This is a genomic window from Micromonospora sp. NPDC051296 (genome assembly GCF_040682255.1).
Lineage (GTDB): Bacteria > Actinomycetota > Actinomycetes > Mycobacteriales > Micromonosporaceae > Micromonospora > Micromonospora craterilacus.
On sequence record NZ_JBFBAO010000009.1, the window covers coordinates 1 to 44,770 of the forward strand.

The following is a 44,770-nucleotide window of genomic DNA, read 5'->3' on the forward strand; positions in this document are numbered from 1 at the left end:
TGCTGGCGACCTGGCACCAGCTGGTCGACCTGGGCAGCCTCACCGACGGTGACGAGCACCTGGGCGGCACGGCCCGCCCGCCGGTGGTGCGGATGGGCAAGGGCAGCGCGGAGGCGCTCGGTATCGCCGACGGTGACCCGGTGACGGTGGGCACCGACCGGGGGGCGCTGACCCTTCCGGCGGCGATCACCGAGATGCCGGACGGCGTGGTCTGGCTGCCCACCAACTCGCCCGGCGCGACCGTGCGGCGCAGCCTGGGCGCGACGTCCGGCGCGGTGGTGCGGATCTCCGCACCCGGCACGACCGAGCCGGTCGCCGCCGACGCGGCCGGCCGTCCGGGCCCGCTTCTCAACTCCTCCGGGGGTAACCAGTGAGTCAAACGCTCCTTGCCCAGGCGCCGTCGCTGACCGACTTCGGCCACGACCCGTGGTGGCTGATCCTCGGCAAGATCGTCTTCGCCTTCGTCGTCGCCCTGCTCGGCACGCTGCTCGGCGTCTGGTTCGAGCGGCGGGTCGTCGGCTTCATGCAGGTGCGGCCGGGCCCCAACCAGCTCGGCCCGTTCGGCCTGCTGCAGACGCTCGCCGACGGCCTGAAGATGGCCTTCAAGGAGGACATCCTCCCGAAGTCGGCGGACAAGGTCATCTACTTCTTCGCCCCGGCCATCTCGGTGATCTGCGCGGTCACCGCGCTGTCGGTGATCCCCTTCGGCCCGATGGTGAGCATCTTCGGCCACCAGACGCCGCTACAGGTCACCGACGTGCCGGTGGCGGTGCTGGTGGTGCTCGCTCTCTCGTCGATGGCGGTGTACGGCATCGTGCTCGCCGGCTGGGCCTCCGGCTCGACCTACCCGCTGCTCGGCGGCCTGCGCTCCAGCGCCCAGCTGATCTCCTACGAGGTGGCGCTGGGTCTGTCCATCGTGGCCGTGTTCATGCTCTCCGGCACGATGTCCACCAGCGAGATCGTGGCCGCCCAGGGCAACGGCACCACGTTGAGCCTGTTCGGCCTCGACATCCCGACGCCGGGCTGGTATGCGGTGCTGCTCTTCCCCAGCTTCGTGGTCTTCTTCATCGCCATCGTCGGCGAGACCAACCGGCCGCCGTTCGACCTGCCCGAGGCGGAGTCGGAGCTGGTGGCCGGCTTCATGACCGAGTACAGCTCGCTGAAGTTCGCGCTGATCATGCTCAGCGAGTACGTCGCGATGGTGACCATGTCGGCCTTCACGGTGACGCTCTTCCTGGGCGGCTGGTACGCGCCGTGGCCGATCAGCGCCTGGTCGGGGGCCAACTCCGGCTGGTGGCCGCTGCTCTGGTTCTTCGGCAAGGTCATCCTGCTGGTCTTCGTCTTCGTCTGGCTGCGTGGCACGCTGCCCCGGCTCCGCTACGACCAGCTCATGCGCCTTGGCTGGAAGGTACTGATCCCGATCAGCCTGGTCTGGATCGTGGTCCTCGCCGGCCTGCGCACCATCGGCGACTGGGACACCACGAGCCGCCTGTACGCCATCGGCATCCCGGCCGGCCTCGTGCTGCTCGCCGCGGTGTTCTGGCCATCCCGTAAGCCGCAGCCGCAGCCGACCCTCGCCGAGCAGGTCGAGAACCGGCCGCAGGGCAGCTTCCCGCTGCCCCCGATGGATCTGCAGGTACCACCGAGCCCGCGCACCCGGCGCATGGTCGCCGAGCGGGAGCCGGCCAACGTTCCCGCCGGCCAGGACTCTGAGGAGGTGTGACGTGGGCGCGATCACCGGAACGTTCAAGGGCTTCGGGGTCACCTTCTCGCACATGTTCAGGAAGGTCGTCACCACCGACTACCCGTTCACCCCGCCGACCCCGGCGCCGCGCTACCACGGGCGGCACGTTCTCAACCGGCACCCGGACGGGCTGGAGAAGTGCATCGGCTGTGAGCTGTGCGCCTGGGCCTGCCCGGCGGACGCGATCTTCGTCGAGGGCGGCGACAACACCGACGAGCAGCGCTTCTCGCCGGGTGAGCGGTACGCCAGCAACTACCAGATCAACTACGCCAGGTGCATCTTCTGCGGACTGTGCATCGAGGCCTGCCCGACCCGGTCGTTGACGATGAGCAACGAGTACGAGCTGGCCCGGGACAACCGGCAGGATCTGATCTTCACCAAGGAGCAGCTGCTCGCGCCGCTGCTGCCGGGGATGGAGCAGCCGCCGCACCCGATGCGCCTGGGCGACAGCGAGAAGGACTACTACGTCGGCAGCCTGACCAATCCGGGCACCTCGGCCGGGGCCGAGCGCTCGCCGATGGGTCCGGGCCGCTACCAGGTGGACGAGCACCCGGGCGTCACCTTCCCCGGTGCCGAGCAGGCCGCCCAGCGGGCCGCTGCGGAAAAGGGAGAGACGGCATGACCACGTCGACGGTGCTCGCCGCCGCGGGTGCGGTCTCCGGCGGCGAGGCGGTGACCTTCTGGATCCTCGCCCCGCTGGCACTGGCCGGTGCGATCGGCATGGTCGCGGCCCGCAACGCGGTGCACTCGGCGCTCTGGCTGGTGCTGACCATGCTCAGCCTGGGCGTGTTCTACGTGCTCCAGGCCGGACCGTTCATCGGCATGGTGCAGATCATCGTCTACACCGGCGCGATCATGATGCTCTTCCTGTTCGTGCTGATGCTGGTCGGTCGGGACGCCTCCGACTCGCTGATCGAGGTGCTCCGCGGTCAGCGGATCGCCGCGATCGGGCTGGGCGTCGGCCTCGCCGGCCTGCTCGGCAGCGGGGTCTACCGGGCCACGCAGGGCAGCGTCCCGGTCGGTCTGGAGCAGGCCAACGCGGGCGGCAACGTGCAGGGCATCGCCAAGCTGCTCTTCACCGACTTCCTCTTCGCGTTCGAGCTGACCGCGGCGCTGCTGATCACCGCCACCATCGGCGGCATGATCCTGGCGCACGTCGAGCGGCGCAAGGAGGACAAGCGCGACCAGGTGGCCACCATGAAGGCCCGCTTCGCGCCCGGCAACTACCCCGGCCCGAAGCCCGGCCCGGGTGTCTTCGCCACCTCCTCGTCGGTCGCCACCCCGGCCCGCCTGCCGGACGGCCGGTTGAGCGACCGGAGCACGTCGGACATCCTTCCGGTGCGGGAGCTGACCGCCGAGGAGACCACGCTGAAGGGCACCGAAAAATGAGTGACTTCTTCTCGGTGGAGCCGAACTACTACCTGGTCCTCGCCGCGGTGCTGTTCACCATCGGCGCGGCCGGCGTGCTGGTCCGGCGGAACGCGATCGTGCTGTTCATGTGCGTCGAGCTGATGCTCAACGCGGCCAACCTGGCGCTGGTCACCTTCAGCCGGATGAACGGTGACCTCAACGGCCAGATCATGGCGTTCTTCGTGATGGTGGTAGCGGCGGCTGAGGTCGTGGTCGGGCTGGCCATCATCATGGCGATCTTCCGCACCCGGCGCTCCGCCAGCGTCGACGACGCCAACCTGCTGAAGTACTAGAGGGGCCCACCGGTGGACGAAATCTTGACGTACGCCCAGGCTGCTCCGGCCGAGACCGTCTCGTTCGCGACGGCCGACGGGCTGCTGAGCAGCGTCTGGCTGCTGGTGGCGATCCCGCTGGTCAGCGCGGCGGTGCTGCTGCTGCTCGGCAAGCGGGCCGACCGTTGGGGGCACTGGCTCGGGGTGGCCGCGGTCGGTGCCGCATTCGTGCTGGGCCTGACCTATTTCTTCGGCCTGCGCAGCCTGGACAACAAGTCGGTCGAGCTGAGCCTCTGGGACTTCATCGCGGTCGGCGGCCTGCACGTCGACTTCGGCCTGCTGTTCGACCCGCTGGCCGGCGTGTTCGTCCTGCTGATCACCGGCGTGGGCTTCCTGATCCACCTGTACGCGGTCGAGTACATGGCGCACGACCCGGGTCGGCGGCGGTTCTTCGCCTACTTCAACCTGTTCGTTGCGGCCATGCTGCTGCTGGTCCTCGGCAACAACTACGTGATGCTGTACTTCGGCTGGGAGGGCGTCGGTCTGGCGTCGTACCTGCTGATCAGCTTCTGGTACACCAAGCCGGCCGCCGCCACCGCCGGCAAGAAGGCGTTCCTGATGAACCGGGTCGGCGACGCCGGCCTGGCCATCGGCATCTTCATCCTGTTCGCCACCCTGGGCACCACCCAGTACGACGAGGTGTTCAACAACGTCGGCGCGCTGGCCGGCGGCACCGTGCTGGTGCTCGGCCTGCTCCTGCTGCTCGGCGCGGCCGGCAAGTCCGGCCAGTTCCCGCTCCAGGCGTGGTTGCCGGACGCGATGGAGGGCCCGACCCCGGTGTCGGCGCTCATCCACGCCGCGACGATGGTCACCGCCGGCGTCTACCTGATCGCCCGGTCCAACCCGATCTTCTCGGCGAACCACACCCTGCAACTGGTCGTGGTCAGCGTCGGCGCGCTGACCCTGCTGCTCGGCGCGATCATCGGCTGCGCCAAGGACGACATCAAGCGGGTGCTGGCCTGGTCGACGGTGAGCCAGATCGGCTACATGTTCCTCGGCGTCGGCCTGGGTGGCGCGGCGTACGCGCTGGCCATCGTGCATCTGCTGGCGCACGGCTTCTTCAAGGCGAACATGTTCCTCGGCGCCGGCTCGGTCATGCACGGCATGAACGACCAGGTGGACATCCGCCGCTTCGGCGGGCTGTCGAAGTACATGAAGATCACCTGGCTGACCTTCGGGGCCGGCTGGCTGGCCATCATCGGCATGTACCCGTTCTCCGGCTTCTGGTCGAAGGAGCCGATCGTCCTCGCGGCGTTCGCCCGGGAGGGCTGGAGCGGCTGGCTTTTCGGCGGTGCCGCGCTGCTCGGTGCCGGGCTGACCGCGTTCTACATGACCCGGCTGTTCGTGCTCACCTTCCACGGGCCGAAGCGGTGGACCGAGGACATCGAGCACCCGCACGAGTCCCCGCCGCTGATGACGATCCCGCTGATCCTGCTCGGCATCGGCTCGCTCGGTGCCGGCTGGCTGCTGGCCACCTCGGTGCCGGACTGGCTGACCGCCACCGCCGGGCTCGGCGTGCTGGAGGAGAGCCACGAGGGGGCGCTGTCGCACTACGCGGTCACCGCGCTCGCCCTGGGGATCACCGTGCTCGGCGCGGTGCTGGGCTGGTTCCTGTTCCGCAACGGCACGGCGACCACGCCGCAGCCGGCCGGGGTGCTGGTCACCGCCGCCCGCAAGAACCTCTACACCGACACCGTCAACGAGGCGGTCTTCGAGAAGCCGGGCATCTTCCTCACCCGGGCGCTGGTCTACCTGGACAACCGGGGCATCGACGGGCTGGTCAACGGCCTGGCCGCGGGGGTCGGTGGCGGCTCGGGTCGGCTCCGGCGGCTGCAGACCGGCTTCGTCCGGTCGTACGCCACCTCGATCCTGACCGGCGCGCTGCTGGTGGTGGCCGCGTTCCTGGCGGTACAGGCGGGGTGGTTCGCGTGATCGCCCTTCAGGCGGCCGTCACCGGCGGACCGCGCATCGACGACGGAGGTAAGGCCGCATAATGTCCGACTTCCCGTTCCTCTCGGTGCTCACCGTGGCGCCGCTGGTCGGCGCCGTGGTGGTCGCCCTCCTGCCGCGCAGCCGGCCGACGCTGGCCAAGCAGGTGGCGCTCGGCTGGTCGCTGCTGGTGCTGGCGCTGTCGGTGGTCATGTGGGTGACCTTCCAGGTCGATGGCGACCGGTTCCAGTTCCGCGAGTCGTACCCGTGGATCCCGAACTGGGGCGTCAACTTCACCTTCGCCGCCGACGGCATCGCGCTGGTCATGTTGATGCTGATCGCGGTGCTGGTGCCGCTGGTGATCCTGGCCTCCTGGCACGACGCGGAGTCCTCCAAGCGCTCCGTGCCGGCCTACTTCGCGCTGCTGCTCGTCCTCGAGTGCACGATGATCGGCGTCTTCGCCGCCGCCGACGTCTTCCTGTTCTACGTGTTCTTCGAGGTCATGCTGGTGCCGATGTACTTCCTCATCGGCAGCTACGGCGGCCACCAGCGGCAGTACGCGGCGGTCAAGTTCTTCCTCTACTCGCTGGTCGGCGGCCTGTTCATGCTGGCCGCGGTGATCGGCCTGTGGGTGGTCGGCGGGAAGACCTTCGACTGGGTGGCGCTGTCCCAGGTGGACATCTCCACCGGTGCCGAGCGCTGGCTGTTCCTCGGGTTCTTCATCGCCTTCGCGATCAAGGCGCCGTTCTTCCCGTTCCACACCTGGCTGCCGGACGCCGGTGGCGCGGCACCCGCCGGTGCCGCCGCGCTGCTCGTCGGCGTGCTGGACAAGGTTGGCACCTTCGGCATCCTGCGCTACTGCCTGCCGCTGTTCCCGGACGCGGCCCAGTGGTTCGCGCCGTGGGCGCTGGCACTTGCGGTGATCGGCATCATCTACGCCGCGCTGCTGGCGGTCGGGCAGAACGACCTGAAGCGGCTGGTGTCGTACACGTCGATCGCCCACTTCGGCTTCATCGGCGTGGGTATCTTCGCCTTCACCACCCAGGCGGGCACCGGCGCCGTGCTCTACATGGTCAACCACGGGCTCGCCACCGGCCTGCTCTTCCTGGTGGTGGGCATGCTGATCGCGCGCCGGGGCTCGGCGCTGGTCAGCGACTTCGGTGGTGCCGGCAAGCTCGTCCCGGTGCTGGCCGGGGTGCTCTTCTTCGCCGGTCTCGCCTCGCTGGCGCTGCCCGGTACCGCGCCGTTCGTCTCCGAGTTCCTGGTGCTGATCGGCACGTTCACGGTGAACAAGCCGGTCGCGGTGATCGCCACGCTGGGCATCATCCTGGCCGCGGCGTACGTGCTGTGGATGGTGCAGCGCACCACGCAGGGCACCCTGAACCCGGCGCTGACCGAGATCGACGGGATGAAGCGTGACCTCAACCTGCGGGAGAAGGTCGTGGTCGCCCCGCTGATCGCGCTGATCGTGCTGCTCGGCTTCTACCCGAAGCCGGTGACGGACGTGATCAACCCCGCCATCCAGGCGACCATGGAGGACGTCGGCCGGACCGACCCGGCCCCGTCGGTAGGCACCGTCCAGGAGGCGACCCGGTGAGCGCGAGGAGTGAGCTCGCGAGCCCCGCAGTCGCGAACGAAAGGTTGGCCCGGTGAACGAGTTCGTAATGCCGCCGATCGACTACGCGGCACTCGCACCGATCCTGATCATGATGGGCGCGGCGGTGCTCGGGGTGTTGGTCGAGGCGTTCGTGCCCCGGCGGCTGCGGCACCCCATCCAGCTGCCGCTGGCGCTGCTGGCGCTGCTCGCCGCGCTGACCATGGTGGTGTTCAACGCCGACAAGCGGGTGATCACCATCGGGGTGATCGCGATCGACGGCCCGACGCTGTTCCTCCAGGGCGCGATCCTGGTCCTGGCGGCGATGGCGCTGCTGCTGGTCGGTGAGCGGGCGATCGAGCGCGGTGGCGCGTTCGTCGCCCAGGCCGCCATCACGGCCGACTCGCCCGACGACCGGCGGCAGGCCGAGCGGGCCGGTGGAGCCGGCGAGGTCTACCCGCTGGTGACCTTCGCGGTCGGCGGCATGCTGATCTTCGTGTCGGCGAACGACCTGCTGACCATGTTCATCGCGCTCGAGGTCTTCTCGCTGCCGCTCTACCTGCTCTGCGCGCTGGCCCGCCGCCGGCGGCTGCTGAGCCAGGAGGCGGCGATGAAGTACTTCCTGCTCGGCGCGTACGCCTCGGCCTTCTTCCTGTTCGGGCTGGCCATGATCTACGGCTTCACCGCGGGTCTGGGCGACCGCGCCGCCGGGGTCGACTTCGCCACGATCCACGCGGCCGTGACCAACTCCACCGCGAGCCCGGTGCTGCTCTTCGCCGGTATGGCCCTGGTCGCCATCGGACTGCTGTTCAAGGCGGCCGCCGCGCCGTTCCACGTCTGGACGCCGGACGTCTACCAGGGCGCGCCGACTCCGGTGACCGGCTTCATGGCGGCCTGCACCAAGGTCGCCGCGTTCGGTGCCCTGCTGCGGGTGTTCCACGTCGCCTTCGAGGGGGCGCGGTGGGACTTCACCCCGGTGCTCGGCGCGGTCGCGGTGCTCACCATGCTGGTCGGCGCGGTGTTCGCGGTCACCCAGACCGACATCAAGCGGCTGCTCGCATACTCGTCCATCGCCAACGCCGGTTACCTGCTGGTCGGGGTGCTGGCACCGGGGCGCGACGGGCTCTCCGGCACCATGTTCTACCTGGTCGCGTACGGCTTCACGGTGCTGGCCGCGTTCGCGGTGGTGACCCTGGTACGGGACGCCGACGGGGAGGCCACCCACCTGTCCCGGTGGGCCGGGCTGGGCCGGCGGTCGCCGCTGTACGCCTCGGTGTTCACCTTCATCCTGCTCGCCTTCGCCGGTATCCCGCTGACCAGCGGCTTCACCAGCAAGTTCGCGGTCTTCGGCCCGGCCCTGGCCGGTGGGCAGACGTGGCTGGTGATCGCCGGCGTGCTGACCAGCATGGTGCTGGCCTTCCCGTACCTGCGGGTCGTGGTGATGATGTGGCTCTCCGAGCCGGGCGACTCGACCCCGACGGTCACCGTGCCCGGCGCGTTGACCTCGGCGGCGCTGGTTATCGGGGTGCTCGCCACCCTGGTGCTCGGCGTCGCGCCGGCAGCGCTGCTCGACCTGGCCACCGGAGCCGCGGACTTCGTCCGCTAGCGACGACACCTGTCGTACCGAGGGCCGGCCCATGCCTGTGGGCCGGCCCTCGCCGCGTATCCCCGGTCCGGTGCAGGTAGAGCCCGTGTGGCATGGTGGAGACGTGGTGATTAGCGGTGGCGAGCGTTCAGGTGTCACCGGCTCCGGTGACGGCCGGAGCCGGCGCGGCGCGGGTCAGTTCGGCGCGCTCGGCCTTCATCTCGCCGACCCCCGCACCGAGGATTCCGTGCTGGGTCTGCTGGAGGCCATCGAGGCGGAGCTGCGGGGCAGCGTCGCCAGCGCCGACCCGTTCGTGACGGAGGCCGCGCGGCACCTGGTGGAGGCCGGCGGCAAGCGGTTCCGGCCGCTGCTGGTGGCCCTCGCCGCCCAGTTCGGCGACCCGGTCCGCGCGCAGGTCGTGTCGGCCGCCGTGGTGGTGGAGCTGACCCACCTGGCCACGCTGTACCACGACGACGTGATGGACGAGGCTCCGGTGCGCCGGGGTGCGCCCAGCGCCAACTCCCGCTGGACCAACTCGGTGGCCATCCTGGTCGGTGACTACCTCTTCGCCCGGGCCGCGGATGTCGCCGCCGAGCTGGGCCCCGAGGCGGTACGCCTGCAGGCCCGCACCTTCGCCCGGCTGGTGCACGGCCAGATCGCCGAGACCGTCGGTCCCCGGGCCGGCGACGACCCGGTGACGCACTACCTGCGGGTGATCGCGGAGAAGACCGGCTCGCTGATCGCCACCAGTGCGCACTTTGGTGGCCTGTTCAGCGGGGCCACGCCGGAGCACGTGGCGGCGCTGGCCGGGTACGGCGAGACCATCGGGGTGGCGTTCCAGCTCTCCGACGACCTGCTGGACATCGCCAGCGAGTCGGCGGAGTCGGGCAAGACGCCCGGCACCGACCTGCGGGAGGGCGTACCAACGCTGCCGGTGCTCTACGCCCTCGCCTCCGACGACGCCGACGCGGCCTCGGTGCGGCTGCGCGAGATCCTGGCCACCGGCCCGTTGACCAACGACGCCCTGCACGCCGAAGCTCTTGGCCTGCTCCGCGAGAGCCCCGCGCTCAAGCGCGCCCGGGAGACGGTCCGCAGCTACGCCGAGGACGCCCGCACCCGGCTGGCCCCGCTCCCCGACGTCTCCGCCCGCCGCGCCCTCGAATCCCTCTGCGACCACATCGCCGACCGCACCAGCTGACCACCCCGAAGCAGGGGTTGACGGCGAGTTCCTCGATCAATCCTTGTCCGCTGGGGTGGGGAGGAGACGGGTGGCGATGAGCATGAGCGCGGCGGCGGCGAGCATGGCGATGGCGGCGGTCAGCCACATGGCGGGGTAGCCGGCTGCGGCGGCCAGGGGGCCAAGGGCGAGCGGGCCGAGGCAGCCGCCCGCGTACACCCCGGTCTGGGTGATGGAGGTGGCGGCGGCGGGCGCCTGGGGGTGTAGCCGGACCACCGCGAAGTTCATCAGCCCCGGCCACGACCAGCCCAGGCCGAAGCCGAGTAGTACGCCGACCACGAGCGGCCCGGTGCCGGCCACCGCGAGCAGGCCCAGCCCCACCGAGCCGGCCACCAGCAGGCCGGCGATCACCGAAACGTGCCCGCCGGAACGGCGGTCGGCCAGCCAGCCCACGCCGACCCGGGCGGCCACGCAGACCGCGCTGCCGAGGGTCAGGGTGAGCCCGGCGAGGGCAGGCCCGAGACCCCGGTCGGCGGAGGCATCCACCACGAAAGTGCCCAGGGCGTTCGCCGCGCCGGCGGCGAGCGTCGCGGCCACCCCGACGACGATCAGCCCCAGGCTCGCGCTCCCGGCGCTCTTGGCGGGTCGGCGGGCCGGGCGCGGGCCCTGCGCGGGTACCGCCGGTAGCGCGGCCAGCGCGGCGCCGGCCGCGGCCACGAACGCCCAGCGCCAGCCGACGGTGAGGGCCAGGGTGGGCACCGCCGCGCCGGCCAGCAGGGTGGAGACGGGGATGGCGGCCTGCTTTACGCCGAACGACAGACCCTGTCGCCGCGCCGGCACGTGCCGGGCCAGCAGCACGTTGCTGGACAGTTGGCCGAGCGCGTTCGCGGTGCCGGCGACGGCCAGCAGGCCGACCAGCATCGGGTACGACCGGGCCAGCACCGCCACCGCGAGCAGGCTGCCGGCGGAGACCAGGATGCCGGTGCGGGCCACCACGGCACCGCCCCACCGCTCGACCAGCGCTCCGGAGGGGACCGAGGCCAGCGCGCCGACCCCGAAGTAGACCGCCACGACGAGCCCCAGCCCGGCGGGGGAGAAGCCCAACTCCTCCCGCATCTGCACGGCGAGACCGCCGACCAGGAAGACCGGGAGGACACAGGCGATGGTGACGGCGACGGCGACGGCGCTGGCCCGGACGGGCCGGGTGACGACCTCCGGACTGCGGGCAGGGGCGATGTTGGTCATGGTCAGGCAAACCTATGCCAGCCACGTTGCGGCGACAGAAAGTGCGGCCCACCTCACGTCCCGTACGGGATGATCAAGGATCATCCACCCGATCAGGCGTTTCGCGGCGGGCCGCAATTTCATATGGTGTAAGTCCCCGGTGGCGGAGGTGGTTGTGCGTGACCCCCTGGCGGAACCTTCGGACCTGATCCGGAGTGTCTCCCGCGCGCTTCGAGTGCTCGAGTCGGTCGGTCGTGCCCCGCGCGGGCTGACGGTGAAACAGATCGCCCGGCGTTGCGAGCTGACCGTGGCCACCACGTATCACCTGGTTCGCACCCTCGCGTACGAGGGCTACGTGATCCGCCGCGAGGACGGCACGTACATCGTCGGCCTGGAGGTGGCCGACCGCTACCGGGAACTGGTCGCCGCGTTCCGCGGCTCACCGGCGATCGGGGAGAGCCTGCGCCGGGCCGCGCTGGAGACCGGCTGGAGCCACTACCTCGGCCGGTTCGTGGGCGGTCAGGTGGCGGTCACCGCCGTCGCGGAGGGGAACCGCTCGCCGTACCTGGAGGACCTCGTTCCCGGGTTCGACGAGGGGGCGCACGCGACCGCGCTCGGCAAGGCCCTGCTCGCCACGCTCACCGCCGAGCAACGGCACCGCTATCTGCGGGAGTACGGCATGCGCCCGTTCACCAGTGCCACCCTGACCACCCCGGAAGCCTTCGAGGTCGACCTGGCGGCCGGGGATCGGCGCGGGATGCAGCTGGAGATGGGTCAGTTCCGCCAGGGGGTGGCCTGCGCCGCGGTCCTGGTCAGCCCGGACAAGGACATGGAGCGACGGACGGTGCTGGCCTGCGCGTTGCCGGCCAGCGAGATGATGACCTCCGCCCGGGTGGTCCGGACGAAACTGCTCGCCGCCGCCCGCGCGATCGCCGACGGCCTCGCCGCGGAAAGCTGAGACGGCCCCCTCCCTGGTGGGGAGAGGGCCGTCGCGGGGCGGCCGGCGCGGGCGCCGGGGCGGGGTCAGCTACCGACCGGTCCGCCGTCCAGCCGCCAGGTCACCACCACACCCGGCTTGGCGTAGTCGCCGTCGGGCCAGGTGGACGCCGGGTTCTCGACCGTGGCACCGGTGATCTCGCCCGGGTGCTGCACGGCGACGAAAAGCGAACGGTTGTCGCCGGTGATGAACGGGCCGCAGGTCTCCGCGCCGAACGGCACGGTCAGGAACTGCTTCAGGTGGCCCCGCTCCGGCCCCTCGGTCGCCGTGGCGAAGAGGCCGTCGTTGCTGCCGAGGGCGTTGCCGTCGGTGGAGATCCAGAGGTTGCCGGTGGCGTCGAAGGCCACGTTGTCCGGGCAGGAGATCGGCGAGACCTTGGTCTTGTCGTACCCGGAGAAGTAGGTGGCCGGGTCCGCCGGGTCGCCGCAGACGATCGGCAGCGACCAGGTGAACGCGTCGGAGGTGTTGTCCCCCCGGTCCTCGACCAACTCCAGGATCTGCCCGTGCCGGTTGGCGTTACGCGGGTTCGCCTCGTCCGCCTTGGGGTTGCTGCCGACACCCCGGTTGGTGTTGTTGGTCAGCGCCACGTACACCTTGCCGGTGTGCAGGCTCGGCTCGACGTCCTCCGGGCGGTCCATCTTGGTCGCGCCGACCTTGTCGCCGGCGAACCGGGTGAAGGTGAGCACCTCGGCGGCGGTCAGGCCGTCCACGTAGGAGCGGTTGCCGCTGACCAGCTTGATCCAGCGGCCCTTGCCGTTGAAGGCCCCGTCGCTGGGCAGCTTGCCGGAGCCGTCGATCTCGTCGGCGCTGGTCTGGTCGAGCTTGGCGACGTAGAGCGTGCCGGACTCCAGCAGCGTCAGGTTGTGCTTGCGGGCGACCCAGGAGTTGCCCTTCATGAACTTCTTGTCCGAGACGAACTTGTAGAGGTAGTCGAAGCGCTCGTCGTCGCCCATGTACGCGACCACGTGCCCGCTCTTGGCGACGATGACGTTCGCGCCCTCGTGCTTGAACCGGCCCATCGCGGTGTGCTTGCGCGGCCGGCTCTCCGGGTCGTACGGGTCGATCTCGACGATCCAGCCGTGCCGGTTGGCCTCGTTCGGGTGCTTGGCGAGGTCGAAGCGCTCGGCGGCCCGGTCCCACTTGCGGCTGCCGCTCGGGTAGCGCGCGGTGGTGCTGATGCCGTAGCGGGCCAGCCGCGGCTTGTCGGCCTCCGGCGCGGCGTCGCCGCCGACGAAGTACTGGTTGAAGTTCTCCTCGCCGGAGAGCACGGTGCCCCAGGGGGTCACGCCACCGGCGCAGTTGTTCAGCGTGCCGACGACCGTGCGACCCTTCGGGTCGGCCGCGGTCTTCACGAAGTCGGTGCCAGCGACCGGGCCGGTCAACTCGAAGGTGCTGCTCAGCGCGTCGACCCGGCGGTTGTACGGGCGGCGGCCCGAGGTGACGGCCTGCCACTGACCGGTGCCGGCCACCCGCTCGATCTCCACCACGGACATGCCGTGGGCGGCCATCGCCACCTTCACCTGCTCGACGGTGAGCGCGTCCTGGCTGGTGAAGCCGGGGAACATCAGGTCCTCGTTGGTGTACTCGTGGTTGACCACGAGCAGCGCCCGCTTGCCGCCCTTGTCCAGCGGCAGTACGCCGACGTAGTCGTTGTTGTAGCCGAACTGCTTGGCCTGCGCGGCGGCGGTCTGCCGGTGCAGGTTGAACGCCGGCGCGCCCGGCAGCACCGGGTCGCCCCAGCGGATCACCACTGCGTGGTCGTAACCGTTGGGCACCACGAAGGTGTCCAGGGTGTTCGGCGGGATGGGCTTGAAGGTCAGCGCGCCGTTGCCGACGCCACGGCCACCGGCGCTGAACGCGGTGGCCTCGGGTACCACCGGGGCGGAGCCCGGTGCCGCGGCGGCCGCGCCGGTGCCGGCCAGCGCGCCGGCCGCGCCGCCGAAGCCGAGCACCAGTGCGCCGACCGCCCCGGCACGGACCAGGCCGCGGCGGGAGACCTCGGCGTTCACCATGTCACCGAAGTACTCGTTGTCGGAGGTGTTGGGAACCGGGTGGTCACAGGCGTTGCCGCAGCGGTACAGGCAGGTCATGGCGTCGCGGCTGCCATGGCGGGGGGTGCTCAGCAGCGGGAGCAGCCGGGGACGGTCGCTCATGGGGAGGAGCCTCCTGAGGGTCGGTGCACGCCGGTGCAGCTCACCGACGCGTACTTGCCGGACGCTAGGAGGGTGCGGTGAGCGGGGGTCGGCGTCGATGTGAACCAGCGGTGAACTCCGCGCTGGGAATCCCAGGTTTGACCTGGGAATGAACCGTTCGGCGTGACCGCACGTATCTCTCGTAGTAACGCCGCGCCCGCTCGTGCCGAGAGCGAGGAGAGGACCATCAGCGACCACGACGCCCACCTGCTGCGAGCCCTGCACGACGAGCATGGCGAGGCGCTGTACGCGCACGCCCTGCGGCTGGTCAACGGCGACCGGCAACGGGCCGAGGACCTGGTGCAGGAAACGCTGCTGCGGGCCTGGCGCCACCCGGAGTCGCTCGACCCGCGTCGCGGCTCGGTGCGCGCCTGGCTCTTCACCACCGCGCGCAACCTGGCCATCGACGCCTGGCGGCGGCGGTCCACCCGGGTCGGCGAGGTCTACACCGACGAACTGCCCGAGCCGCCGGAGGTGGTCGACGAGACGGAACGCGCCGTCGAGGCGTGGACGGTCGCGGAGGCGCTCAACCGGCTCAGCCCCTCCCACCGTGACGTGCTGGTCGAGTGCTTCTACCAGGGGCGGTCGGTCTCCGAGGCGGCCTCCCGGCTGGGGGTGCCGCCGGGCACGGTCAAGTCCCGTACCCACTACGCGCTGCGCTCACTACGGTTGGTGCTGGCCGAGATGGGGGTGACCGGATGAGCCGCTGCGACTTCGCGTACGACGATGGCGCGTACGTGCTGGGCGCCCTGTCTCCCGCCGACCGCGCGGCCTACGAGCGGCACCTCGTCGACTGTCCCGCCTGCCAGCAGTCGGTCTCTGAGATCGCCGTCCTGCCCGGCCTGCTCGGCCGAATCGACCCGGCCAGCCTGGAGCAGTTCCTGCCACCGCCGGAGAACCCCCGGGTGCCCGAGCTGGTCACCGCCGCACGGGAGCGCCGGCGTCGCGAGCGGCAGGCCAACCGGCTGCGGTACGCGGTCACCGGTCTGGCGGCCGCCGCGTTCGCCCTGGTCGCCGGCTTCGGCGTGGCGACGATGCTGCCCGGCGAACAGCCGGTCACGCCCCCGGCGGCCCAGGTGCGGATGGTCGAGATGGAGCCGGTGGCCGGGTCGGTGCCGGTGCACGCCGAGATCGGGCTGAAAGGCACCGACTGGGGCACCGAGGTGACCATGCACTGCGGGTACGACGAGCGGGCCGGTTACGGCAAGGCGTACGCCTTCCGGCTGGTGGCGCACGGCCCGGACGGCGCGCAGGAGCAGATCGGCTCGTGGCGGGCCGCGCCCGGCGACGACCTGCGGATCACCGGCGCGACCCGGTTCACCAACGCCGAACTGGTCCGCCTGGAACTCATCCGCGCCGACGGCACTCCGGTGCTCGCCTACGACGTTCGCTGACCGCCGCCGGTCACCGCGGCCGTGGCCGCCAGGCTCGGCGTCAGCGGGCGGTGGGGACCGCGGTCGGCGCCGGCGCGGTGGCCGGACGCGGGCGGCGGTTGCGCCGAGCGTGGCGGAGGGCGTCGACGGTGAAGACGATCAGGGCGAGCCAGACCAGGGCGAAGCCGGCCAGGCGGGCGGGGGGCATCGGCTCGTGGAAGATCAGCACCCCGCAGCCGAGTTGGAGGATCGGCGCCACGTACTGGAGCATGCCCAGGGCGGTCAGCGGGAGCCGGTTGGCGGCCCCGGCGAAGAGCAGCAGCGGGATGGCGGTCAACGCGCCGGCGAGCACCAGCAGCACGGTGTGCGTGGCGGAGACGTGCCCGAAGGTGGCGTCACCGGTGGTCGCGAGCCAGCCGAGGAAGACCAGCGCGGGCAGCGACAGCACGGCCGACTCGACGAACAGGCCCTCGGCGGCGGGCAGTCCGAGCCGCTTCTTCACCAGGCTGTACCCACCGAAGGTGAACGCCAGGATGAGTGCGAGGTACGGCAGCTGGCCGTAGTCGACGGTGAGCACGGCCACCGCCAGCCCTCCGACGCCCAACGCGACCCACTGCGCCGGGCGCAGCCGCTCACGCAGCACCAGCACCCCGAGCAGCACCACCACCAGCGGGTTGATGAAGTACCCGAGGGCGGTCTCCACCACCCGGTCGGAGTTGACGCCGTAGATGTAGGTGAACCAGTTGACGGCGATCAGGGTGGCGGCGGCACCGATCCCCACCAGCGCCCGTGGCCGGCGCAGCAGGGCCCTCAGGAACCCGATGTTGCGCATCGCGGCGAGCAGCAGGGCGACGAACGCGACGGACCAGACCACGCGGTGGGCCAGGATCTCCAACGGGCCGGTCGGCCGCAGCAGCTTGAAGTAGAGCGGAAAGAACCCCCACAGCAGGTACGCAGCGAGTCCGTAGAGGTATCCGAGGCGGAGCGGCGTCACGGCTCAACCGTAAGGGGCGGACGGCCCTGTTGATCCTTGCTGGTGAGCGGGCTCACGGCCACCTCGCGGCGGTCGATCTCCATCCACCGGTCGGCCCGTACCGGCGTGAAGCCGACCTTCGCGTACACCTCGTGCGCGTCGTTGGTGGCCAGCACGATCCGGCGTACGCCCAGCGTGGCGAGGTGATCGCGGACCGCACCGGCCAGCCAGGTGCCCAGCCCGCGACCCCGCTCGGCCCGGTCGACGTAGACGTCGCACAGCCAGGCGAAGGTGGCCCGGTCGGTGACCACCCGGGCGACGGCGACCTGCCGGCCGTCCGCCGGACGGTAGACGCCGAACCCGATGGCACCGGCGAATGCCCGCACCACCGTCTCGCGGTCCCGCCCCAGCGCCCAGTAGGCGTCGGTGGAGAGCCAGCGGTGCACCAGGTCAAGATCGATCAGGCCAGGGTCGGTGCTGATCAGGTAGCCGTCGTCGCGGGTCAGGGTGAACACCCCTGAGACGCTAGTCCGCCCAGCTGCCCGGCTCAGCAGCCAATTCCCGCGATTTGGCCGTCCCCGCGGCTCCACCGGTCCGCAGATCTTGGACAGTCACCGCTCGGCTCGGCGGAAACGGTAACTGTCCAAGATCTGGACGGATCGGTTGCGGTGGCGTGGTGTCAGCGGGTCAGTCGCGGTCGAGGATGGCGCCGAGGATCCAGGTGACCACCCCGACGAAGAGCGCCCCGAGCACCGCGGCCGGCCAGAAGCCGTCCACGTCGAAGGGCAGCCCCACCTGGTCCGCGATCCAGCCGGTGAGCAGGAACAGCAGGCCGTTGACCACCAGCGCGATCAGGCCGAGGGTGAGCAGGTAGAAACCGCAGCCGACGGTCTTGATGATCGGCTGAAGCACCGCGTTGACCACGCCGAAGATGATCGCGACGAGGATCAGCGTCAGCACCGTCTCGGTGACCGAGTCCGCGTCGAGAGAGATGCCGGGGATGACCAACGTGGCCAGCCAGAAGGCCACCGCCGTGGCGCCGACCCGGATCAGTAGACCTTTCAGAAAACCCATGGCGGGCATGGTGCCATGGCCGGCGCGCGGGCGGAACCCGCGAGATCATCCACGTCAGCCCCGGGTCGGACGACCGATCAGTTGCGCCTCGATCGGAGTGCAGGCGAGCCGCGCCCAGCGCAGTGCGCGCCGATTCACCACGGCCACCATGTCGGGCCGGATCCGGGTCAGCCACTCCGCGGCGTCGCCGAGACCCAGCGCGGCGCCCGCGACCGCCGCCTCCGCCCGGTTCAGCGGCTGCAACACCGCCAGGTCGGCCCGGCCCAGCGCGTCCGCGTCGGCCGGGGTCAGCTCGTCGCGTATTAACAGCGTGGCCTGCCATGCGGCACCGGGGCGCGGACCCGTGGGCGGTGCCGGCGCGTCCAGCACCACGAGCACCGGTGCCAGCGGTGTCGCGGGTTCGCCGTCCACCGGCCGGCCCGGCGGCACCAGCGGGATCGGCCTGCCCGGCATGCCGACGCCCCGGACGAACGGCTCCCAGGCGCGCGGCCGGGCCGTCTGGACGACCACCCGGGCGCCGAGCGCCATCGCGCGCATGGTGACCAGTTGGGCGGCGCGTACCCCGCCGACCAGCATCACCCGGGTGCTCTCCGGCCGGAACAGCCGGACGGTGACGGCGTCGCCGTGCCGGTTGGCACCCACCAGCAACCCCGCCGAGCCGTACGGCAGCTCCAACTCGTGGCCGCCGGCGACCGGGGTCGCGGTGGGCAGGGCCAGCGGCAGGGTGCCGGCGAGGCCGGCCAGGTGCGCACCGTCGAGCCGCTCGACCGCTCCGCCGCCCGCCACCAGCCGGCGCAGCGCCTGGGCGGCGGCGGACAGCTCCGCCGGGGTCACCGCGCTCAGTCGTACGGTCAGCCCGGCCGGTGCCGTCGGGTTCGCCTCGGCGTGCAGCGCCACCGTGGTCGCGGTCGCCGGCAACGTCAGCAGCCGGGGCACCAACTGACGTACGGCGTCCGCCGTCGGCCACCGCCGCAGCCGGAAGGTCGTCTGCAGCAGCCCGCCGGACCGGACCGCCTGCCAGGACTCCCGCACCGGTCGCCCGTCGTGATGGGCGAACTCGGCGAGCACCCGCAGGGCCGGCTGTTCGCCCAGGGGGCGGACCGGCAGCGGCCCCAGCCGCCGGACGATCCGGCGTACGGTGCTGGCGAGGGCGCGGCGCAGCGCCTCGTCCGACCAGCCCTCTATCCGCGACACCCGGACGGCGAGCACCGCCCGCTCCCAGCCGGCCAGCCGTCCGTCGGTGAGCTGCCGGTACGAGGTGGCCGCCGGGCCGCCGCCGGCCCCGACCGCCGGCGCCGATCCTCCGGTTAGGACGAGCTGGACGCGGACCGGCGGAGCCGGTCCGGTGCCCGCCGGCAGCAGCGACGGCAGAGGCGGAAGCGGCTGCGCGCCGTCACCGAGCAGGTCGGCCGGGTCACCGATCTCCAGCAGCGCCACCAGACCGGCCGGGTCGTCCAGCACCGCGGCCGGGGACCCGGCCAGCTCGATGGGACGTACCACGGCACCCGGGTCCACCAGGTCAAGCAGCCCCGCTCGCCCGGCGTCCGGTGCGGAGACCCGGCGGCGGGCGAGGTAGCCCAGGCCGGTGCCCAGCCACTCGTAGAGCCACCGCTGGCGGACCCGGCACCCGGCCACGGTCAGCAGCGCCGCCGCCAGCAGGGCCGCGGCCAGCGTGGTCAGCGCGTTCCGGCCCGCCGCGGCGACGAGCACCGCGAGCGCCACCTGGGCGACGACCACCTGCCCGGCGCGCGGCCGGTACGCCCGCCGCCGCCCGCCGAGCCTCCACTGTGGTGCATCTCGCCGGATCCGACGCCCGGACTGGGCCGTCGGATCGTCGGGGGGCGGGGGCTGGATCGCGGCCGGGCGGGTGGGCGTGCTGGTCATCGCCACCCCGCCTCCCCGGTTGATCACCCGCTGCGACCTCATTGCCGCCCATCGTAGTTATCGTCGTGAACGCGTGTTGTCCACAGGGGAGCGCGGCGGGGTAGCACAACAGCGATCGTGCCGCTACCGTCAGCGACGAGTTCTCGTTGGCCCCGTCCCACGTCGCGCCCGTCCTCCGGCGTCGTGGATGGTGCGTTCCGCCGCAGGGCCAGCCACGACCGAGGAGACGAGGTGACGTCGGGGTGTCCCAGACCCAGGCAGAGGCCGCGGTGATGCAGCAGACCGCGGTGAAGTTCGAGCAGACAGACCAGTCGTTGCAGACGATGCTCAGCGGACTGCTGGCCCAGCTGGAGGTGCTCCAGCAGGCCTGGCGCGGCGCTGGCGGCCGGTCGTTCGAGCAGGTCAAACAGCAGTGGGCGCAGGATCAGACGAACCTGCAGCGGGCGCTGCGGGAGACCGCGGGCGCGATCCGCACCGCCGGCACCCAGTACGACGTGTCGGACACCGAGGCGGCAACCCGGGTGTCCGCGACCAACCGCGGCGGCATCCAGCTGCCGCTCTAGACCACGACCCAGGGGGAGAAATCCGATGGAGCACGGTGTGCTGGTCGTCAACTTCGCCGCGTTGCAGCAGGCCAGCGCGGACATCCAGCGGGCGTTGAACACGCTCGACTCGCAGCTCGGCCAGTTGGAGCGCGACGCGGCCCCGCTGGTGGCCAGTTGGTCCGGTACCGCACAGCAGGCGTACGAGCAGCGGCAGGCCCGGTGGCGTAACGCCTCGCAAGACCTCCAGGCGATGCTGCGGGACATCAAGCTGGCCGTCGACGAGTCCGCGGCCGACTACCTCGACACCGAGAAGAGGAACACCGGCCTTTTCCAATGACGGCCGGTTGGCGGCGGTCCGCTGGATGGGTGCTCAGCCCGGGTCGGCGGGGCGCCAGCGCCGTCGGGTGCCCCGGGGCACGACCATGGCCACCAGCACGACGACCGCCACCACCAGCCCGCCGGCGGCGGCCAGCAGCAGGGCGCGCTCCCGCGCGGTGGCGCGGCGGGCCTGCTGCGCCAGCAGCGCCGGATCGGCCCGGTCGTCGGCCAGCGCGGCGGCCGGCCGGTCGCGTCTCGTCGGACCGCCACCGGCCTCGGTGACCGCACGGTACGGGTTGAGCACTCCCGCGCCGTACCCGCCGTCCGGAGCCGGGTCGGTGGTGGCGACGATCCGCGTGGCCACCTCTTCGGCGGTCAGCTCGGGGCGGTACTGGCGGAGCAGGGCCGCGGTGGCGGCCACGAAGGGTGCGGCGTAGCTGGTCCCCTCGGCCCGTTGGTGGCCCTGGCCGGGGGCTGCGATCAGCACGTCCGTGCCGGGTGCGACCAGGTCCAGGTGCGAGCCGGTCTGGGAGAAGGCGGCTCGGGCCCCGTCCGCGCCGACCGCGCCCACCCCGAGCACACCGTCGTACGCCGCCGGGTAGGGGCGCGGGTCGCCGCTGCCGTGCAGGTTGCCGGCGGCGGCGACGACAACCACGTCCCGGATGACCGCGTAGGCGACCGCCGCGCGCACCGCCGGGTGATCGGCGTACAGCACGACGGACAGGTTGACCACGTCCGCGCCGTTGTCCACCGCCCAGCGGATCGCTCGGGCGAAGCCGTCCGGGCCGACCGTACGCCCCGATCCGCGGCCGTCCACGATCTGCTGTTCGCTGACCCGGACCGGCAGGATCCGAGCGTTCGGCGCCAAACCGCGGAAGGCGATCCCGTCGCGCGGGGCGGCGGCGATGATGCTCGCCACGCCGGTGCCGTGGCCGACGCAGTCCCGGCTACCGTCACCGTCCGGGTCGAGCAGATCGGTGCCGGTGAGCACCCGGCCGGCGAGCTGTGGATGCCGCCGGTCCACGCCCGAGTCGACCACCGCCACGGTCACGCCCGACCCGGTCGCCAGCGGCGACAGCCGCTCCGGGGCGTACCGCTGCTGCGGCCAGGGGACGGTCGACACCGGTCGGACCGGTGTCGGCGGGGCCGCGCAGCCCGGCGCGGCCAGCGCCGTGGCGGGCAGCGCGGTCGTCATCAGGGCGGCCAGCAGGGCGGCGGCCAGACTCGCGAGGAGCGGGCGCGTGCTGCACCGGGACATCGACCGCCTCCGTATCGTGGCGACACCGGAACGGGATGTTATCGCCTCCGGACGATCCGGGCGGAGCGCCGCCAGCCTGGCATTGTGATCTTGTGGTCACCTTGTAGGTTGTAGGCGATACCTATGGCCTGTGTCCGGGAGGAGGGGTGGCCGTGACCGACTGGGAGCCGGCCACCGAGGCCGAGGCGGCGATGCGGGACGCGCTGCGCAACAACGACCAGCAGCTTTACTTCCGCATCCTGTCCAGCGTCGAGCTGCTGTTACCGGTCTCCGCCCAGACGGTCGGGGGGCAGACACCGGTGGGTTGGGGCACCTGGACCACGGGCGGTCGCACGCACGTGCTGGCATTCACCTCCGTGGAGGCGATGCGGACCTGTCTGGGTGAGCACGCCGGGCCCAGCCGGCGCACCGGCTACGCGGAGCTGGCCGCCGGCTGGCCGAACCACGAGTGGTGGCTGGCGGTCAATCCGGGCCTACCCGTCGAAGGCTATCTGCCCGCCTGGTACGTCTCCCAGCTGTCCCGCGGCGACGTCCGGCTACCCGGGCGCACGGTGGGTGCTCGGGCGCGGCTGGAGCGCGTCGAGGCGCTGAACCGGTCCCGCGAGGCCGCTGCGGGCGCGGCGGTGCCGTCCAGCCCGACGGCACCGGCGGCCGGGGAGCCGGGCCCGCGACCGGCTGGTGTCAGCGCGGGTCGAGCGGTAGCGCCGCCACCGGTGATCCCGGCGGCCTTCCACCTTCCCGAGGTGCCCATGGCGGCGCCGGGCACGGTCGCCGGGCCGCACCGTCAGCAGCCCGCCGGCCGGGCACCGGGTCACCCGGATGCCGGCGGGCTCGCGCCAGCAGCCCCGCCCGGCCTGCGGGACGTCGGCGGCAGCCGACCGGGTGCGCTCAGTGGCGACGGGCAAGGTGCTGGCGGTGCCGTCCGGCCGGAGGGCCCGGGTGGCCTGCCGCCGCGCCGACCGATGCCGGCACGTGGCGAGGAATCCGCGTCTCCGGGCCACGGATGGCCGGTGACGCCCGAGCGTTCCGGGCCGCCGGCCAACGGTCACCCCGCCGACACTGGCGCCGACCAGACGGGCCGGCGGTCCTTCTTCGAACCGGCCGCCGGTCGGTCGGCCCATCGCGGCGACCGCCTGGCCGAGCGCGCCGCCCCGCCGTCCCGGTTCGCCCGGGGTGGCCAGCCGTTCCCGCGTCGTGGGCCGGCCAGCGAGCCGCCGTCCGAGGGCAGGCCACAGGCGTTCGTCTTCACCGAGGGCGATCAGTCGGCCACCCCGGCTCGACCGGGGCCGGGCGGGGACACGACGCAGCCGCTGGCGATGTCCGCCAGTTCGACGCCGGACCCGACCCGGCCAGTGCGGGTGCCTCCACCAGCCGGCTGGACCCCGGGAGGCACCAACGCCGCCGGCGCAGGCAACGCGGAGGCGACCCAGGCGCTGCCCCGCCGCCAGCCGCCGGAACTCACGGAGGAGCTTCCCGCGTCGATCGCGGAGCCGGTCTCCGGCCCGCCAGCGCCGCGCCGCGGCTTCACCCCGATCGTCATCGAGGGCACCATCATCGAGGCCCGTGACCTGACCGCGGAGGCCGCACTCGATCGCTCGTTCGGTGCGGCCAACGGTGCCCCGCCGAGGCCCATGGAGCACCCGCACCACCCCGCCGGAGAGGCGCGTGCCGGCGTGCCGGAGACCGTGCCGCCGGTCGACCCATCGCCGACCCGTCCGGCTCCGGACGGCGTCGAGGGCGGCCCCGTCCAGCGGGTGCCCGCGCCCAACGGAGTCCCGGCCCCGGAACCGACCGTTCCCACGGTCCGGTCCGAGCCGACCGCGGCGCTGTCGGGGGTCGAGCCCGAGACCGTGCCGGTCCCGACGGTGGGGTCCGAGCCCGAAACGGTGCCGGTCCAGACAGTGGAGTTCGAGCCCGAAACGGCGCCGGTCCCGACGGTGACGCCCGAGCCGACCGTGCCGGTTCCGACGATGCAGCCGGCTCCGACGGTCGAGCCGGAGCTGACAGTTCCGGTCCCGACGGTGCCGGCCGAGCCGGTCGCACCGGTCTCGACCGTGCCACCCGAGCCGGCCGTGCCGGTCACGGCAGTGGTGCCCGAGCGGGCCGTACCGATCACGGCAGTGACACCGGAGCCGGCGACGGGCGTCGACGCGATGGACCCGGTCGTCGCCCCGGCGCAAGCCTCCGCCAGCCGGCAGCCGTCGGGCGTGCTGGCGCCGGAGGCACCCGGCGCGGCGGACGAGGTGCTCGGCGTCGACGCCACGCCCGGTCCCGCACCGGCCGCTGCCACCAGCGCCGTGTTCCGGCCCGCCAACGAGGTGGAGGAGGAACTGCTCGCTGCCGCAGGCACCGGGAACACCGACACCTTCCTGTCCACGCTGCTGCTGGCTCGGGTCCTCATGCCGGTCGCGGCCGACTCCGCGCCGGGCAGCCGGCCCGGCGATCCGGGATTCGTCTGGCCGGCCGTGGAACTGGACGGCCAGCCCTTCGTGGTGGTCTACACCTCGCCGCAGCGTCTCGCCGACCACACCGATCCGGCCGCCGAGACGGTCCAGGTCCGCTTCGTCCAGCTGATCCGCCGCTGGCCCGACTCGTCGTGGTCGTTCGCGGTCAATCCCGGTACGCCCGTCGGGGCGAAGCTGCCCGGCGAGCAGATCGTCGGGCTGGCGAACTGGGCGGCCGAACTGGGGCTCGGCGACGATTCGGAGAGCGAGCCCGAGCCGACCGTTGACGCGTCGGTGCCGGCCAGCGGCCCACGAAAGGCCGCACCGCCCACCGACCCGGCCCGGCCCATCGTGATGCAGAAGGCGATCGCGTCGAGCCAGCTCGGCTACTACCTGGAGCGAGGCTACGACCGGGTCTCCGGTTTCGTGCACCGGGCCAGCGAGCTGGCGCACCTCACCACCCCGGCCGGGCTGTACCAGGCGCTCGGCCTCAACCACCCCGAGTCGCCCTTCGCGTCCGACGCCGAGCAGATCTACCTCCTCCGGTGGCCGGCGTTCCGGCCGAGCCTCTACCGGATTCCGTACGGCGGGCAGAACGAGGCCGCCATGCGGGCCATGGAGGGCTGGGTCATCGAACGCCCGCCGTTCCGGGGCAACGGCTTCGCTCCTGGCGAGAGCAGCGACGTGGTCGCCGAGTTCAAGGTGGACAGCGTCCGGTTGCCGCACGGCGCGCAACTGGTGCGCGTCGGCACGGACGGCACCGAACGGCTGGTCGCCGTCCTCGACGCCGATTCGCTCTCCTGGCGACAGGTCGGTGAGCGGTGATGCGCGACGGCTACGTGGCCCGCTGGCGCGGACGGGAGTACCAGGCCAGCCCGGACGGCGGCGAGATCCGGCTCTACCAGCCGGAGGCAGGCGACGGCTTCGTCGAGGTACGCCCCGGCCGCCACGTCCGGGTCGTTCCGGCCACCGAGGTCGACGAGCTTGCGTACGTGCGGACGACCTGCACCTGGAAGGGGCAACCGTTCATCGTGCTCGCCGAGCACGAGGGGTGGCTGCGGGTCGAGTACACCGGCGGGCGCTGGCCGGTCGCCCAGGCGATGCGGTTGGAGGCGTTCGACTTCGGCGTCTACCAGGGTTGGGCACCCGTCGGCGAGGTCAGCGACGTGCGCGAGCAGCGGGTCTGACCCGCCGCCGCACGGTCAGGACTTGGCCCAGCGCAGGACCTCGCCCAGCACCAGCTCCGGTGCCTCCAGATGGGGGAAGTGCCCGACCGGGTCGAGCAGTCGCCACTCGTACGGTGCACTGACGTAGCGCCCTGACCCCTGGGCGGTACGCGCCAGCGAGGCGACGTCGCGGGCGCCGTGCAGTTGCAGGGTGGGGGTGACCAGCGGTCGCTGCATCAACTTGACGAACCGGTAGCCGTGCAGCCGCAGCACCGACCGGAACGCCCACCGGTAGCCCTCCAGCGCGCAGAACGCGGCCTGCGGGATCCGCATGGCCTCCCGGTAGCGCTGCGCGTACCCGGCGAAGTCCGGGCCGGCGACCCAGCGCGGGCCGCCCCAGCGGCGCAGGATCTCCTCCACCGCCCGCCCCTCGTCCCGGGTGAGGACGTGCTCGTAGCGGGGCAGCTGAAACCTCAGCGCGGGTGTCGAGGCGGAGAACTGACCGCGCGGATCGGCGAAGATCGCCGCGCGCAGCCGCAGCGGGTGCGGTGCGCCGAGCACCACCAGCCGGCGGACCAGGTTTGGGTGGAACGAGGCCACGGTCCAGGCGATCATCCCGCCGGCACCGGCGCCCACCACGGTCGCCGAGCGTTCGCCCAGGGCGCGGATCAGCCCGGCCACGTCGGCGGCCAGCGTGTAGCCGTCGTACCCCCGGGGTGGTTTGTCGCTGGCACCGTAGCCGCGCAGGTCGACGGCGACCGCGCGGAAGCCGGCGTCAGCGACCGCAGGCAGCATTTGATGCCAAGCCCACCAGTGCTCGGGGAAGCCGTGCAGGAAGAGCACCATCGGCCCGGTGCCCGCCTCGACCACGTGAAACCGGCTGCCGTTGGCGCCGACGAACCGGTGCGTCCACGGCCCCTCGGTGAGGACGCAGGACTCGTCGACGGCATCGCCACGCTGCTCGGTCATGACCGACAGCCTATGACCCCGACACCGGTCGCTCGGCCGGACGCCGCCTCGGCTCGACCGAGGACTTCGACGCAGGGCCTAGCCGACCGGGCTGATCTTCAGGATGCTGGCCGGGGTCCCCGGGCCGCAATCCACCCCCGCGACCGGCGAAATCGGCCCAAACGTGGGACCACTGGTGAAGATAGGCACTACTGGGGCCAGTGGGAAGGGGGTACGTCGATTTGTTGCACCGAGTTGTTGAGAGGCATTTTCACTGTCACATTCCGGTCCGGGCCGTCCACCCGCCGGACATGACGATGGGTGGCGGTCCGCGCTGACCGCCACCCATCGAGTCGTACGCCCGCCGTCAGTCCTCGTCGGACTTGCCCCCGCCCATGCCGGACGCGATCAGCTCCATCACCGAGGAATCCTGCAACGTCGTCACGTCACCCAGCGAGCGGTTCTCCGCCACGTCCCGCAGCAACCGGCGCATGATCTTGCCCGACCGGGTCTTCGGCAGCTCCGGCACCAGCATGATCTGCCGGGGCTTGGCGATCGGGCCGAGCGTCTTCGCCACGTGATTGCGCAGGTCGGCGATGAGCTGCTCACCGGCCTCGCCGGAGGTGTCGGCGTTGCCGCGCGGGATGGCGAACGCGACGATCGCCTGCCCGGTGGTCGGGTCGGTGGCGCCGACCACCGCGGCCTCGGCCACCGACGGGTGCGAGACCAGTGCCGACTCCACCTCCGTGGTCGAGATGTTGTGCCCCGACACCAGCATCACGTCGTCGACCCGGCCGAGCAGCCAGATGTGCCCGTCGTCGTCCTTCTTGGCGCCGTCACCGGCGAAGTAGATCCACGGGTCGCCGGCGTCGCCGCTCGCGCCCGCGCCGAACCGCGACCAGTACGTCTCGATGAACCGGTTGTCGTCGCCCCAGATGGTGCGCAGCATCGACGGCCACGGCTCGCGTAGCACGAGGTAGCCCCCGCCGCCGTTGGGCACCGACTGGCCCTGGTCGTCGACCACGTCGGCACTGATCCCGGGTAGCGGGGTCATCGCCGAACCCGGCTTGGCGGCGGTCACGCCGGGCAGCGGCGAGATCATCATGGCGCCGGTCTCGGTCTGCCACCAGGTGTCCACGATGGGCAGCTCGCCCCCGCCGACGTGCTGGCGGTACCACATCCACGCCTCGGGGTTGATCGGCTCGCCGACGCTGCCCAGCAGCCGCAGGGAGGACAGGTCGTAGCCGGCCGGGATGTCCTCGCCCCACTTCATCATGGTGCGGATCAGGGTCGGCGCGGTGTAGAGGATGGTCACCCCGTACTTGTCGACGATCTCCCAGAACCGGCCCTTGTGCGGGGTGTCCGGGGTGCCCTCGTACATCACCTGGGTCGCGCCGTTGGAGAGCGGACCGTACACGATGTAGGAGTGGCCGGTCACCCAGCCGATGTCCGCGGTGCACCAGTACACGTCGGTCTCCGGCTTGAGGTCGAAGACCGCGTGCGCGGTGTACGCCGCCTGGGTCAGATAGCCACCGGTGGTGTGCAGGATGCCCTTCGGGCGGGCGGTGGTGCCGCTGGTGTAGAGGATGAAGAGCGGGTGCTCGGCGTCGAACGGCTGCGCGGCGTGCTCGGTCGACGCCTGCTCGACCGTCTCGTGCCACCAGTGGTCCCGCGCCGACCAGCCGACCCCCTCGCCGGTGCGGCGGACCACCAGGACGTGCTCGACCGACGGGCAGTTCGCCACCGCCTCGTCGACGGTCGGCTTGAGCGCGGACGGCTTGCCCCGCCGGTAGCCGCCGTCGGCGGTGATCACGACCTTGGCCGTGGCGTCCTGGATCCGGTTGGTCAACGATTCGGCTGAGAAGCCGCCGAACACCACGCTGTGCGTGGCGCCGATTCGGGCGCAGGCCAGCATCGCGACCGCCGCCTCCGGGATCATCGGCAGGTAGATCGCCACCCGGTCACCGGCGGTCACCCCGAGGTCGGTGAGCGCGTTCGCCGCCTGGCAGGTCATCCGGTGCAGGTCGGCGTACGTGATGGTGCGGGAGTCGCCCGGCTCGCCCTCCCAGTGGATCGCCACCTTGTCGCCCCGGCCGGCCTCGACGTGCCGATCGAGGCAGTTGTACGCCACGTTCAGCTGCCCACCGACGAACCACTTCGCGAACGGCGGAGTCGACCAGTCCAGCACCTGGTCCCACTGCTTCGCCCAGCTCAGCCGCCCGGCCTGGCGCTCCCAGAAGGCCAGCCGGTCGGCGTCCGCCTCGGCGTACGCGTCGGCGGTCACGTTGGCGCCAGCGGCGAGTTCGGCCGGCGGGGGGAACTGGCGCGTCTCGTTCAGCAGATTGGCCAATGCCTCGCTCATGCCCTGACTCCTCGTCGCTCGGGGGTGACCTGCGTCTCTCCCGGGGAGGTTAGCCGGGGCGGACGGCCCAGGCGACCGAACCCCTCCTTGCCCGTCGCCCAACGGCCCCTCCCACGCGCCAAGGTGCAAGGAAGGGCCCCTTGTTAACGCCTCAGGTAGAGGAAGGGCCCCTTCTTAACACGGAAGCGCGGTGGCGGGCGTCGCGCCGGCGGCGACTCCTGCCCGGCCCGGCCAGCGGGGTCGCTAGCGTGACGGGGTGACTGCCGACCCACTCGCGCCGCTGCTCGATCTCGCCGACGTCGCCGACGCCGTCGAGCACGCCCGTACCCGATTCGACCAGGCGCTCGGCAACCGGGCGCTGCGCCGCCACGGTGGCCAGGTCGCGGCCGAGGTGAGCCTGCGGTCCGCGGTGGCCAGCGCCGGCCTGGAAGGCCGGCCCCACGAGCGGGAGGCGGTACGCGCCGGCACGGTCACCGAACCGCTGCTCCAGGGCGCGTTGCGAGTTGCCGGGGCACTGCCCGGGCTGAGCGACCTCTGGCCGAAGGCACCCCGCCAGGCGCTGGCGAAACTGCACGTACTCGCCGCGCGGGACGTGGTCGCCGAGACCGAACTGGGTCGACCGGTCGACGACCCGGTGGTCGCCGCCCGGTTGGACGGGCTGGCCGGGCTGGTGGCCGGCGGCACGAGGGTCACCCCGCTGGTGCTGGCCGCCGTCGTACACGGGGAACTGCTCAACCTGCGCCCGTTCGCCGGCCCCTCCGGCGTGGTGGCCCGGGGCGCGGCCCGCCTGGTGCTGGTGTCCAGCGGCTTCGATCCGCGCGGCCTGCTCGCCGTGGACGTCGGCCACCGCGAGCGGGAGCCGGAGTACGTCGGAGCGGCCGGGGCCTTCGCCACCGGCACCCCCGACGGACTGCGGTCCTGGCTACGGCACTACATGTCGGCCGTCGAGGTGGGCGCCGACCAGCTCACCGCGATCGGCGACGAGGTGCTGGCCGCCGACTGACCGCGATCGGCGACGAGGTGCTGGCCGCTGCCTGACCCGGCCGGGCACGGTCGTCGGGATCAGCCCTGGGAGGCGCTGGCGCGGGTGCGGCGGTGACGGCCGTACCAGGCGATGCCGATCGCCACCCCGACGCCCACGCCGAGAGCGGCTGCGGCGACCGGGACGGCGGGACGCTCCCGCAGCCGCCGGCCCAGCGGGACCGGGTGCCGGAACTCCAGCACCGGCCAGGCGTTCTCCACCGCCAGCTTGCGCAGCTGCCGGTCGGGATTGACCGCGGTCGGGTGGCCCACGCACTCCAACAGCGGCCGATCGCTGTACGAGTCGGAATAGGCGTACGAGTCGGCGAGGTCGTACCCGCGCTCGGTGGCCAGCTCGCTGACCGCGTCGACCTTGCTCGGGCCGGCCGCGTAGAACTCGACCTCGCCGCTGTACCGACCGTCCACCACGCCCATCCGGGTGGCGATCACGTCGGTGACCCCGAGCAGCGCCCCGATCGGCCGCACCATCTCCTCACCGGATGCGGAGACCAGGACCACGTCCCGCCCGGCGGCCTGGTGCTCCTCGATGAGGGCGGCGGCCTCGGCGTACACGTAGGGGTTGATCAGCTCGTGCAGCGTCTCCGCGACGATCTGGCGGACCTGTTCCACCTGCCAGCCCTTACAGAGTGTGGCGAGATAGTCCCGAGTCCTGGCCATGGTCTGCTCGTCGGTGCCGCCCAGCCGGAACATCAGCTGCGCGTACGCCGACTTGACCACGTCACGCCGAGTGATCAGGCCGTCCCGGTAGAACGGCCGACCAAACGCCAAGGCGCTCGACTTGGCGATGACGGTCTTGTCGAGATCGAAGAAAGCGGCACTTCGGCCCACGGCGCGAAAGTCTAGCCCGATGGTCTATGGTCGGCGGGTGCCCGGGGGCCGAAGACCGCCTGGACCTGCGGGCCGACCTTCACGGCGCCTGCGAACAGTGACCGCGGTCACACTCTGCGAACAGGATTTCGCAGGGAGTGGAGGCTACACCACTCGACGTACACAGGTCCGCTCAGGCAGACTTGTCCACAAGACGAGTATTCATAGCTCGTACAACCGGCAGACCCTCGGCGGTTGCACCCCCCGTGACCGCTGAGCGGGTTCGGCTCGACCCCCCCGGAGCCGAACCTCCGACGACCCCCGTCTCCCCCCGACGGGGGTCGTCCCTTTCTGGTGGAAACGCTCCGCTTCGCTGAGTGCTAATCACGATCGAGCGGCAGTCGGTCAGCCAGATCGTGGCGCTGCGGGAGGTCTGGAGCACGAAATGCTCGGTGGTCAGCGCGGTGAGCAGCCCTGCTCGCGCGCGTCCTCGTCCATGCCGCCGCCCTCCGGTGCTGGCCGCCCCTCAAATGGCCAACGACACAGGCGCTAGCGGATTACGGCCCGGCCGGGCGTGCGGGTCGGCTCGAAGCAGACCAGGGGCCGACCCCGGCCGTCGGTCACCAGCCAGGGATGGCCGACGTACGTGTGCTGCCGGTACGAGGCGGACGGTTGCAGCACCGCGTACTGCCGCCGCCGGCCCTGGTAGTCGAGCCAGTAGACGATCACCGGCCGTGACCTGAGGTTGACGAACTCGACGCTGGTCTCGGCCCCGCCGCCCACCGATCGCAGCTCCCCTCTCGCCGTGGTGAGAGAGGCGTCAGCTCCTGCGGTTCCGGGGATCGGTTGCTCGGCGATGGGCTCGGCGGGCGGCTCGGTGACGAACTCGGACGGACGCTGGGCGTGCCCGGGTCGTGGGCAGGGGCGGTCCCGGGGGCCGAGGGCGGCGAGCTGGCCGGTGCGGACGTCCGGTCGGGCGGCAGCGGGCGGGAGGACGACACCCCGCCGACCGACGACGAGGCGGTCGGGACGGACGGGGACACCGGCGTGGCGGCGGAGGTCGCCTCCGGGTCGGTCGCCGGGGCGACCGGCTGCGGGCCGATCCAGCCGGCGGGCCCCTCCGGGGCCGCGGCCGGCGGTGCTTCCGCCCCCGGCCAGAGCACGGTGAGCATCAGGCCGAGTACGGAGGCGGCGACGCCTGCCAGCATCAGCCGGTGTGCGCTGCGCCTGGTCCCGTGGTGGTGCGCTGGCTCCAGGCGGGTGACGGTGGGCTCGGCAGTCGGTGTGGCTGTTGGCTGCGGCCGACTTTCGCGGGCGACGGGCGCCGCCGGTCGCGCCGGCAGAGCCGGTGGTGCTGGCAGAGCCGGTGGTGCTGGCAGAGCCGGTGGTGCTGGCAGAGCCGGTGGTGCTGGCAGAGCCGGTGGTGCCGGGAGCGCCGGCGGTGTCGGCGGTGCGGTGTGCGAGTGCGGGTCGGGCAGCCACGGGCCGATCCGAAGTTTCGGCTCGGCACGGGTGTGGTCGTGATCTGGCGACTGCTTCATGACCCCGATCCGGCGAGGAATGCCGTTCCGCCGACGGCACAGGACGTCGATTATGCGTGCCCCGCGTGACAACCCGCCACGGCTAGTGCCGCCAAAGTGGACGGATAGTGCGGCCGTCTCACATAGCAGATCAACGGGCGCTGTGGGCGTTGTCCACAGCGCAGCTGGTTGTCCACAGATCGGCTCCTCGGGGCGGCGTCCGGGACGGTGCCGGAGGCAGGGTTCGGATCAGCGAACCCGCGCCGACCGCTTGGAGGCCGCGATGCCACCCCGTACCTCCGTCCCGCCGCACCGGCGTCCGCCGCTGGTCGTCACCTCGGACGGTGACCTGCTCGACGATCTGCTCCGGCTCGCCGCCGCCGGAGGCGTCGAGGTGGAGGTCGCCACCGATCCGGCCGCGGCCCGGACCCGCTGGCAGCCCGCCCCGCTGGTGCTCGTCGGCACCGACCAGGCGCAGCCCTGCCTGCGGGCACGGCTGCCTCGGCGGTCTCGCCTGGTCCTGGTGGGTCGGGCCGGCGACGTCGAGTCCGGCTGGCAGGTGGCCGATCTGCTCGGTGCCGAACACGTCGCCGTGCTGCCGGCAGCCGAGCCGTGGCTGGTCGACCGGTTCACCGAGTGCGGAGCCGAGGATGCGGCCACCGCCCGGATCGTCGCCGTGTTGGGCGGCCGGGGCGGAGCCGGCGCCAGCATCCTGGCCGGTGGGCTCGCGGTCACCGCCGCCCGCGCGCGGCTGCGTACGCTGCTGCTCGACGCCGACCCGCTCGGCGGCGGTCTCGACCTGGTGCTCGGCTGGGAACAACTGGAAGGTTTGCGCTGGCCGGCGCTGACCGGGGCCGACGGGCGGGTGGACGCGCCGGCTCTGGTCCGGGCGCTGCCCAGCCGGGGCGACCTGGTGGTGCTCTCCTGGGATCGGGGCGACCTGGTCGCCGTCCCGGCCGAGGCGATGGCGGCCACCCTGGATGCCGCCCGGCGCGGCCGGGACTTCGTGGTGGTCGACCTGCCCCGGCAGCTCGACGACGCGGCCGTGACCGCACTCCAGACGGCCGACCGGGTGTTCGTGGTGGTGCCCGCCGAGCTGCGGGCGACCGCCGCCGCGGCCCGGGTGGTCGCTGCCGCCGCCCCGCACTGTCACGACCTGTCGGTCATCGTCCGCGGCCCGGCTCCCGGGCGGCTCCGCGCAATCGAGGTGGCCAGGGCACTCGGCCTGCCCCTCGCCGGCACCCTGCGCCCCGAGCCGGGGCTCTGTCGTGGGCTGGAGCGGGGTGAGGCTCCCGCGGCCGGCGGGCGCGGCCCGTTGGCCGAGCTGTGCCAGCGGATCGTCGCCGACCTGACCGGCCAGCCCGCGGCGGGTGCGGCGTGACCGGGGAGACGCTCGCGGCCCGCGTGCGGCAGCGGATCGCCACCGCCGCGACGCCGGTCACTCCGGCCGCCATCGTCTCCGCGGTACGCGCCGAGCCCGACGCCGCCGTCCTCGGGGACACCGCCCTGCTACGGATGGCCGACCGGGTGCGCGATGACCTGGTGGGCGCTGGCCCGCTCGCCCCGCTGCTCGCCGATGCCGAGGTGACGGACGTGCTGGTCAATGGGACCCGGGTGTGGGTCGACCGGGGGCAGGGCCTGCACCAGGTTCCGGTGCCGGTGGGCACCGTGGACGACGTGCGCCGGCTCGCCCAGCGACTCGCCGCCGGTGCTGGTCGCCGCCTGGACGACGGTGCGCCGTGCGCAGACGCACGGCTGGCCGACGGTACGCGGCTGCACGCCGTGCTGCCACCGGTGGCGACCGACGGGCCGTACCTGTCGTTGCGTACCTTCCGGCAACGACCGTTCACCCTGGACGAGCTGGTCGCACAGGGCGCCGTGGCTCGGCCGGTCGCGCCGGTGCTCGCCGCGGTGGTGGCGGCCCGGCTCGCGTACCTGGTGATCGGCGGCACCGGCTCCGGCAAGACCACCCTGTTGAACACGCTGCTCGGAATGGTGCCGGCCACCGAGCGGATCGTGCTGGTCGAGGACGCCGCCGAGCTGCGGCCGGTGCACCCGCACGTGGTGGGGCTGCAGGCCCGGACGGCAAACGTGGAGGGCTCCGGCGCGGTCGGCCTCAGCGAGCTGGTCCGACAGGCGTTGCGGATGCGACCGGACCGGCTGGTGGTCGGCGAGTGCCGGGGCGGCGAGGTGGTCGACCTCCTCGCCGCTCTCAACACGGGTCACGACGGCGGTGCCGGGACCCTGCACGCCAACGCCCCGTCGGACGTACCCGCCCGGCTGGAGGCGCTCGGTCTGCTCGGCGGGTTGCCGCGCGCGGCGCTGCACGCGCAGGTGGCCGCAGCGCTCCAGGTGGTGTTCCAGATCCGTCGTACGCCGCAGGGGCGGATGCTGGAGTCGATCTGCCTGCTGCTGCCGGAGGGTCCGGACCGTCTGATCACCACGGTTCCCGCGTGGATTCGCGGTCGCGGGCTCGGCCTCGCGGCACGGGCGCTCGGCACCCTGATCCAAGGTCGCGACGTGCCGGTGCCGCCGATCCTGTGCGAGCCCTGGCCCGGATCGGCGGGTCCGGCATGAGTGAGCGTCAGCGAGCGAATCATCGGTGCGGCGCATTGGTGCCTGACGGCGGTACGCGGCGAAGCGGAGTGCCGGCATGAGCGGCGCGCACTGGTGGGTGTTGGCACTGCTGGTGCTGGCTGCCGTGGCGGTGCGCCCGGTCCGCGGGCGGCTGCTTCCGGGGTGGGCGACGTGGGGCCGGGTGGAGGTCGACGATCCGCTGGTCGACTGGGTCGTCGCGTTGCGCGAGTCGGGCGACGCGGAGCAGGCCGGCGGCGGTCCGGGCGAACCGCTGCGGGCCCGGCTCCGGCCGACCGGCGTCGGGTGGCCGGCGCTCAGCGGTGCGCGGGTTCCGGTCGAGGACGCTGCCGGTCCGACCCTGCTCACGCCCACCTCGGTCAGCGCTGTGTACGACACGGAGAGCAGCCGCCTCGTGGCCGGGTCCGCCGGGCGAGCCTGCACGGTGCATCGTCCGGTCGGCAGTCGTACGCCGATGGCCGCGTCCGTACCGCCGACCCCACCGGCCGCGTCCCGCCCGCCGGGGTGGCGAGGCAGTCGTCGCCCAGGGCGTTCGCTCGGCGTGCCCGGCGGACCCGGGATGGGCTCGGCATCCCGCCCTGTCGGCGTAGCCGTCCCGGCCCGGCCGACGAGTTGGGCCGGGGCCACGTCGACCGCGCAGCGGACGGGAGCGAACCAGCCGTGGGCGACCTCGACCGCGCAACGGACGGCCGCGAGCGGGCCGGGCAGCGGCGACCGCAGTCCCGACCGGTCGGGCCGAGGCGGGTGGCGTCGACGAGCTGCGAGCAGGCCGGGAACGTGGTCGGCGTCGCCGCGCCGCACCCTGCTGCTGACCATGCTGTCTGGCGTGGGGATCGGCTGGCTGCTGGCCGGTCCGGTGGCGGCGGTTGCCCTGGCCGGGTACGGAGTCCTGGGCGTCCGGGCGCTGCTGCGACGCCGTGCGGCGGCGGGGGCGGTCCGGGTGCACCGGGAGCGGTTGGACCAACTGTGCGCCCTGGCGGCCGATCTCCGGGCCGGGCTGCCGGTGATGGTGGCGGCGGAGTCGCTGGGTCTCGCCCGCCCGCCTTCGGCGGTCACCGGCCAGCCCGCCGAGCCACTCCGAAGCGGCGAGCCCATCGCGGAAGCCGACCGATCTGACGCAGCCGACCGGATCGGGGACGCTGACCGGCTCCGCGCGACCGGCGGAGCCATGCTGTCCGGCGGAGCCATGCTGCCTGGCGGAGCCGCCTTGTCGTCGGAAGGGTTCGAGGCGCCCGACGCCGCGGTGCCGCCCGACGCCGACGCTCCGCCGGACCGCCCCGGACGGCTGGCGCGGGCTGCGGTGCGGCTCGCCGACCGTACGGGCGCACCGCTGGCCGAGTTGGTCGAGCGGATCGAGGCCGACGCCCGGTCGACGGACCGCGGGTTGGCGGCCGCCGCGGCCCAGGCAGCGGGAGCCCGGGCCACCGCGTGGCTGCTGGCTGCCCTGCCACTGGGTGGCATCGGCCTCGGCTACGGGATCGGGGTCGACCCGCTCGATGTCCTGCTGTACACCCCGATCGGCGGCGGCTGCGCGATCGCTGCCGTCGCCCTCCAGGTGGTCGGCCTGCTCTGGGCGGAACGCCTCGGTGCCGTGCCAACCGAGGGAAGCTGATGTCCGGCATGACGCTGGCCATGGGCTGTCTGGCCGCCGCGGTCCTGCTCGCCGTCGTGGCCGTCGGTCGGCACCGTCCCCAGCGGCGGCTACGCCGGCTGTCCAGCGGAAGGCCCCCGCGCGGCACCCGGCCGCCCCGGCGAGGCACCGGCGAGGGTCCGCCTGGTTCCCCGGCCAGCCGACGGCTGGACATCGTCCGGCTCGCCGCCGGGCTGGCCGGCGTCGCCGTGGCCGTGCTGCTTGAGGGATGGCCCGGCCTGGTGGCCGCGCTGCCCACGGCCGTGCTGCTCGACCGGATGCTCCGGCGGATCGAGCACCCGGCCGTACGGACCCGACGGCTGCGTGCCGCCGCCGACCTTCCGCTGGCCGCCGACCTGTTGGCGGCGGCGCTGCGGGCAGGTGCGCCGGTGGAGCACTCCGTGCTCGCGGTGGCCGACGCGCTCGGTGGCCCGCTCGCCGATCAGCTCAGCCGGGTCGGCCGGACGTTGCAGCTCGGCGGTGTGCCGCAGGAGGCGTGGGCGCACCTGGCGACGGTGCCGGGCGGGCAGCGGGTCGCCGCAGCGGCGGTTCGGTCCGCGAGCAGCGGGGCGGCCCTGGCGGGGGCGCTGACCCGGCTCGCCGACGACCTGCGCGTCGACCGGGCCACCGCGATCGAAGCGGCTGCCCGCCGGGCAGGCGTGCTGATCGTGCTGCCCCTGGGCCTCTGCTTCCTGCCCGCCTTCATTCTCGCCGGTCTGGTGCCGGTGATCGTCGCCGTCCTCGGCGACGTGCTGTGAACCCATCGAGAAAGGACGAACACGTGCGCAGAATCCTCGCCCGCCTTCGCGGGGACGCCGGGATGAACACCGCGGAGTACGCCGTCGGCACGCTCGCGGCGGTCGCCTTCGCCGGCATCCTGCTGAAGGTGCTGACCTCGGACAGCGTGCAGTCCGCGTTGACCGCCGTCGTCGACCGGGCACTGAAGTGACCGGGCGCCGGCGGGCCGGTCGCGACCGAGGCTCCTTCACCGCCGAGATGGCGGCCGGTCTGCCGGCGCTGATGCTGCTTCTGCTCGCCGGCCTGACCGCCGTCAACGCGGTCAGCACCAAGGCGGCCTGCCTGGACGCGGCCCGGGAGGCGGCGCTGGCCGCCTCCCGGGGCGAGGAGGGCGTCGCGGCCGGCAGCCGGCACGGCCCGTCGGGTGCCGAGGTGGCCGTGGTCGTGGAGGGCGAGCGGGTCCGGGCGACGGTCCGGGCTCCGGTCCGTGCCCTCGGCGCTGATCTGCCGGCGCTCACCGTCGTGGCCACGGCGGTCGCGGCCGTCGAGCCGGGCGCACCGGACCCACAGCCATGACCGCCACCGAGGACCGGAGCCGGGATCGTGGTGGCGCGACCATCTGTCTGCTGGCGGTGGGGCTGCTGTTCGTCGCGGCTGGCCTGTTCGGTGCCGGGGTCGGTGCGGCGCGGGTGGCGCGCCAACAGGCCCGGGTCGCCGCCGACTTCGGTGCCCTGGCCGGAGCCGCCCGAGCCCTCCAGGACGAGTCGGTGGCGTGCGACCGAGCCCGGGAGATCGTTGCCGCCAACAGCGCCCGCTTGGTCTGGTGCCGGCTGGACGGGCTCGACGTGCTGGTCACGGCCGAGGTGACCGTAGACCCGCTGCCCGGCCTGAATCGCGTTGCCACGGTCACCGCCCGAGCCGGCCCGCTACGCGGCTGACCGGCATCGGGTGGCGTTGTTCCACGAGTCTGATGTCTCAGAGACATAGATATGTCGCTGAGACATCAACCCAATGAGAAGGATGGCGGCACCGGAGGTCAGCGGCTCTGGAGGGCGTCGAGGGCGACCGCCATGGCGATCACCAACCGCCGGTCGATCTGCGGGTTCTGGATCTCGACGACGTACCGGTCGCGCAGACCCCACTTCTTGACCACGGTAAAGACGGGCTGGCCGTTCGCCACGAAGTCGAAGTGGTACGGCAGCCAGGACAGCGACTCGGCGAAGCGGCGCAGCAGGGCGACCGGCATGCTGCGCTCCTGGCCGGTGACGTTGGGCAGGCCGGCCTGCTCGACGTGCCAGGTCGAGCGGAGCAGGGACTGCGCGAAGTCCTTGCGGAACAGGCCGATCGGGTTACCGGCGTGGTCGGTGACGTCGTACGTGGCACCGAGGTCGAGACGCTGCCGGGCCTTGAACCCGAGCAGTGGCTGCTGCTTGGTGTCATCGGCGTAGATCGTCACCTGCTCCTTGAAGGCGAGCCGCTTCTGCTGGGCGAACGCCAGCAGCCCACCTTCGGAGCCGTCCGGTGCGACGCTGTGGACCTCGTACTGGTTGACCATGAACCGCAACCGTTGGCGGATGTGGAACTGGTGCTGCGCCTGCAAGCTATCGAGCTGCATGAAATCTCCTCAACTGTGGTGCGCCGGAGTGTCGCACAGCCCGGCAACCACCGCCGGATCAGTGAGCGGAGTCGATCAAGGGGTTACCGCGGCAGGTTGGCCAGCACCACGTCGAGCACCCGGATGGCATCCGGCTTGGAGAGCGGGTTGTTGCCGTTGCCGCACTTCGGCGACTGCACGCAGGACGGGCAGCCGGCCTCGCAGCCACACTCGGCGATCGCGTCGCGGGTGGCCCGCAGCCAGGCCGCCGCCATGCCGTACGCCCGCTCGGCGAAGCCCGCCCCGCCGGAATGCCCGTCGTAGACGAAGACGGTCGGCGCCTCGGTGTCCGGGTGCACCGCCGTGGACAGCCCGCCGATGTCCCACCGGTCACAGGTGGCGACCAGCGGCAGCAGCCCGATCGCGGCGTGCTCGGCGGCGTGCAGCGCGCCCGGCACGTCGGCGGGGTTCACCCCGGCCAGGGCGAGCGACTCCGGGGAGAGGGTGAACCAGACCGCGACGGTACGCAGCTCCCGCGTCGGCAGGTCCAGCGGACGGGTGTCGATGACCTCGCCGGTGGCGATCCGTCGTCGCTGGTACGACACCACCTGGCTGGTCACGTCCACCTCGCCGAGGAACAACCCGACCGGCCCGGCGTCGACGTACGAGCGCACCGACACCACCGACAGCGAGGTGACGTCCCGCGCGTGGGTGGACCAGTCCGGCTCCTCGGGGTGCACCAGCGCGCACCCGTCGTCGAGGTCGAGCGCGTCGACCACGTAGGACACCCCCTGGTGCAGGTAGACCGCGCCGTGGTGCAGCAGGAAGTGCGACGAGCCGCCGTCGACGGTGCCGAGCAGCCGGCCGGTCGCCGCCTCCACCACGCAGACCGGAGCGCCGCCCTCGCCGCGCAGGTCCACCTCGGGCCGTTCCCGGTGCCGCCAGTACCAGCCCGTTGGCCGCTGCCGCAGCGCACCCGCCTCGACCAGCGCCGCGACGGCTTCCTTCGCGCCGTCACCGAAGAGTTCCAGGTCGGCTGCGGTCAGCGGCGCCTCGGCCGCGGCGCAGGCCAGCTGGGGGCCGAGCACGTACGCGTTGGCCGGGTCGAGCACGGTGGCCTCCACCGGTGCCCCGAAGACCGCCTCCGGGTGGTGCACCAGGTAGGTGTCCAGCGGGTCGTCCCGGGCGACCAGCACCGCGAGGGCCTCCTGGCCGGAGCGCCCGGCGCGGCCGGCCTGCTGCCACAGCGACGCTCGGGTGCCCGGGTATCCGCAGATCAGCACCGCGTCCAGGCCGATCAGGTCGACGCCCAGCTCCAGGGCGTTGGTCGAGGCCAGCCCGAGCAGGTCACCGTGCAGCAGCGCCCGCTCCAGCTCCCGACGCTCCTCGCGCAGGTAACCGGCCCGGTACGCGGCGACCCGGTCGCCGAGCCCGGGTACCGCCTCGTCGAGGCTGCGCCGGGCGCTGGTCGCCACCACCTCGGCCCCCCGCCGGGAACGGACGAAGGCCAGCGTGCGTACGCCGGCGGCGACGGTGTCGGCGAGCAGGTCGGCGGTCTCTCGCAGCGCCGACCGGCGGACCTGGACGAGGTCGGCCGGACCGGCCGGTTCCCCGGCCGCGGGTGAACGGCGGCCGGCGGGCGATGCGTCGGTGGACAGCGTCGGGCCGGCATTGCGCGCGGCCACATCGAGCGGCAGGTCGGTGGCGGGTCTCGCGCCGGCATTCCACGCGGACGGCACGGTGCCTTGCGCGCGGCGGGGTGGTGGTGCGGAGGTGGATGCAGGCGGCTCGGCGGGCAGCAGCGGCGGCTCCCAGAGCGCGAAGGTCACCCCGGCTCGCGGCGAGGTGTCTTCGGTGACGGCTGTCACGGGCAGGCCGGTCAGCCGGCCGGCCGCCGCGGCCGGGTCGCCCGACGTCGCCGAGGCCAGCACGAAGGTCGGGCCGGGGGTACGCCCGTAGCGCGCGCACTGCCGACGCAGCCGGCGCAGCACGTGGGCGACGTGCGAGCCGAACACACCCCGGTACACGTGGCACTCGTCGACCACCACGTACGCCAGCCGGCGCAGGAATCCCGACCACTGGGCGTGGCCGGGCAGGACGCCGTGGTGCAGCATGTCCGGGTTGGTCAGCACGAACCGGGAGTGCTGCCGAATCCACTCCCGCTCGGCGCGTGGGGTGTCGCCGTCGTAGCAGGCGGGGCGTACGCCTTCGATCTCCAGCGCCGAGACGGCGCGCAACTGGTCGGCGGCGAGCGCCTTGGTCGGTGCCAGGTAGAGCACGGTGGCGCGGGGGTCGGCGAGCAGGGTGGCCAGCGCGGGCAACTGGTACGCCAGGGACTTGCCGGACGCGGTGCCGGTGGCCACCACCACGTGCTGGCGGTCGTACGCCAGGCTGGCCGCTTCGACCTGGTGCCGCCACGGCGTCGCCACGCCACGTCGGGCATACGCCGCGCGCAGTTCCTCCGGGGCCCAACGTGGCCACGGCGCTGGCACGCCCGCCCGGGGCGGCACCCGTTCGACGTGGGTGACCGGGTCGGTGGCGTGCCGTTGCCGGAGCCGGCGCAGCAGCGCACCCGGCGCGACGGCCAGCGCGGCGCCCGGCGGCGGCTCGGGGCCGCGGCCGGCGGATACGCTGGCTGCCGAGGTCACGTCCTGCACTCTCGCACTGGTGTTCGGAAATGGGAAATCGGCGTGCCGGGCAAGGGAAAGAACTGCCCCCGGTGAGTCGTCGGGCGGGCCGGGGGGTAGTGGTTGAATGCCCAGAGAGTTTACGGCTGCGCGAGGGAGGACCGATGGAGCTGTCGCTGGCGACCCGTACCGTGGGGGAGCACACGGTGCTCGAGGTCGGCGGTGAGGTGGATGTCTACACCGCCCCCCGCCTGCGCGAGCGGCTCCTCGAACTGATCGACGCCGGGGCGCGGCACGTGGTGGTCGACCTCGGTCGGGTGGACTTCCTCGACTCCACCGGGCTCGGCGTGCTGGTCGGCGCGCTGAAGCGGCTGCGTACCGCCGACGGCACCTTCGCCCTGGTCTGCGACAAGGAGCCGCTGCTCAAGATCTTCCGGATCACCGCGCTGGACCAGGTATTTCCGCTGTATCCCACGGTCGAAGCGGCGACCGGCGCCGGCGCGTGATGGCGACGGTCCGGCTCTCCTTCTCGCCCGCGCCGGTGCACGTGCGCACCGCCCGCCTGGTCGGAGTGGCGGTCGCCCGCCGGGCAGGAGTCCGCGAGGACCTGCTCGACGAGGTACGCCTGGCCATCGGTGAGGCGTGCACCCGCGCGGTCGCCCTGCACCGCCAGTACGGCCTGACCGACCCGGTGCTGGTGGAGATGTCCGACTCCGGGGCGTACGCGGTGCGGGTGGTGGACCGGGCGCCGATCGAGGCGGGTATCGGCCTCGCCGCCTTGGACGCCGACCAGTTGGCCAACGAGTCGCTGAACGAGGACGACCTCACCACCGGCGTCGGCTTCGCCCTGCTCGCCGGCTTCGTCGAGGATCTTCAGGTCCGCCCGGTCGACGACGGCATCGGCACCGAGGTCCGGATGGTCTGGCCGGTCAACCGCTGACCGATCCTCACCGTCGCGCCGCCACCCGTCGGCATCGAAAACGTGCGGTCGCATTCCCTGGCCTGGGAATGCGGCCGCTTCGTCATGGACCCGTTCCTATATCAGATTTCGGTTCATAACACAGCGACGAAGATCATCGGGCCAGGGTGGCACCTCCCTGTGACCTCGAACACTGCGGAGGGCTACAGTACCCGGGTTGTCAGCAAGTGATCCACCGCGCAGCCAGCGCAGATGGGCGTCGGTCGCTGGTTCGCCGGGGTGGGTCGGCGCGCGCTTGCGAATTCGCATCCAGGCGCCGGTCGGTGCGTCTCCACCGGCCGGCGCGTTGTTCGGCACAGGAGGACACAGATGTCCGACACCTTGGCCGCCGAGAGCGGCGGGATCTCCCTCACCGGAGCCAATGTCACGTACGTCGTCATCGCCGCGGTGATCGCGCTGGTCGCGCTCGCCTTCGCCGCCGCGTTGACGAAAACCGTGCTGGCTGCCGGCACGGGCACCAACAAAATGCAGGAGATCTCCGGGGCCGTTCAGGAGGGCGCCTCGGCCTACCTGCGCCGGCAGTTCCGGACCCTGGCGATCTTCGTGGCGATCGCCGTGGTCCTGCTCTTCCTGCTGCCGGTGCACGACACCGCCGGCAGCGAGACCGCGGTGAAGCTCGGTCGCTCGCTCTTCTTCGTGGTCGGCGCCCTGTTCAGCGCCTTCATCGGCGGTGCCGGCATGTGGCTGGCCACCCGGGCCAACCTGCGCGTGGCCGCCGCCGCCCGGGAGCGCGAAGGCGGCCGGGAATCGGCCATGAAGATCGCCTTCCGGACCGGTGGCGTGGTCGGCTTCCTCACCGTCGGCCTCGGCCTCTTCGGTGCCGCGCTGGTCGTCCTGCTCTTCCGGGGCGACGCGCCGACGGTGCTGGAGGGCTTCGGCTTCGGTGCCGCGCTGCTCGCCATGTTCATGCGGGTCGGCGGCGGCATCTTCACCAAGGCCGCCGACGTCGGCGCCGACCTGGTCGGCAAGGTCGAGCAGGGCATCCCCGAGGACGACCCGCGCAACGCCGCCACCATCGCCGACAACGTGGGCGACAACGTCGGTGACTGCGCCGGCATGGCCGCCGACCTGTTCGAGTCGTACGCGGTCACCCTGGTCGCCGCGCTGATCCTGGGCCGGGCCGCGTTCGGCTCCGACGGCCTGGTGCTCCCACTGATCATCTCCACGATCGGCGTGCTGGTCGCCATCATCGGCGTCTTCATCACCCGGCTGCGCGCCTCCGACCGCAACGGCCTGACCGCGATCAACCGGGCCTTCTACCTCTCCGCGTTGATCTCGGCCGTGCTGGTCGCGGTGGCCACGGTCGCCTACCTCCAGCCGTCCTGGGCCGCGCAGCTCGGCGACAACTGGCGGGAGACCCTCGGCGTCGACGGCGGGGACCCGCCGTTCGGCCCGCGCGGCGTGGTCATCGGCGCGGTCGTCATCGGCATCGTGCTCGCCGCCGCCATCCAGGCGCTGACCGGCTACTTCACCGAGACCAACCGTCGACCGGTGCAGGACATCGGCAAGAGCTCCCAGACCGGCCCGGCCACCGTCATCCTCGCCGGAATCAGCGTCGGCCTGGAGTCCGCGGTCTACTCGGCGCTGCTCATCGCCGCCGGTGTCTTCGGCGCCTTCCTGCTGGGCGGCGGCTCGATCACCCTGTCGCTGTTCGCCGTGGCGCTGGCCGGTATCGGTCTGCTCACCACCGTCGGCGTGATCGTCGCGATGGACACCTTCGGCCCGATCTCCGACAACGCCCAGGGTGTGGCCGAGATGTCCGGCGACATCGACGAGCAGGGCGCCCGGACGCTGACCGAGCTGGACGCGGTGGGCAACACCACCAAGGCGATCACCAAGGGCATCGCGATCGCCACCGCGGTGCTGGCCGCGACCGCGCTGTTCGGCTCGTACACCGACACGCTGCGCATCGCGTACGCGGACGCCGGGGTGACCGACGTCGGTGCCGAGATCCTCAACGCGCTGAACGTGGCCAACCCGCAGAACCTGGTCGGCCTGATCATCGGTGCGGCGGTGGTGTTCCTCTTCTCCGGCCTGGCCATCAACGCGGTCTCCCGCTCGGCCGGCGCGGTCGTGATGGAGGTCCGCCGGCAGTTCCGTGAGCTGCCCGGGATCATGGACTACACCCAGCGCCCGGAGTACGGCAAGGTCGTCGACATCTGCACCCGGGACGCGCAGCGCGAGTTGCTGACCCCCGGTCTGCTGGCGATCATGGCGCCGATCGCGGTTGGCTTCGGCCTCGGGCCCGGCGCGCTGGCGTCGTACCTGGCCGGGGCGATCGGGGCGGGCACGCTGATGGCGGTCTTCCTGGCCAACTCCGGTGGTGCCTGGGACAACAGCAAGAAGATGGTCGAGGACGGCGCGTACGGCGGCAAGGGCTCCGAGGCGCACGCCGCGACCGTCATCGGCGACACCGTCGGTGACCCGTTCAAGGACACCGCCGGCCCGGCCATCAACCCGCTGCTCAAGGTGATGAACCTGGTCTCGCTGCTGATCGCGCCGGCCGTGGTGGCCTGGAGCATCGGCGACGACCGCAACGTCGGCCTGCGCATCACCATCGCGGTGGTGGCGACGCTGATCGTCGTCGCGGCGGTGGTGTTCAGCAAGCGCAAGAGCATCGCGATGGGCGAGGACTCCGACAGCGGGTCCGGCACCGCCGATCCGCGACCGGAGGCCCACCCGCGCGCCCCGCACCACCCACGGCCACGCC

At 72.5% G+C, this 44,770-nt stretch carries 39 protein-coding genes and 1 pseudogene; 27 read left to right on the top strand and 13 right to left on the bottom strand.

Features of this window, described 5'->3' with window-relative positions:
* The 9 genes from AB0M52_RS01860 to AB0M52_RS01900 form a co-directional block, all read left to right on the top strand.
* On the top strand, nt 1-374 hold a 374-nt coding region (locus AB0M52_RS01860), incomplete at its 5' end, for a molybdopterin dinucleotide binding domain-containing protein (RefSeq protein WP_363947536.1).
* Complete coding sequence (gene nuoH / locus AB0M52_RS01865; RefSeq protein ID WP_363947539.1) at nt 371-1,723, top strand: NADH-quinone oxidoreductase subunit NuoH; 1,353 nt, start codon at nt 371-373, stop codon at nt 1,721-1,723. The genes AB0M52_RS01860 and nuoH, both read left to right, overlap by 4 nt.
* Before the next feature lies 1 nt (nt 1,724).
* On the top strand, nt 1,725-2,366 hold the full coding sequence (gene nuoI, locus AB0M52_RS01870) for an NADH-quinone oxidoreductase subunit NuoI (RefSeq protein WP_363947541.1): 642 nt from the start codon (nt 1,725-1,727) through the stop codon (nt 2,364-2,366).
* Nucleotides 2,363-3,133, top strand: coding sequence for an NADH-quinone oxidoreductase subunit J (locus AB0M52_RS01875; protein WP_363947543.1), 771 nt, complete (start codon nt 2,363-2,365; stop codon nt 3,131-3,133). The genes nuoI and AB0M52_RS01875 overlap by 4 nt, the downstream gene beginning before the upstream one ends.
* Nucleotides 3,130-3,447, top strand: coding sequence for an NADH-quinone oxidoreductase subunit NuoK (gene nuoK, locus AB0M52_RS01880; RefSeq protein WP_013731028.1), 318 nt, complete (start codon nt 3,130-3,132; stop codon nt 3,445-3,447). The genes AB0M52_RS01875 and nuoK overlap by 4 nt, the downstream gene beginning before the upstream one ends.
* A 12-nt stretch (nt 3,448-3,459) precedes the next feature.
* Nucleotides 3,460-5,418 (top strand): NADH-quinone oxidoreductase subunit L, encoded by a 1,959-nt coding sequence (gene nuoL, locus AB0M52_RS01885; RefSeq protein ID WP_363947546.1) that lies wholly within the window; start codon nt 3,460-3,462, stop codon nt 5,416-5,418.
* Between the two features lie 61 nt (nt 5,419-5,479).
* Entirely contained in the window at nt 5,480-7,012 is a 1,533-nt protein-coding gene (locus AB0M52_RS01890) for an NADH-quinone oxidoreductase subunit M (RefSeq protein ID WP_363947549.1), read from the top strand.
* Between the two features lie 52 nt (nt 7,013-7,064).
* A complete protein-coding gene (gene nuoN, locus AB0M52_RS01895; protein ID WP_363947552.1) occupies nt 7,065-8,615 on the top strand; it encodes an NADH-quinone oxidoreductase subunit NuoN in 1,551 nt (516 codons plus the stop codon).
* Between the two features lie 103 nt (nt 8,616-8,718).
* Nucleotides 8,719-9,792, top strand: coding sequence for a polyprenyl synthetase family protein (locus AB0M52_RS01900; protein WP_363947555.1), 1,074 nt, complete (start codon nt 8,719-8,721; stop codon nt 9,790-9,792).
* 36 nt (nt 9,793-9,828) lie between these two features.
* On the opposite strand, the gene AB0M52_RS01905 is transcribed toward AB0M52_RS01900, so the two are convergent.
* A complete protein-coding gene (locus AB0M52_RS01905; RefSeq protein WP_363947557.1) occupies nt 9,829-11,016 on the bottom strand; it encodes an MFS transporter in 1,188 nt (395 codons plus the stop codon).
* Between the two features lie 154 nt (nt 11,017-11,170).
* Between AB0M52_RS01905 and AB0M52_RS01910 the strand changes: the two genes are divergently transcribed.
* Nucleotides 11,171-11,953 carry an IclR family transcriptional regulator C-terminal domain-containing protein gene (locus tag AB0M52_RS01910; RefSeq protein WP_363947560.1) on the top strand — a complete coding sequence of 261 codons (783 nt, stop codon included), beginning with the start codon at nt 11,171-11,173 and terminating at the stop codon, nt 11,951-11,953.
* A 65-nt stretch (nt 11,954-12,018) separates the two neighbouring features.
* On the opposite strand, the gene AB0M52_RS01915 is transcribed toward AB0M52_RS01910, so the two are convergent.
* Entirely contained in the window at nt 12,019-14,145 is a 2,127-nt protein-coding gene (locus AB0M52_RS01915) for a PhoX family phosphatase (protein WP_363947563.1), read from the bottom strand.
* A 225-nt stretch (nt 14,146-14,370) separates the two neighbouring features.
* Here AB0M52_RS01915 and AB0M52_RS01920 point away from each other — a divergent pair, with 225 nt between their 5' ends.
* Together AB0M52_RS01920 and AB0M52_RS01925 are read left to right on the top strand one after the other, a co-directional pair.
* Nucleotides 14,371-14,886 (top strand): sigma-70 family RNA polymerase sigma factor, encoded by a 516-nt coding sequence (locus AB0M52_RS01920; RefSeq protein ID WP_111218400.1) that lies wholly within the window; start codon nt 14,371-14,373, stop codon nt 14,884-14,886.
* Complete coding sequence (locus tag AB0M52_RS01925) at nt 14,883-15,578, top strand: zf-HC2 domain-containing protein (protein ID WP_363947565.1); 696 nt, start codon at nt 14,883-14,885, stop codon at nt 15,576-15,578. Before AB0M52_RS01920 ends, AB0M52_RS01925 begins: the two co-directional genes overlap by 4 nt.
* 40 nt (nt 15,579-15,618) lie before the next feature.
* On the opposite strand, the gene rarD is transcribed toward AB0M52_RS01925, so the two are convergent.
* From rarD to eccE, 4 genes are all read right to left on the bottom strand, one after another.
* Nucleotides 15,619-16,551: an EamA family transporter RarD gene (gene rarD, locus AB0M52_RS01930; RefSeq protein WP_363947567.1), complete on the bottom strand. Its 933-nt coding sequence runs from the start codon at nt 16,549-16,551 to the stop codon at nt 15,619-15,621.
* On the bottom strand, nt 16,548-17,045 hold the full coding sequence (locus AB0M52_RS01935) for a GNAT family N-acetyltransferase (protein WP_363947569.1): 498 nt from the start codon (nt 17,043-17,045) through the stop codon (nt 16,548-16,550). The genes rarD and AB0M52_RS01935 overlap by 4 nt, the downstream gene beginning before the upstream one ends.
* A 172-nt stretch (nt 17,046-17,217) precedes the next feature.
* Nucleotides 17,218-17,604, bottom strand: a complete 387-nt coding sequence (locus tag AB0M52_RS01940) for a phage holin family protein (protein WP_363947571.1) — start codon at nt 17,602-17,604, stop codon at nt 17,218-17,220.
* 54 nt (nt 17,605-17,658) lie between these two features.
* The gene (gene eccE / locus AB0M52_RS01945) at nt 17,659-19,530 is read right to left on the bottom strand and encodes a type VII secretion protein EccE (protein ID WP_363947574.1); all 1,872 of its coding nucleotides are present in this window, start codon (nt 19,528-19,530) and stop codon (nt 17,659-17,661) included.
* 200 nt (nt 19,531-19,730) lie between these two features.
* Here eccE and AB0M52_RS01950 point away from each other — a divergent pair, with 200 nt between their 5' ends.
* Together AB0M52_RS01950 and AB0M52_RS01955 are read left to right on the top strand one after the other, a co-directional pair.
* A complete protein-coding gene (locus tag AB0M52_RS01950; RefSeq protein ID WP_363947576.1) occupies nt 19,731-20,051 on the top strand; it encodes a WXG100 family type VII secretion target in 321 nt (106 codons plus the stop codon).
* Nucleotides 20,052-20,076: 25 nt separating this feature from the next.
* Nucleotides 20,077-20,370, top strand: coding sequence for a WXG100 family type VII secretion target (locus AB0M52_RS01955; RefSeq protein ID WP_363947579.1), 294 nt, complete (start codon nt 20,077-20,079; stop codon nt 20,368-20,370).
* Between the two features lie 33 nt (nt 20,371-20,403).
* Here the strand turns inward: AB0M52_RS01955 and mycP are convergent, their stop codons facing one another.
* The gene (gene mycP / locus AB0M52_RS01960; protein ID WP_363947582.1) at nt 20,404-21,609 is read right to left on the bottom strand and encodes a type VII secretion-associated serine protease mycosin; all 1,206 of its coding nucleotides are present in this window, start codon (nt 21,607-21,609) and stop codon (nt 20,404-20,406) included.
* A gap of 152 nt (nt 21,610-21,761) precedes the next feature.
* Here mycP and AB0M52_RS01965 point away from each other — a divergent pair, with 152 nt between their 5' ends.
* Together AB0M52_RS01965 and AB0M52_RS01970 are read left to right on the top strand one after the other, a co-directional pair.
* Nucleotides 21,762-24,878, top strand: a complete 3,117-nt coding sequence (locus AB0M52_RS01965; RefSeq protein ID WP_363947584.1) for an SseB family protein — start codon at nt 21,762-21,764, stop codon at nt 24,876-24,878.
* Entirely contained in the window at nt 24,875-25,240 is a 366-nt protein-coding gene (locus AB0M52_RS01970; protein WP_363947586.1) for a hypothetical protein, read from the top strand. The genes AB0M52_RS01965 and AB0M52_RS01970 overlap by 4 nt, the downstream gene beginning before the upstream one ends.
* Nucleotides 25,241-25,255: 15 nt before the next feature.
* Here AB0M52_RS01970 and AB0M52_RS01975 read toward each other — a convergent pair whose 3' ends face one another.
* Complete coding sequence (locus tag AB0M52_RS01975) at nt 25,256-26,188, bottom strand: alpha/beta hydrolase (protein WP_363947588.1); 933 nt, start codon at nt 26,186-26,188, stop codon at nt 25,256-25,258.
* Nucleotides 26,189-26,534: 346 nt separating this feature from the next.
* Nucleotides 26,535-28,529: an acetate--CoA ligase gene (gene acs / locus AB0M52_RS01980; protein ID WP_363947590.1), complete on the bottom strand. Its 1,995-nt coding sequence runs from the start codon at nt 28,527-28,529 to the stop codon at nt 26,535-26,537.
* A gap of 256 nt (nt 28,530-28,785) precedes the next feature.
* Here acs and AB0M52_RS01985 point away from each other — a divergent pair, with 256 nt between their 5' ends.
* Entirely contained in the window at nt 28,786-29,532 is a 747-nt protein-coding gene (locus AB0M52_RS01985; RefSeq protein ID WP_363947592.1) for an oxidoreductase, read from the top strand.
* Nucleotides 29,533-29,591: 59 nt separating this feature from the next.
* On the opposite strand, the gene AB0M52_RS01990 is transcribed toward AB0M52_RS01985, so the two are convergent.
* Both AB0M52_RS01990 and AB0M52_RS01995 read right to left on the bottom strand, forming a co-directional pair.
* Nucleotides 29,592-30,398: an HAD-IB family hydrolase gene (locus AB0M52_RS01990; RefSeq protein WP_137781667.1), complete on the bottom strand. Its 807-nt coding sequence runs from the start codon at nt 30,396-30,398 to the stop codon at nt 29,592-29,594.
* 528 nt (nt 30,399-30,926) lie between these two features.
* Nucleotides 30,927-31,160, bottom strand: a complete 234-nt coding sequence (locus AB0M52_RS01995) for a hypothetical protein (RefSeq protein WP_363947594.1) — start codon at nt 31,158-31,160, stop codon at nt 30,927-30,929.
* 1,020 nt (nt 31,161-32,180) lie between these two features.
* On the opposite strand from AB0M52_RS01995, the gene ssd reads away from it, so the two are divergent.
* The 7 genes and pseudogenes from ssd (at nt 32,181) to AB0M52_RS02030 (ending at nt 37,798) form a co-directional block, all read left to right on the top strand.
* Nucleotides 32,181-33,278, top strand: coding sequence for a septum site-determining protein Ssd (ssd, locus tag AB0M52_RS02000; protein ID WP_363947597.1), 1,098 nt, complete (start codon nt 32,181-32,183; stop codon nt 33,276-33,278).
* Nucleotides 33,275-34,474, top strand: coding sequence for a TadA family conjugal transfer-associated ATPase (locus AB0M52_RS02005; protein WP_363947600.1), 1,200 nt, complete (start codon nt 33,275-33,277; stop codon nt 34,472-34,474). Before ssd ends, AB0M52_RS02005 begins: the two co-directional genes overlap by 4 nt.
* Before the next feature lie 1,309 nt (nt 34,475-35,783).
* Nucleotides 35,784-36,104, top strand: a pseudogene (locus AB0M52_RS02010) (hypothetical protein); the annotation flags it as partial.
* On the top strand, nt 36,104-36,880 hold the full coding sequence (locus tag AB0M52_RS02015) for a type II secretion system F family protein (protein ID WP_363947602.1): 777 nt from the start codon (nt 36,104-36,106) through the stop codon (nt 36,878-36,880). The pseudogene AB0M52_RS02010 and the gene AB0M52_RS02015, both read left to right, overlap by 1 nt.
* A gap of 62 nt (nt 36,881-36,942) precedes the next feature.
* Nucleotides 36,943-37,071 carry a DUF4244 domain-containing protein gene (locus AB0M52_RS02020; RefSeq protein ID WP_233513855.1) on the top strand — a complete coding sequence of 43 codons (129 nt, stop codon included), beginning with the start codon at nt 36,943-36,945 and terminating at the stop codon, nt 37,069-37,071.
* Nucleotides 37,068-37,436 (top strand): TadE family type IV pilus minor pilin, encoded by a 369-nt coding sequence (locus AB0M52_RS02025; protein ID WP_363947605.1) that lies wholly within the window; start codon nt 37,068-37,070, stop codon nt 37,434-37,436. Before AB0M52_RS02020 ends, AB0M52_RS02025 begins: the two co-directional genes overlap by 4 nt.
* Nucleotides 37,433-37,798 carry an Rv3654c family TadE-like protein gene (locus AB0M52_RS02030; protein WP_363947608.1) on the top strand — a complete coding sequence of 122 codons (366 nt, stop codon included), beginning with the start codon at nt 37,433-37,435 and terminating at the stop codon, nt 37,796-37,798. Before AB0M52_RS02025 ends, AB0M52_RS02030 begins: the two co-directional genes overlap by 4 nt.
* Nucleotides 37,799-37,896: 98 nt before the next feature.
* Here the strand turns inward: AB0M52_RS02030 and AB0M52_RS02035 are convergent, their stop codons facing one another.
* Complete coding sequence (locus AB0M52_RS02035) at nt 37,897-38,475, bottom strand: hypothetical protein (RefSeq protein WP_363947610.1); 579 nt, start codon at nt 38,473-38,475, stop codon at nt 37,897-37,899.
* Nucleotides 38,476-38,558: 83 nt separating this feature from the next.
* Complete coding sequence (locus AB0M52_RS02040; RefSeq protein ID WP_363947613.1) at nt 38,559-41,102, bottom strand: DEAD/DEAH box helicase; 2,544 nt, start codon at nt 41,100-41,102, stop codon at nt 38,559-38,561.
* 143 nt (nt 41,103-41,245) lie between these two features.
* On the opposite strand from AB0M52_RS02040, the gene AB0M52_RS02045 reads away from it, so the two are divergent.
* From AB0M52_RS02045 to AB0M52_RS02055, 3 genes are all read left to right on the top strand, one after another.
* Entirely contained in the window at nt 41,246-41,587 is a 342-nt protein-coding gene (locus AB0M52_RS02045) for an STAS domain-containing protein (protein WP_363947616.1), read from the top strand.
* On the top strand, nt 41,587-42,021 hold the full coding sequence (locus tag AB0M52_RS02050) for an ATP-binding protein (RefSeq protein WP_363947622.1): 435 nt from the start codon (nt 41,587-41,589) through the stop codon (nt 42,019-42,021). The genes AB0M52_RS02045 and AB0M52_RS02050 overlap by 1 nt, the downstream gene beginning before the upstream one ends.
* Before the next feature lie 348 nt (nt 42,022-42,369).
* Nucleotides 42,370-44,770 (top strand): sodium-translocating pyrophosphatase (locus AB0M52_RS02055; protein WP_363947619.1); only part of this gene is annotated, 2,401 nt, incomplete at its 3' end.

Coding starts and splice junctions, on each gene's coding strand:
- AB0M52_RS01875 (WP_363947543.1), top strand. CDS start 2,363: ATGACCACGTCGACGGTGCTCGCCGCCGCGGGTGCGGTCTCCGGCGGC.
- nuoK (WP_013731028.1), top strand. CDS start 3,130: ATGAGTGACTTCTTCTCGGTGGAGCCGAACTACTACCTGGTCCTCGCC.
- AB0M52_RS01890 (WP_363947549.1), top strand. CDS start 5,480: ATGTCCGACTTCCCGTTCCTCTCGGTGCTCACCGTGGCGCCGCTGGTC.
- AB0M52_RS01905 (WP_363947557.1), bottom strand. CDS start 11,016: ATGACCAACATCGCCCCTGCCCGCAGTCCGGAGGTCGTCACCCGGCCC.
- AB0M52_RS01915 (WP_363947563.1), bottom strand. CDS start 14,145: ATGAGCGACCGTCCCCGGCTGCTCCCGCTGCTGAGCACCCCCCGCCAT.
- AB0M52_RS01925 (WP_363947565.1), top strand. CDS start 14,883: ATGAGCCGCTGCGACTTCGCGTACGACGATGGCGCGTACGTGCTGGGC.
- AB0M52_RS01940 (WP_363947571.1), bottom strand. CDS start 17,604: ATGGGTTTTCTGAAAGGTCTACTGATCCGGGTCGGCGCCACGGCGGTG.
- eccE (WP_363947574.1), bottom strand. CDS start 19,530: ATGAGGTCGCAGCGGGTGATCAACCGGGGAGGCGGGGTGGCGATGACC.
- AB0M52_RS01955 (WP_363947579.1), top strand. CDS start 20,077: ATGGAGCACGGTGTGCTGGTCGTCAACTTCGCCGCGTTGCAGCAGGCC.
- mycP (WP_363947582.1), bottom strand. CDS start 21,609: ATGTCCCGGTGCAGCACGCGCCCGCTCCTCGCGAGTCTGGCCGCCGCC.
- AB0M52_RS01975 (WP_363947588.1), bottom strand. CDS start 26,188: ATGACCGAGCAGCGTGGCGATGCCGTCGACGAGTCCTGCGTCCTCACC.
- acs (WP_363947590.1), bottom strand. CDS start 28,529: ATGAGCGAGGCATTGGCCAATCTGCTGAACGAGACGCGCCAGTTCCCC.
- ssd (WP_363947597.1), top strand. CDS start 32,181: ATGCCACCCCGTACCTCCGTCCCGCCGCACCGGCGTCCGCCGCTGGTC.
- AB0M52_RS02015 (WP_363947602.1), top strand. CDS start 36,104: ATGTCCGGCATGACGCTGGCCATGGGCTGTCTGGCCGCCGCGGTCCTG.
- AB0M52_RS02020 (WP_233513855.1), top strand. CDS start 36,943: ATGAACACCGCGGAGTACGCCGTCGGCACGCTCGCGGCGGTCGCCTTC.
- AB0M52_RS02030 (WP_363947608.1), top strand. CDS start 37,433: ATGACCGCCACCGAGGACCGGAGCCGGGATCGTGGTGGCGCGACCATC.
- AB0M52_RS02035 (WP_363947610.1), bottom strand. CDS start 38,475: ATGCAGCTCGATAGCTTGCAGGCGCAGCACCAGTTCCACATCCGCCAA.
- AB0M52_RS02045 (WP_363947616.1), top strand. CDS start 41,246: ATGGAGCTGTCGCTGGCGACCCGTACCGTGGGGGAGCACACGGTGCTC.
- AB0M52_RS02050 (WP_363947622.1), top strand. CDS start 41,587: ATGGCGACGGTCCGGCTCTCCTTCTCGCCCGCGCCGGTGCACGTGCGC.